This window comes from Paenarthrobacter sp. NPDC092416 (assembly GCF_044755025.1).
Lineage (GTDB): Bacteria > Actinomycetota > Actinomycetes > Actinomycetales > Micrococcaceae > Arthrobacter.
Window position 1 is genome coordinate 112,138 of sequence record NZ_JBIVQG010000010.1, and the last position, 57,442, is coordinate 169,579.

47 protein-coding genes and 1 riboswitch (2 of these 48 running past the window's edge) are annotated in these 57,442 nt (G+C 63.7%); of the genes, 27 read left to right on the forward strand and 20 right to left on the reverse strand.

Annotated features, from left to right (window positions below; translation table 11 throughout):
• Window positions 1-289: the beginning of a hypothetical protein gene (locus ACIQC5_RS17760; RefSeq protein WP_400285265.1), read on the reverse strand. Its footprint begins 1,049 nt before the window's first position; the window shows 289 of its 1,338 coding nt (coding positions 1-289); the start codon lies at window positions 287-289; its stop codon lies beyond the left edge, outside the window.
• A gap of 5 nt (window positions 290-294) precedes the next feature.
• Window positions 295-443: riboswitch (cyclic di-AMP (ydaO/yuaA leader) on the reverse strand.
• A 231-nt stretch (window positions 444-674) separates the two neighbouring features.
• Here ACIQC5_RS17760 and ACIQC5_RS17765 point away from each other — a divergent pair.
• Entirely contained in the window at window positions 675-1,742 is a 1,068-nt protein-coding gene (locus ACIQC5_RS17765; protein ID WP_400285268.1) for an ATP-dependent DNA ligase, read from the forward strand.
• A gap of 98 nt (window positions 1,743-1,840) precedes the next feature.
• Here the strand turns inward: ACIQC5_RS17765 and ACIQC5_RS17770 are convergent, their stop codons facing one another.
• The 3 genes from ACIQC5_RS17770 to ACIQC5_RS17780 form a co-directional block, all read right to left on the reverse strand.
• Window positions 1,841-2,008 (reverse strand): hypothetical protein, encoded by a 168-nt coding sequence (locus ACIQC5_RS17770; RefSeq protein ID WP_400285271.1) that lies wholly within the window; start codon window positions 2,006-2,008, stop codon window positions 1,841-1,843.
• 71 nt (window positions 2,009-2,079) lie between these two features.
• Window positions 2,080-2,331: a hypothetical protein gene (locus ACIQC5_RS17775; RefSeq protein ID WP_400285274.1), complete on the reverse strand. Its 252-nt coding sequence runs from the start codon at window positions 2,329-2,331 to the stop codon at window positions 2,080-2,082.
• Between the two features lie 80 nt (window positions 2,332-2,411).
• Window positions 2,412-2,831, reverse strand: a complete 420-nt coding sequence (locus ACIQC5_RS17780; RefSeq protein ID WP_400285277.1) for a helix-turn-helix domain-containing protein — start codon at window positions 2,829-2,831, stop codon at window positions 2,412-2,414.
• A 268-nt stretch (window positions 2,832-3,099) separates the two neighbouring features.
• On the opposite strand from ACIQC5_RS17780, the gene ACIQC5_RS17785 reads away from it, so the two are divergent.
• The 8 genes from ACIQC5_RS17785 (at window position 3,100) to ACIQC5_RS17820 (ending at window position 15,570) form a co-directional block, all read left to right on the forward strand.
• Window positions 3,100-4,170: a LacI family DNA-binding transcriptional regulator gene (locus tag ACIQC5_RS17785; protein WP_400285280.1), complete on the forward strand. Its 1,071-nt coding sequence runs from the start codon at window positions 3,100-3,102 to the stop codon at window positions 4,168-4,170.
• 80 nt (window positions 4,171-4,250) lie between these two features.
• Window positions 4,251-5,927 (forward strand): ABC transporter substrate-binding protein, encoded by a 1,677-nt coding sequence (locus ACIQC5_RS17790; RefSeq protein WP_400285283.1) that lies wholly within the window; start codon window positions 4,251-4,253, stop codon window positions 5,925-5,927.
• A gap of 161 nt (window positions 5,928-6,088) precedes the next feature.
• Window positions 6,089-7,066, forward strand: a complete 978-nt coding sequence (locus ACIQC5_RS17795; RefSeq protein WP_400285286.1) for an ABC transporter permease — start codon at window positions 6,089-6,091, stop codon at window positions 7,064-7,066.
• Window positions 7,067-7,077: 11 nt separating this feature from the next.
• Window positions 7,078-8,061 (forward strand): ABC transporter permease, encoded by a 984-nt coding sequence (locus ACIQC5_RS17800; RefSeq protein WP_400285289.1) that lies wholly within the window; start codon window positions 7,078-7,080, stop codon window positions 8,059-8,061.
• Window positions 8,058-9,050, forward strand: a complete 993-nt coding sequence (locus ACIQC5_RS17805; RefSeq protein WP_400285292.1) for an ABC transporter ATP-binding protein — start codon at window positions 8,058-8,060, stop codon at window positions 9,048-9,050. The genes ACIQC5_RS17800 and ACIQC5_RS17805 overlap by 4 nt, the downstream gene beginning before the upstream one ends.
• A complete protein-coding gene (locus ACIQC5_RS17810; protein WP_400285294.1) occupies window positions 9,047-10,174 on the forward strand; it encodes an ATP-binding cassette domain-containing protein in 1,128 nt (375 codons plus the stop codon). The genes ACIQC5_RS17805 and ACIQC5_RS17810 overlap by 4 nt, the downstream gene beginning before the upstream one ends.
• Entirely contained in the window at window positions 10,171-11,778 is a 1,608-nt protein-coding gene (locus tag ACIQC5_RS17815; RefSeq protein ID WP_400285297.1) for a glycoside hydrolase family 32 protein, read from the forward strand. The genes ACIQC5_RS17810 and ACIQC5_RS17815 overlap by 4 nt, the downstream gene beginning before the upstream one ends.
• A 129-nt stretch (window positions 11,779-11,907) precedes the next feature.
• A complete protein-coding gene (locus tag ACIQC5_RS17820; RefSeq protein WP_400285300.1) occupies window positions 11,908-15,570 on the forward strand; it encodes a GH32 C-terminal domain-containing protein in 3,663 nt (1,220 codons plus the stop codon).
• A gap of 86 nt (window positions 15,571-15,656) precedes the next feature.
• Here the strand turns inward: ACIQC5_RS17820 and ACIQC5_RS17825 are convergent, their stop codons facing one another.
• Together ACIQC5_RS17825 and ptsP are read right to left on the reverse strand one after the other, a co-directional pair.
• Entirely contained in the window at window positions 15,657-15,935 is a 279-nt protein-coding gene (locus tag ACIQC5_RS17825) for an HPr family phosphocarrier protein (RefSeq protein ID WP_400285302.1), read from the reverse strand.
• Between the two features lie 32 nt (window positions 15,936-15,967).
• Window positions 15,968-17,668, reverse strand: a complete 1,701-nt coding sequence (gene ptsP, locus ACIQC5_RS17830; RefSeq protein WP_400285305.1) for a phosphoenolpyruvate--protein phosphotransferase — start codon at window positions 17,666-17,668, stop codon at window positions 15,968-15,970.
• Window positions 17,669-17,785: 117 nt separating this feature from the next.
• Here ptsP and ACIQC5_RS17835 point away from each other — a divergent pair, with 117 nt between their 5' ends.
• The 3 genes from ACIQC5_RS17835 to ACIQC5_RS17845 all read left to right on the forward strand — a co-directional run bounded on the left by ACIQC5_RS17835 (window position 17,786) and on the right by ACIQC5_RS17845 (window position 21,744).
• Entirely contained in the window at window positions 17,786-18,508 is a 723-nt protein-coding gene (locus ACIQC5_RS17835; protein WP_400285308.1) for a TetR/AcrR family transcriptional regulator, read from the forward strand.
• Between the two features lie 66 nt (window positions 18,509-18,574).
• Window positions 18,575-20,596 carry a PTS mannitol transporter subunit IICBA gene (locus ACIQC5_RS17840; protein ID WP_400285311.1) on the forward strand — a complete coding sequence of 674 codons (2,022 nt, stop codon included), beginning with the start codon at window positions 18,575-18,577 and terminating at the stop codon, window positions 20,594-20,596.
• Window positions 20,596-21,744, forward strand: a complete 1,149-nt coding sequence (locus tag ACIQC5_RS17845; RefSeq protein ID WP_400285313.1) for a mannitol-1-phosphate 5-dehydrogenase — start codon at window positions 20,596-20,598, stop codon at window positions 21,742-21,744. Before ACIQC5_RS17840 ends, ACIQC5_RS17845 begins: the two co-directional genes overlap by 1 nt.
• A gap of 133 nt (window positions 21,745-21,877) precedes the next feature.
• Here ACIQC5_RS17845 and cycA read toward each other — a convergent pair whose 3' ends face one another.
• The gene (cycA, locus tag ACIQC5_RS17850) at window positions 21,878-23,341 is read right to left on the reverse strand and encodes a D-serine/D-alanine/glycine transporter (RefSeq protein ID WP_400285316.1); all 1,464 of its coding nucleotides are present in this window, start codon (window positions 23,339-23,341) and stop codon (window positions 21,878-21,880) included.
• Between the two features lie 192 nt (window positions 23,342-23,533).
• Between cycA and ACIQC5_RS17855 the strand changes: the two genes are divergently transcribed.
• The 4 genes from ACIQC5_RS17855 (at window position 23,534) to ACIQC5_RS17870 (ending at window position 27,220) form a co-directional block, all read left to right on the forward strand.
• Entirely contained in the window at window positions 23,534-24,862 is a 1,329-nt protein-coding gene (locus ACIQC5_RS17855; RefSeq protein WP_400285319.1) for an FAD-binding oxidoreductase, read from the forward strand.
• Between the two features lie 63 nt (window positions 24,863-24,925).
• Entirely contained in the window at window positions 24,926-25,408 is a 483-nt protein-coding gene (locus ACIQC5_RS17860; protein WP_400285428.1) for a GNAT family N-acetyltransferase, read from the forward strand.
• Between the two features lie 75 nt (window positions 25,409-25,483).
• The gene (locus tag ACIQC5_RS17865) at window positions 25,484-25,927 is read left to right on the forward strand and encodes a MarR family winged helix-turn-helix transcriptional regulator (protein ID WP_400285322.1); all 444 of its coding nucleotides are present in this window, start codon (window positions 25,484-25,486) and stop codon (window positions 25,925-25,927) included.
• Window positions 25,928-25,969: 42 nt separating this feature from the next.
• On the forward strand, window positions 25,970-27,220 hold the full coding sequence (locus ACIQC5_RS17870) for an MFS transporter (RefSeq protein ID WP_400285325.1): 1,251 nt from the start codon (window positions 25,970-25,972) through the stop codon (window positions 27,218-27,220).
• A gap of 62 nt (window positions 27,221-27,282) precedes the next feature.
• Here the strand turns inward: ACIQC5_RS17870 and ACIQC5_RS17875 are convergent, their stop codons facing one another.
• The 3 genes from ACIQC5_RS17875 to ACIQC5_RS17885 form a co-directional block, all read right to left on the reverse strand.
• Window positions 27,283-28,752, reverse strand: coding sequence for a sugar porter family MFS transporter (locus ACIQC5_RS17875; RefSeq protein WP_400285328.1), 1,470 nt, complete (start codon window positions 28,750-28,752; stop codon window positions 27,283-27,285).
• Window positions 28,753-29,085: 333 nt separating this feature from the next.
• Window positions 29,086-30,495 (reverse strand): formimidoylglutamate deiminase, encoded by a 1,410-nt coding sequence (locus tag ACIQC5_RS17880; protein WP_400285330.1) that lies wholly within the window; start codon window positions 30,493-30,495, stop codon window positions 29,086-29,088.
• Window positions 30,492-31,691, reverse strand: a complete 1,200-nt coding sequence (locus ACIQC5_RS17885; protein WP_400285332.1) for an allantoate amidohydrolase — start codon at window positions 31,689-31,691, stop codon at window positions 30,492-30,494. Before ACIQC5_RS17885 ends, ACIQC5_RS17880 begins: the two co-directional genes overlap by 4 nt.
• A 188-nt stretch (window positions 31,692-31,879) precedes the next feature.
• Between ACIQC5_RS17885 and ACIQC5_RS17890 the strand changes: the two genes are divergently transcribed.
• The 7 genes from ACIQC5_RS17890 to ACIQC5_RS17920 all read left to right on the forward strand — a co-directional run bounded on the left by ACIQC5_RS17890 (window position 31,880) and on the right by ACIQC5_RS17920 (window position 39,420).
• The gene (locus ACIQC5_RS17890) at window positions 31,880-32,611 is read left to right on the forward strand and encodes an IclR family transcriptional regulator (protein ID WP_400285335.1); all 732 of its coding nucleotides are present in this window, start codon (window positions 31,880-31,882) and stop codon (window positions 32,609-32,611) included.
• Complete coding sequence (locus ACIQC5_RS17895; protein ID WP_400285338.1) at window positions 32,608-33,714, forward strand: ATP-binding cassette domain-containing protein; 1,107 nt, start codon at window positions 32,608-32,610, stop codon at window positions 33,712-33,714. Before ACIQC5_RS17890 ends, ACIQC5_RS17895 begins: the two co-directional genes overlap by 4 nt.
• Entirely contained in the window at window positions 33,711-34,361 is a 651-nt protein-coding gene (locus ACIQC5_RS17900; RefSeq protein ID WP_400285341.1) for an ABC transporter permease, read from the forward strand. Before ACIQC5_RS17895 ends, ACIQC5_RS17900 begins: the two co-directional genes overlap by 4 nt.
• On the forward strand, window positions 34,322-35,074 hold the full coding sequence (locus tag ACIQC5_RS17905; RefSeq protein WP_400285343.1) for an ABC transporter permease: 753 nt from the start codon (window positions 34,322-34,324) through the stop codon (window positions 35,072-35,074). The genes ACIQC5_RS17900 and ACIQC5_RS17905 overlap by 40 nt, the downstream gene beginning before the upstream one ends.
• 99 nt (window positions 35,075-35,173) lie before the next feature.
• Window positions 35,174-36,085, forward strand: coding sequence for an ABC transporter substrate-binding protein (locus tag ACIQC5_RS17910; RefSeq protein WP_400285346.1), 912 nt, complete (start codon window positions 35,174-35,176; stop codon window positions 36,083-36,085).
• A gap of 49 nt (window positions 36,086-36,134) precedes the next feature.
• Window positions 36,135-37,862: a urocanate hydratase gene (locus tag ACIQC5_RS17915; protein ID WP_400285349.1), complete on the forward strand. Its 1,728-nt coding sequence runs from the start codon at window positions 36,135-36,137 to the stop codon at window positions 37,860-37,862.
• 103 nt (window positions 37,863-37,965) lie between these two features.
• Window positions 37,966-39,420, forward strand: a complete 1,455-nt coding sequence (locus ACIQC5_RS17920) for an aromatic amino acid ammonia-lyase (protein ID WP_400285352.1) — start codon at window positions 37,966-37,968, stop codon at window positions 39,418-39,420.
• Window positions 39,421-39,599: 179 nt separating this feature from the next.
• Here the strand turns inward: ACIQC5_RS17920 and ACIQC5_RS17925 are convergent, their stop codons facing one another.
• Entirely contained in the window at window positions 39,600-41,252 is a 1,653-nt protein-coding gene (locus tag ACIQC5_RS17925) for an MDR family MFS transporter (RefSeq protein ID WP_400285355.1), read from the reverse strand.
• A 131-nt stretch (window positions 41,253-41,383) separates the two neighbouring features.
• Window positions 41,384-41,857 (reverse strand): ribonuclease E activity regulator RraA, encoded by a 474-nt coding sequence (rraA, locus tag ACIQC5_RS17930; RefSeq protein ID WP_400285357.1) that lies wholly within the window; start codon window positions 41,855-41,857, stop codon window positions 41,384-41,386.
• Window positions 41,858-42,014: 157 nt separating this feature from the next.
• On the opposite strand from rraA, the gene ACIQC5_RS17935 reads away from it, so the two are divergent.
• A complete protein-coding gene (locus tag ACIQC5_RS17935; protein ID WP_400285360.1) occupies window positions 42,015-43,319 on the forward strand; it encodes an MFS transporter in 1,305 nt (434 codons plus the stop codon).
• A 6-nt stretch (window positions 43,320-43,325) separates the two neighbouring features.
• On the opposite strand, the gene ACIQC5_RS17940 is transcribed toward ACIQC5_RS17935, so the two are convergent.
• From ACIQC5_RS17940 to ACIQC5_RS17960, 5 genes are all read right to left on the reverse strand, one after another.
• A complete protein-coding gene (locus ACIQC5_RS17940) occupies window positions 43,326-44,516 on the reverse strand; it encodes an FG-GAP-like repeat-containing protein (protein ID WP_400285362.1) in 1,191 nt (396 codons plus the stop codon).
• Between the two features lie 174 nt (window positions 44,517-44,690).
• Window positions 44,691-45,974, reverse strand: coding sequence for an FG-GAP repeat domain-containing protein (locus ACIQC5_RS17945; protein ID WP_400285364.1), 1,284 nt, complete (start codon window positions 45,972-45,974; stop codon window positions 44,691-44,693).
• Window positions 45,975-46,116: 142 nt separating this feature from the next.
• Window positions 46,117-47,964 (reverse strand): FG-GAP-like repeat-containing protein, encoded by a 1,848-nt coding sequence (locus tag ACIQC5_RS17950; RefSeq protein WP_400285367.1) that lies wholly within the window; start codon window positions 47,962-47,964, stop codon window positions 46,117-46,119.
• Between the two features lie 15 nt (window positions 47,965-47,979).
• Window positions 47,980-49,125, reverse strand: a complete 1,146-nt coding sequence (locus ACIQC5_RS17955) for an FG-GAP repeat domain-containing protein (protein ID WP_400285370.1) — start codon at window positions 49,123-49,125, stop codon at window positions 47,980-47,982.
• Between the two features lie 50 nt (window positions 49,126-49,175).
• A complete protein-coding gene (locus ACIQC5_RS17960) occupies window positions 49,176-50,303 on the reverse strand; it encodes an FG-GAP repeat domain-containing protein (RefSeq protein ID WP_400285373.1) in 1,128 nt (375 codons plus the stop codon).
• A 196-nt stretch (window positions 50,304-50,499) separates the two neighbouring features.
• Here ACIQC5_RS17960 and ACIQC5_RS17965 point away from each other — a divergent pair, with 196 nt between their 5' ends.
• A complete protein-coding gene (locus tag ACIQC5_RS17965; protein WP_400285376.1) occupies window positions 50,500-51,096 on the forward strand; it encodes a TetR/AcrR family transcriptional regulator in 597 nt (198 codons plus the stop codon).
• Between the two features lie 281 nt (window positions 51,097-51,377).
• Window positions 51,378-52,568 (forward strand): NADP-dependent malic enzyme, encoded by a 1,191-nt coding sequence (locus ACIQC5_RS17970; protein ID WP_400285379.1) that lies wholly within the window; start codon window positions 51,378-51,380, stop codon window positions 52,566-52,568.
• Between the two features lie 101 nt (window positions 52,569-52,669).
• Here ACIQC5_RS17970 and ACIQC5_RS17975 read toward each other — a convergent pair whose 3' ends face one another.
• Entirely contained in the window at window positions 52,670-54,259 is a 1,590-nt protein-coding gene (locus ACIQC5_RS17975) for an alkaline phosphatase family protein (RefSeq protein WP_400285381.1), read from the reverse strand.
• A 277-nt stretch (window positions 54,260-54,536) separates the two neighbouring features.
• On the opposite strand from ACIQC5_RS17975, the gene ACIQC5_RS17980 reads away from it, so the two are divergent.
• A complete protein-coding gene (locus tag ACIQC5_RS17980) occupies window positions 54,537-55,040 on the forward strand; it encodes a DUF456 domain-containing protein (RefSeq protein ID WP_400285384.1) in 504 nt (167 codons plus the stop codon).
• A gap of 97 nt (window positions 55,041-55,137) precedes the next feature.
• Here the strand turns inward: ACIQC5_RS17980 and ACIQC5_RS17985 are convergent, their stop codons facing one another.
• Together ACIQC5_RS17985 and ACIQC5_RS17990 are read right to left on the reverse strand one after the other, a co-directional pair.
• Window positions 55,138-56,085 carry a polysaccharide deacetylase gene (locus ACIQC5_RS17985; protein ID WP_400285387.1) on the reverse strand — a complete coding sequence of 316 codons (948 nt, stop codon included), beginning with the start codon at window positions 56,083-56,085 and terminating at the stop codon, window positions 55,138-55,140.
• Window positions 56,082-57,442 carry the 3' portion of a purine-cytosine permease family protein gene (locus tag ACIQC5_RS17990; protein WP_400285389.1) on the reverse strand. 175 nt of this gene lie beyond the right edge of the window, so 1,361 of the gene's 1,536 nt are visible here — the last part of the coding sequence; the start codon falls outside the window, past its right edge — the gene reads right to left on this strand; it ends in the stop codon at window positions 56,082-56,084. Before ACIQC5_RS17990 ends, ACIQC5_RS17985 begins: the two co-directional genes overlap by 4 nt.

Sequence of the window (57,442 nt, forward strand, 5' to 3'; positions counted from 1 at the left end):
TGGCCGCCGTCGCGGGTTCGGCTGGTGCGCTGGGCTCGGGGTCAATCACCGCCCGTGCGATGCGCTCACGTTCGGCGGCGCGTGCGGCCGCGCGCGTGGTGGGGGCCGCGATGGTGGGCGTGGCCTCAGTGGCGGGTTCCGGCGTCGTACTTGTCTGTTCCGGAGCAGGTGTGTCCGGAGTAGATGTGGAGGTGACGGCTGCGCTGAATTCGGCGCGGCGGCGTCCGGTTGGCTTGGTGCGCTCGCTGGCCACTTGGGCGCGGCGCGGCTGATCCATGGATGCGGACATGGTGGTTTGCCTCTCAACGCCTTCGAGGTTAGCTGTCGGGTTCGGACGAGGCCGTCCGGCCGCACATGGCGGCTTCACCCCGAGGGCCTGTGGAGATGCAGGCCCGGGAACTCTGGGTCCCCCGTCTCTGCCGCGGGTCTGGCGGAACTCCGGGATGCGGCAGAGCTCGGCGTCATCCCGGAAACGGCCCAGTTGGGGTTGGGTCGCTCTTCGACGTTACAGGAGGCCGCCGTCAAAGTCACGTTTACGTAACGGGCGGGAGGCCTGTCGGAGCGTGTGGCGCTGAGGACCTAGGCTACGGGGTTCGTGCGGGATCTGGGACTCTGGCCAAGATATCCAACGCCAAGACTAGCTTCGGCGTGCACCGGCAGGTAGACATTGTCGTATGGACCTGCCAGTGATGCCGCCGATCTCGCCCATGCTCGCCAAGTCTGTTCCCTCAATCCCTGATGTTGGTCACCATGAGCCCAAGTGGGACGGCTTCAGGACCATCGTCTTCAAGGACGGTGACGAGATCATCCTGGGTAGCCGCAACGAGAAGCCGATGACCCGTTACTTCCCTGAACTCGTGGAGGCGCTCCGGAGGAACCTGCCGGACAAATGCGTGATCGACGGCGAAATTGTCCTGATCGCGGACAACAGGCTGGACTTCGAAGGGCTTCAGCAGCGCATTCATCCCGCCGACAGCCGTGTCCGAATGCTTGCGGAGAAAACGCCGTCCTCCATGATCGCCTTCGACCTCCTTGCCTTGGGAGATCAGAACCTCATGGACAGGCCGTTTTCGGAGCGCCGTGCCACCTTGGAGCGTGCCCTCGCCAAGGCGGAGCCGCCCGTATATGTGACGCCCGCAGTAGCGGATCTTGATAAGGCGCAGGAGTGGTTCGTGCAACTGGAGGGCGCCGGGCTGGATGGCGTGCTGTCCAAACCCTTGGACGGGACGTATCAGCCCAATAAGCGCGTGATGTTCAAGACCAAGCACGAGCGCACGGCGGATTGCGTGGTGTCGGGATTCCGGTGGCACAAGACTGCCCAGGTTGTGGGCTCGATGCTGCTCGGTCTTTATGACGATGGCGGTCGACTGCAGCATGTGGGGGTGGTGGCGTCTTTCCCAATGGCCCGCAGGGAGAGTCTCGTGGCCGAACTGGAGCCGTACCACATCGAGCTCAGCGAACATCCCTGGGGTCAGTGGGCCAACCAGTCAGAAGCGACAACTGCCGGGTCCCGAATGCCGGGGGCGCAGAGCAGGTGGAGCGGCGGCAAAGATTTCTCCTTTGTACCGCTGCGTCCAGAGCTCGTCATCGAGGTCGCCTACGACTATATGGAAGGCGACAGGTTCAGGCACACCACGCAATTCCGTCGGTGGCGGCCGGACCGTACCCCGGAAAGCTGCACCTACTCCCAGCTTGAGGAACCTGTGGACTACGACCTTGGTGAGATCCTGCGGTTGCCATAGTCCCTGGCATGCTTCGTTGCTGCTCCGCTTTTCAGTTGCTTCCCCGCTCTTCAGTTGTTGGCCAGCGGCGTCGTAGCGGGTGAGCAACTGCCTACCGGTCAGCCGTCTTCGAGCTCCGGCTCTTCATCACTCCAGTCGTCGGCCGGGGGTGCTGGTTCAAGGAGTTCGACGTCGGGCTCAACCTCCATATCGGCCTCATCGAGGCTCGAATCAGGGATTTTGTCGGGTTCCCCGGGGTCCCCGGGTTCAACTGGTGGCTCAGTCATGTGCCCAAGGTAGTCCGGAGGGCCGGCAGGGAACAGTGGCTACGGGTGCGCTCTGGATAACGAAGGAGAGGCTAATCCCGCTTTGCGTCGTCCGACTCGGCAGGGTCGGACGTGGTTCCTGAGGCGTCGGGTGCGCCAGCGGCGTCGGCTGCGCTCCGGCGTCGTGCGATTTTCGATTCCGTCCACATGGCTACGGCGACGAACACGACGCACGCGAACATAAAGGTGGCTACGAAGTTCAATCCCATGGCATTACCCAAGGGTGCGGCAAGGGCCATTGCGGCCAGCCCGGCCACGATATGCCACCCTTTGAAATTGCCCACCAAACAAGCGTAACCCCGGCGTTTAGAGGCACTGGCCTGTTGACCGGGATCGTTGCTTGATCCTTATCACTCCGACGCTTTTAGCCGGTTGTGACGTCATCTCCGGCATTGCCTTCGTCCCCGGCTTCGGCCTGCTTCGGCTTCTGCGTTTCAAGCCACGCCATGATCGCAGCCTGGCGGATTCTCCGATGCGTTCCGCGGTATTCCACTGGGATTTCGCCGCGGTCTGTCATGTTGCGCAGGTAAGTGTGCGAGATCCCCGCGAGTTCCGCGGCCTGCGACGTCGTGAGCATTTCCTCGACGCTGCTGACCGTCACCGTTTCGCCCCGGCTCAGCCTTGCCAGAAGATCGACGACGGCGTCCCTCGCCTGATCGGGCAGGCGGTGGACCGTGCCGTCAACAAAGACCGTGATGTCGTTGCTGTCCTGGAGGGAACGCGAGAGATTCCGGGCGTCGTCGGCGGGGAGGCCGGCCGTGACGCGGGGAGCTATCAATGCCATGGCAGAAGCCTAGCGTGCCCCCTCTCGCCGGCCAGCGTGGTTCGCCCGTTTCGGGGGCTTGCTGCGCAGAGTGCCGTGCGCACGGCCTGGTCTGCAGCCAGTCGTCGAAACGGGCGGGAGTGGCGGAAAAGAAACCCGTTGACAGGAAGCAGGTAACGCGCGTAACCTGAGTCACACGTTCCAAGTAACGCGCGTTACCGACTCAGTGTTACCAACTTCCGCATTACCAACTCCCGCATTACCAACACCGACCCACCCGGAGCATTCAATGGCGAAAAGCACCCCACCCAACCAAGCCGCGGCTGTGCGGCAGCGGGGTGTCACCATGAATGACGTCGCCAAGCACGCCGGCGTCTCCCGGACCGCAGTCTCGTTTGTGCTGAGCAACCGCGAAAACGCCAGCATCTCCGAGGAAACCCGCAACCGCATCAATGACGCTGTCCAGGTGTTGGGCTACCGCCCGAACGCCGGAGCACGTGCGCTGGCAGCCCAGCGCAGTGATTGGTACGGGATTGTCACCGAGATCGTCACGGCACCGTTCGCCGTCGACATCATCAAAGGTGCCCAGGACCAGGCCTGGCTTGACCGCCGGTTCCTGCTCATCGCGCCCTCCGACCAGGCCGATGCCGTAGGACCCAACCAGGGCTTGGAAGATGCCGCCATTGAAAAGCTGCTGGAACAACGGGTGGAAGGCCTTCTCTACGCAGCCACGTACCACCGCGGTGTGCACGTGCCGGAAAGCGCCAACGAGGTGCCAACGGTGCTGATCAACTGCTTCGACGCGGACGGGAAGCTGCCCTCGATCGTCCCCGACGAGCGTGCGGGTGGCCGGGTGGCCGTCGAGCGCTTGCTTGAAGCCGGCCATACGCGAATAGGAATCATCAACCTGGATCCGGACATTCCCGCAGCAGTTGGACGTTTGGAGGGTGCCCGCGAAGCACTCGCCGGCGCCGGACTGGAACTGGACCCGGAGCTTGTGGTGTCCGGGTACGCGACGGCGGACGGCGGCTACGAAGCAGCGTGCGAAATCCTGGACCGCTATCCGGAAAAGGACAGGCCAACCGCGCTGTTCTGCCTCAACGACCGCATGGCGATGGGCGCGTATGACGCCATCAAAGAACGGGGACTGACCATCCCCGGAGACGTCGCTGTGATCGGCTTCGACAACCAGGAGCTGATTGCGGCGTACCTCAGGCCAAAGCTGACCACCGTTGCCTTGCCGTTCCAAAAAATGGGAGCCCTGGGAGTCCAGACGCTCGCCGCTCTTACAGCAGGACAGCCGATCCTTGCCGACCAGCAATTGGTCGACTGTCCGCTGCTAGAACGCTCTTCGGTCTGACCGCGAAATCAACCTCGAAGAGCAAACCCCTTACCCACCCCTTCACCTTGGACGATGAAGATAGGAAAGAGATAACCATCATGACACAACCCCGATTCCTGAGGTCTGCCCGCATCACGGCGGCCGGACTGGCGGTGGGCGCGATGCTGCTGACCGGCTGTGCCGCCACCGTCAACAAGCCCGCCGGCACAGACGCCGCAGCAAACGCGAGCGCGTTCCTCACCATCCCGCGTGAGGACATGGGCACGTTCGTGCAGAACTTCAACCCGTTCGCGCCCACCGTCAACCCGATGGTCCAGCAGTCCATCTACGAGTCGTTGCTGATCTTCAACCCGGCCAAGGGAGACACGGTGCCGTGGCTCGCCACGGAGTGGAAGGCCGCCGAAGATGGCAAGTCCATCACCTTCACCCTGCGCGACGGCGTGAAGTGGTCCGACGGCCAGCCTTTCGTGGCTGACGACGTCGCCTATACCTTCGAACTGCAGAAGAAGATCAAGGGTGGCTACGACTACCTGGACACGGTGACCGCCGAAGGAACCAACAAGGTCACGTTCAACTTCAACAAGCCGTGGTCCCCGGCCCTTTACGACGTCGGACAGCTCACCATCCTGCCCAAGCACGTTTGGTCCGCGCTTGCCGACCCGGAAAAGGACGCCAACGCCAAGCCCGTGGGCACGGGACCGTACACCGAGGTGGACAGCTTCCAGGCCCAGTCCTTCGTGCTGAAGAAGAACCCGAACTACTGGCAGCCGGAAAAGCAGAAGATCGCCGGCATCAAGATGCTCGCTTTTGCAGGGAACGACGGCGCCAACCTCGCCGCCGCTAACGGCGACGTGGACTGGGCTCCGCAGTACATCCCCAACATCGAAAAGACGTTCGTTTCCAAGGACAAGGAACACCGCCAGTACTGGTTCCCGGCGACGGGCGCCATGATCAACTGGCAGCTCAACACCACCAAGGCTCCGTTCAACGATGTTGACGTCCGCAAGGCCCTGAGCATGGCCGTTGACCGCGATCAGGTCACCAAGATCGGCATGAGCGGCTACGCCAAGCCCGCCGATTGCACCGGCCTCTCGGGCAACTACGAAACCTGGAAGAACTCCAGCGTCAAGGACAACTGCACGTGGACCAAGCTGGACGTCCAGAAAGCCAACGAGCTCCTGGACAAGGCCGGGTACGCCAAGGGCGCGGACGGCAAGCGCACGCTCAAGGACGGGTCCCCGTTCGAGTTCAAGATCTCTGTTGGCGCTTCGTCCTCCGACTGGCTGTCCGTGGCCAACGTGATCTCCCAGAACCTGGCCGAGGTTGGCGTCACGGCCAAGGTGGACTCCCCGGACTGGGCTGCCGTTGTAGCCGGCTACGAGACCGGTGACTTCGACTCCGGCATCGTCTGGAGCGCCAACGACCCCAGCCCGTACAAGTACTTCAACACCTCCATGGGCACCGCAACCGTGAAGCCGGTGGGCACCAAGACGTTCGACAACTACCACCGCTTCGGAGACGCCAAGGCTGACGCCCTGCTGGCCGACTTCGCCGCGGAGGCCGATGAGTCCAAGCAGAAGGACATTGCCAACAAGCTCCAGGAAGAGTACAACGACGTCGCACCACTGGTGCCGCTGTTCTCCGGCCCGGAATGGGGCGCCTTCAATGACACCCGCTTCACCGGCTGGCCCACCGAGGGCAACCCGTACGCAACCCTGTCGGTCCGCGCACCCACTACGGTGTTGGTGCTGACCACGCTGGAACCGCGCAAGTAATCCCCACCGCCGCCCTACCCTGGCTGCGCTTCGGCCAGGGAACCCGGGCGGCGTGGGCCCAGCGCCTGACACTGCACACCCGGCGGCGCCTCGCGTCGTTGAAGGATAAGTCCGCCGGGCGTGCCCCCAAACTTTCCGCAATTCCCGAATGGAGGGAAACCGTGCGCTTCATCCTGCGCCGCCTGGGTTTCTACCTGATCGCCTTCTGGGCGTCCATCACCCTGAATTTCCTGCTCCCGCGCTTCATGCCCGGCGACCCCGTCTCCCGCATGTTCGCCCGCTCCCAGGACAGAATGCAGCCCGAACAGATCGAAGCCCTGCGCAAGCTGCTCGGCGTGGACGATCGGCCCATTTGGGAGCAATACATCGACTACCTGCACAATATGCTCACCGGTCAGATGGGCGTCTCCATCTCCCGCTTCCCCACGCCGGTCACCGAGGTCATCTCGTCCCAGATCGGCTGGACGCTCCTGCTGGGCGGGACCGCGCTGGTGATTGCCGCCGTCGTGGGTAACCTGCTGGGCATCCTGGCCGCTTGGCGGCGCGGCGGCGCGATCGACTCCGCGCTGCCGCCGCTGCTGGTGTTCATTGGTTCGTTCCCGTACTTCTGGCTCGCGATGGGCGCGCTGTACCTGTTTGGCGTGGTGCTGGGGTGGTTCCCCATCCGGCACGCGTTCACGGACGGTTTGGAGCCCGGGTTCACGTGGGAGTTCATCGGCGACGTCGGTGCGCACCTGGTGCTGCCGGCGCTGACCATCGTGCTGGTCTCGATCGGCGGCTGGATGCTCGGCATGCGCAACACCATGATCGCCACGAACTCCGAGGACTACATCACCATGGCCGAGGCCAAGGGTCTCCGGCCAGGCCGCATCATGCTCCGCTACGCAGCCCGGAACGCCATGCTCCCGTCCGTGACGAGTTTCGGCATGGGACTGGGATTCGTGGTGGGTGGTGCTCTGCTCACCGAAGTGGTGTTCGCGTATCCCGGCGTTGGCTACCAGCTCCTCAACGCCGTCCAAGGCCTTGATTACCCGCTGATGCAGGGCCTGTTCCTGACCATCACCGCCGCCGTGCTGCTGGCGAACTTCCTGGTGGACATCCTGTACGTCCGCCTCGACCCGCGCGTGCGCAGCAACTAGAGGGACTGATCATGACGACTTTCATCGAACAAGCGACGACGGCGGCAACCGCACCCGAGCCGGGTGGTGGCGTCGAGCGTTCGCGCAAACCGCGACGCAAGCCCAACCGCAGTTTCGTCCACGGACTTATTACCAACAAGAAGGCCTTGGTGGGCATGGCCGTGATGCTGGTGTTCATCGCACTGGCCCTGCTGGCACCCGTGCTGTTTCCCGGAGACCCGTCGCGCATCACCGGGATGGCATCGCTGGAACCCTCCCCGGAGCATTGGCTGGGCACCACGGCTAAAGGTCAGGACGTGCTGGCCCTGACGGTCCACGGTTCCCGGAGTTCCTTGTTCGTTGGGCTAACGGTCGGCTTCGCGTCCACGTTCATCGGCATCCTGGTGGGTCTGGCCTCAGCGTACTTCGGCAAGTTCATTGACGAAGCCCTGTCCCTGGTCACCAACGTGTTCCTGCTCCTGCCCGGCCTGCCGCTCCTGGTCATCCTGGCCGCATTCCTGCCACCGGGCCTTGGCACCGTCATCCTGGTCCTCGTGGTCACGGGATGGGCCGGTTCGGCACGTGTGCTGCGCTCGCAGGCACTGTCCATCCGTTCCAAGGACTTCGTGGCCGCGGCCGTGGTGTCCGGTGAACGCGCGGGCCGGATTATGTTCCGCGAGATCCTGCCGAACATGGCCTCAATTGTCATGGGGACTTTGCTGGCCTGCGTGATCTACGGAATCGGCGCGCAGGCCGGCCTGGAGTTCCTAGGCCTCGGTGACGTCAGCACGGTCTCGTGGGGCAACAACCTTTTCTGGGCCGGCAATGAGGGCGCCCTGCTGACCGGGAGTTGGTGGGTGTTCGTGCCCTCCGGTGTCTGCATTGCGCTGGTCGCTTTCGCCTTGGCACTCATCAACTACGCAGTGGACGAGGTCACGAATCCGCGGTTGCGGAAGATCAAGACACCCAAGACCCCTGCAACTTCCAAGAACCCTGAAAGGAGCGCAGCGAAATGACCGTTTCCCAAGTCTCGTTTGGCTCCCACGAGCCCGTCCTGGAGGTCAAGAACCTCACCGTAAAGTACGTGGGGGACACCCGCTCCACCACCGCCGTCGACCGTGTTTCGTTCAGTATCGGCACCGGTGAGGTGTTCGGGCTGGCGGGTGAATCGGGCTGCGGCAAGTCCACAATCGCCAACTCGATCATGCGCCTTCTGAAGGATCCCGCGAAGATCGCCGGCGGCAGCATTTCCTTTGGCGGCCGGGATGTCCTGGCCATGAGCCCAGAGGAACTACGGCGTTTCCGGTGGCAGGACGTGGCCATGGTGTTCCAGTCGGCCATGAATTCGCTGAATCCGGTGCTGACCATCGGCGAGCAGATCGTGGACATCTTCACCACCCATGCCGGCTACTCGCGCAAGGAATCCCTGCGTCGAGCGGGCGAGTTGCTGGAGCTCGTGAGGATCGACCCCGCGCGGCTCAAGTCCTATCCGCACCAGCTCTCCGGTGGCATGCGGCAGCGGGCCGTGATTGCCATGGCCGTGGCGCTCAAGCCGTCGCTGCTGATCCTGGACGAACCCACCACCGCGCTGGATGTGGTGGTGCAGCAGGAAATCATGGCGCAGATCAAGGAACTCCAGCGCGAGCTCGGCTTCTCCGTCCTCTTCATTACGCACGACATGTCCCTCATGGTGGAACTCTCGCACCGCATGGCTGTCATGTATGGCGGCCGGATCGTCGAAACCGCCAAGGCACAGGACGTCTACGCCAACCCGCGCCACCCGTACACCCAGGCACTCATGGGCGCGTTCCCGCCACTTACCGGGCCTCGGGTTCCGCTCACAGGACTGCCCGACGGCGTGAAGTTCCGGAACATCCCGGACCTCACCGAAGTGGCGCCCGGGCACCTCGTGGCACCGTTTGATGCTTCGGCTGACTCCCTTGCCTCGCCCGATCCCTCCGCTGTTGCCGGCGGTCCCGCGCTTCTGGAAGGAGCGGCACGATGAGCCACTCTGTACTGTCCGCCCCGTTCGAAGGTTCAGCGCGCCGAGCCGCTGATTCCCCGACGCCCGCCCTTGAGATCCGTGGGCTGGGTAAGTCCTTTCCCATCGGCGGGCTGTTCTCCCGACAATCGGTCCGGGCGCTCCATGGCGTGGACCTGACCATTGGCCGTGGTGAAATCGTCGCCCTCGTGGGGGAGTCCGGTTCCGGCAAGAGCACCTTGGCCCGCTGCGTTGCCCGGCTGGAAAAGCCGAGTTCCGGGGAGATCCTGATTGACGGCGTGGACGTCCTCAAACGCGACCGCTTCCAAGCCTCACGTGCCTTCCGGTCACAGCTGCAGATGGTCTTCCAGGATCCGTTCGGGTCCCTGAATCCGGCCCACAGGATCGAGCATTTCCTGCGGCGCTCGTTGGCGATCCATGGCAAGGGTGGTTCTTCCGAGGACGAGACCCAGCGGCGCCTTGAGGAACTGATGACCACCGTGGGCCTGCAGGCCGACATGCTCAACTCCTACCCGCACGAGCTCTCGGGTGGGCAGCGTCAGCGCGTCGCGATCGCCCGTGCGCTCGCCGTGGAGCCACAGGTCATCCTCGCCGACGAGCCGACGTCCATGCTGGATGTCTCGGTGCGGATCGGCGTGCTGAACCTAATGCGCAAGCTCCGCGATGAGCAAGGCATCTCCATGCTCTACATCACGCACGACCTCGCCTCTGCACGCTACTTGGCGGACCGGACAGCGGTGATGTTTGCCGGCGAACTTGTGGAGGAAGGGGAGTCGCTTGACCTGCTGGCCAACCCGGCCCACCCCTACACGCAGCTGCTGGTGTCAGCCGTTCCGGACCCCGCCCGCGCGGGCTCGTACGATCCCGTTCGCCGCGCTGGACTGCGGCAGGCCGTCATGGCTTCCACTGGCTGCGCTTTCGACGGCGATCCCCACCAGGCCTGCTCCGCTTCCGAACCTGTGCGCCATCAGGTGGGCGATCCCGCGAACCGCCACTGGGTGCGCTGCCACCTTTACCGGCCGCGGGCTGGAGCGGGCGGACATGCGCTGGCGACTGAACCCACTCAACCCGGCCGTCCGGCGTCGAACGCCACGGAGCCGAGCACACACAAGAAGGCTTCCGCATGACTGAACTGACCCACCCGCTCGCCACCGTTCCGCGTGACGAGCTGGTTGCCCGCGCCGAGGCCGACCCCCTCCGGCCGCGCTTTCACTTCGTTTCCCCGGCCGGTTGGCTCAACGATCCCAACGGCGTGAGCCAGTGGAACGGCACCTACCACCTCTTCTACCAGTACAACCCGGAGGGAGCCTTCCACCACCGCATCCAATGGGGCCACGCCACCAGCACAGACCTGGTCTCCTGGACGGACCAGCCGGTGGCCTTGGAACCGTCCGCGGGTCCGGACGCCGACGGCTGCTGGTCAGGCGTATTGGTGAACGACGGCGGTACGCCCACCCTGGTCTATTCGGGGCGGCTCGATGAGCGCGAGTTGCCGTGCGTGGCCGTGGGATCTTCCGATCTCCTGAGCTGGACCAAGCTGCCTGAAAACCCGGTCATCGCAGCCCCTCCGGCGGGGGTGGACATCACCGCGTACCGGGACCACTGCGTGTGGCGCGAGGGTTCAAAGTGGCGGCAACTGGTGGGCTCCGGCATTCGTGGGCGCGGCGGGACAGCGTTCCTCTACGAATCCGAGGACCTGCGCTCGTGGGACTACATCGGGCCTTTGTTCATTGGCGATGCCTCCCAAGGCGATCCCGCAGATACCGACTGGACCGGAACCATGTGGGAATGCGTGGACATGTTCAGGGCGGGCGGAGGTTCGTTGGGCTCGACCACCGGGCTTTCTGCGGACGCCGATCCTGACGTACTGGTCTTCTCAGCGTGGAACGACGGCGACACCCGCCACCCGCTGTACTGGACCGGACGCTACTCCGGAGACTCCTTTGCGCCCAAGGCTTTGCACCGGCTCGACTATGGCGGGCGGTTCTTCTACGCCCCTCAATCGTTCGAGGACGAATCGGGCCGGCGCATCATGTTCGGCTGGATGCAGGAAGGCCGCAGTGACGCCGCCATGGTGGAGGCCGGATGGTCGGGTGTGATGAGCCTGCCGCGCGTCTCGACCTTGGCCGACGACGGAACGCTCGTGTTCGCCCCTGTCCCCGAGGTAGCGAAGCTTCGGCGGGATCACGTCAGTGTGCCGGGCCGTGTGCTGGTGGGGGCCGGGGTTCCTGTGGAAACGGGAGTGCGCGGCAAACAGCTGGACCTTGAACTGGACGTTCAGCTGGCGCCGGGTGCCGTGCTGCGGTTGGGTGTGCTCGGTTCGTCGGACGGGGCTGGGGCGGATGCCGGCGCTGGGGCGGATGCCGGCGTTGAGCCGGGCCGTCCAAGCGCCGAGGAAACAGTCATCGAGCTGAGCTGTGATGCGGAAATCCACCATGCAGGCAGCCTCCGGTTGGACCGAACCCGTAGCAGCCTGGACCCGGACGTGGATGTGGAGGACAAGTCCGGCCCCCTCCCGATGCCCGACGGACGCGTGCGCCTGCGCGTCCTGGTGGACCGGTCCGCCGTCGAGATTTTCGCCAATGGCAAGCCCCTCACGGCTCGCGTGTACCCAACGCTGGGCGGGGAGCGCGTGACACTCTCGGCAGCTGAGGGAACCGTCCGCCTGCTGACCTTCGATGCCTGGACCATGGCCGACATCCAAGGAGGTGCCCGCACCCTCTTCCCCTGACCCTTTCTCACATCCTCACGCTTTTTTCCCGTCCCTCTCTCACATCCCGGGCGTTTTCCACGGACCCTCTTTCACATCCCGGGTCCTTTCGGCGAACGCTCTCTCATCCCGAGATCAAAGGCGATCTGAATGCACAAGAGAATAGTTGCCGGCCTTACGGCCGCAGTCCTTGGTGTTGGTTTCGCGGGAACGGGGGTCACTGCTCCGGCGGTGGCCCTCGACCCCGCGCCCATCACCCTCAACAGCACCACCAGCCCCATCCCGGACGCCGTTGGCGTCAGCGGCGCCTGGACCCGGACAGCACAAGGCGGGTACACCGGCGTCGCGCCTTCCGGTCAAAATGCGGCGGCTGTCAGCGAGCAGGTCGTGGCGGGAACCGCCCGCTACACGGCCTCCGTGAAGGTCGACGCCGGGAGTCCCTACGGTGTGGGGGCGCTCGTCTTTCGTGCGACTCCCGACGCCGGTGCGGGGTACGCGGCCACGATCGACCCGAACCTGGACAGGGTGCGCCTGTTCGATCTGGCGACGGGCGAGGACATCGTGACCCCGGCGCCACTGGCCCTCAACACTGGCCAGTCTTACAGCGTGGACGTCCACGTGGACGGGCCGCGGATCTACATTGCAGTGGACGGCGTCTCCAGGATTGACGCTACGGATCACCGCTACGAGTCGGGGCGCGTGGGCTTGCACGCATTCAACGGAACGGTGGTGTTCGGTACGCCCGGCGTTCGGACCGTTGATGCGAACATCAACGGTTGGACCGTCACCGCGAATGGCTGGCAAGCGACAGCCACCGGATTCCGCGGTGTTGCCCCTGCGAACACCAATATCCGAGCCGTGGCCACAGGTCAGTTGCCCACAGACGTCGACCTTTCCACAGATGTTCAGGTCACGTCACAATACGGCGTGGGCACAGTGTTGTTCAGGACCGATGTACCCGGCACCTCCGGTTACGCCGCAGAAGTGGATCCCAACGCGGGACGGTTGCGGCTGTTCCGGGTCTCGGATAACGCCACCCTTGGCACGTTCGCCACGGCCATTACGCTCAGCAAGGTCTACCGCCTTCGCGTCACAGCGCTCGGAAGCCAATTGGCGGTGTACTGGCAGACCGACTTCCTGGACCCCAACGGCGCCACACCTGCCATCACAGCTACCGATTCCACCTACCCGTCAGGGCACGTGGGCGTTGGCTCGTACAACGGCACTGCCGTGTTCCAGAGCCTGACCCTGCGCGGTCTGGAAACGTCGCTTCAGGGTTGGCGCTCTCCTGCAGGCTCCTGGGAGCCCGATGCCAAGGGACTCCGCGGTTTCGGGGCGAGTGGCACTGCGCTGAGGTACGTTCCGGCGGTGGCGTCCGACGTCGTTGCCTCCTTGGACCTGACCGTCACCTCACCCGCCACGGCCTCAGTGGTTGCCCGCAGCGGTGCCGACGGCAGCGGCGGCGTGGAACTGAGGATCGACCCCGGGGCGGGAACTGCGAAGCTCTACAATCGTGCAAGCTCGGCGCTGCTGCACTCCGGAAACCTTCCCTCCACAAGTTTCCAAGCCGGCCAGCTCAACCGTGTCCAGCTCACCGTAAAGGGAACCGAGGCCTCCGTCCTGATTAATGGCACGCCTGTGCTAAATGGTTCGATTCCGGCAGCTTCAGGCACTGGATTCGCCTTGCTGGCAACCGGAACAGCCTGGTTCCAGAGTGTCCGCGCGGACAGTGTGGACCAGTACATGAATGGCCTCCATCAGCCGGGCTACCACTACAGCCAGAACTCCGGGAACAGCTCCGACCCCAATGGCCTGGTCTATTTCGCCGGCGAGTACCACCTGTTCCACCAGGACCGCGGGCGCTGGGCACACGCGGTCAGCTCGGATCTGCTCCACTGGAAGCAGCTGCCCATCGCCTTGCCGCACATGGCAGCGGGAGAGTCGTGGTCCGGTTCGGCCGTGGTGGATGCCTCCGACTCGAGTGGTCTTTTCGACGGCGGCTCCGGCCTCATTGCCTACTACACGAGCTTCAATCACGACGCCTGGAACGGAAACCAGTCAGTCCGTGCGGCCTACAGCAAGGACCAAGGCCGCACGTGGCAGACGGTACAGGCCGCTCCCGTGGTGGAGAACCCGGGCGGTCCCGACGGCGGCTGGGACTTCCGCGACCCCAAGGTCACCTGGGATGCGGGGTCCAGCAAGTGGGTCATGGTGGTGGCCGCCGGAGACCACATCCGCTTCTACTCGTCCACAGACCTCCTCCATTGGACGTTCGCGAGCACGTTCGGTTACGGCGACTGGATTCGTGGAGGTGTCTGGGAATGCCCGGACTTCTTCGAGATGCCTGTGGAGGGACAGTCCGGTGTGAAGCGCTGGGTGCTGTGGTGGAGTACTGGCGCCGTCCGGTCCACCAACGGTTCGGCCGCGCAATACGTGACAGGTACGTGGAATGGCACCACGTTCACGCCGGACACTGCTGCGTCCGAGGTGCTCCAGGCCGATCATGGCAGGGACTACTACGCGGCCATGAGCTTCTTCGGCGCGCCCGATGGAAGGCGCATCATGATCGGCTGGATGAGCAACTGGGACTACGCGTTCAGTCCGCCCACGGGCCGATGGAACGGCCAGCTGTCCATTCCGCGCGAGCTCAAGCTCGTTGATGTTGCCGGCGCGGGACTCCGCCTGACACAGGCTCCCGTTGTGGAGGAAGAGTCACTGCGGACCTCAACCTGGCAGGCGTCGGACGTGACCGTCGCGCCGACCTCCGCCAATGCGCTCGCCGGCGCTTCCGGGCGCTCGTTCGAGCTTGAGGCCGAGGTAGGGATTCCTTCGTCCGGAGGGGCATCGTCGTTCGCCTTCGGCTTACGGAAGGGGACTGGCTCTACCGGCGCCCAGGAGACGCGGGTGTTGTACGACGCCGGAGCTGCCGCCGTCACGGTGGACCGCGGCAGCTCGGGTCGGGAGGACTTCACCCGGTACTTCGCGGGCACTGGCGCGGACAATTCCTCGGCGCCATGGAGCTCCACCGTGGTGGGTTCCGAGCGCCGCGTGAGGCTCCGGATACTGGTAGACGCGTCCTCTGTTGAAGTGTTTGGTGGCGATGGCACGGCCGCCGTCACCTCACTGATCTTCCCGGACCCGTCCTCCACAGGGTTGTCCTTCACAACAACCGGCGGGAATGCCCGGCTGGTGTCCGTCAAAGTACACCAGCTCGGCGACACTGTCCGCCTGACTACTGCGCCGCCGTCGAACGTTCTGCCTCCGGCAAGCGGCACGGCGCGCCATAACCTGGGCAGCTACTCCGTGGTCCCGGGCGGTCAGTGGGAGAGCACGGGTGCAGGCCTGGCCGGCACGTTCGACAAGGATTCGACGGCCATGAGCGCGGCCGCGTTCACCAACGTGAGGGTGCAGGCAACAGTGCGGTTCGGCGGCGAACCGTTCAACGGCGAACTCCTCAACCGGGACCTTGCCCCTGAAAAGGGCTACGGCGGTGCCGGCTCGGTATTGCTCAGATCCTCGGCTGATGGCTCCACCGCGTACTACGTGAACCTGGACCCTAACTTGAGGGTGGTACGGGTGTTCTCGCTGATCAACGGCGTGTTTACCGTGATGGCGAGCGTGCCGGCGGCCCTGAGCCATGGAGTGGGCTACGCCGTGGATGCCGCAGTGGACGGAGACAGGATCACGGTGTCCGTGGATGGGACCCAGCTGATTGACGTCACTGACTCGGCACTGGCCTCCGGCAAAGTGGGCGTCAACGTGTTTGACGGCCGCGCCGCGTACCAGGACGTGGTGGTGACAGCCCTGCCGTAGCTAGTCGAGTCCGTTTCGATGGCTTGCTGCGAACTGTGCCGTGCGCTCGGCCTGATCCGCAGCGAGCCATCGAAACGGAGACGGGGCTACACCGCGTCCAGATCCGTCTCCAGCAACGCCACGAGTGCGTCCAGCGCAGCATCGGCTCCTTCGCCCTCGGCCCGCAGCACAACGACGTCCCCCTTCGCGGCGCCGAGCGTCATAAGCGAAAGGATGCTGGCGGCGTCGAGCGCGTCATCGGCCGGGTCCCCCTGCATGGCGATGGTGACCTCAACGGGTTGCTCGGAAGCTGCCTCGGCAAACAACGCGGCGGGCCGGGCGTGCAGGCCGGAGCGGCTGGCGATGGTGGCTGTGCGTTCGGGCATGGGTTTCTCCTGACGGTAGAACGAAAACGGAACTAGAGGCCGAGCTCTTCGAGCACGGGGAGCTTGGCACGGACCCAGTCGCGGGCCTCGGTAGCACTGGGAGCAGACAGGGCGAGCCGGGCGAGCTCTTGCGCCTGCTCCAGGGTGACGGTTTTCAGGACGGTCCCGACGGCGGCCAACGAGCGCGCGGTCATGGACAGCGTGGTCACGCCGAGCCCGGTCAGTACGACGGCGAGGGCCGGGTCCGCGGCCGCCTCACCACAGACTCCCACGGGTTTGTTGGTGCCGTCCCGGCCCGATCCTTCCAGCACGGAGCCCTCCACGGTGAGCTGAACGAGCCGAAGGACCGCGGGCTGCCAAGGCGTGTTGAGTTCCGCGAGGGGCCCGAGTTGGCGGTCGGCGGCCATGGCGTACTGGGTGAGGTCATTGGTTCCAAGGGATGCAAACCCTACTTCCCCCAGTACGGAGGCTGCGGTCAAAGCTGCAGAAGGAACCTCAACCATCACGCCAGAGGTCTTAATTCCGGCGGCCGCACAGAGCGAGGCAAAGCGGGCAGCTTCGGCGGCGGTGGAGATCATAGGGGCCATGACCCAGACGTCTGCTTCTGATTCCGAGGCCGCGCGGGCGATCGCTTCGAGCTGCCGCTCCAAAACGCCCGGAGTGGTGAAGTCGGTGCGGTAGCCGCGAACGCCCAGCGCCGGGTTGGGTTCGGTGGCGTCCGTGAGGAAAGGGAGGGGCTTGTCCGCACCGGCATCGAGGGTGCGCAGGACCACTTTTTTGCCGGGGAACGCGTCGAACACGGCCTTGTACGCGGCGGCTTGCTCGTCCACCGAGGGCTCCGTGTCGCGCTCCAGGAAGCAGAACTCAGTGCGGAACAGGCCAACGCCTTGCGCCCCGAGGCCGGCAGCCGTTACGGCATCCTTGGCTCCACCCACGTTGGCGAGGAGCGGCACCAAGTGGCCATCCGCCGTCGTGCCGTTGCCGTCGAAAACGGCGAGTGTTGCGGACGTTTCGGCCCATGCGGTCGCGGCAGCGCGCTGCTCTTCGGAGGGGTCGACGGCGACGAAACCAGCTGCACCGTCCACGAAAATCTCAGTGCCGTCCAGAATCGAATCAACACCGTGGGCGGCAACGACGGCGGGCAGGCCGAGCGAGCGGGCTATGATCGCCGTGTGCGACTGCGGTCCGCCGCCAGAGGTCACCAACGCCAGCACCGAAGCGGGATCCAGCGTGGCGGTATCGGCGGGGGCGAGGTCCTCGGCGACCAGGATGAAGGGCGTGTCCGAGGCAGGGATGCCCGGTGCGGGGACGCCGCGCAGTTCGGCCACGATGCGGGCGCGGACATCCAGGACGTCGGTGGCGCGCTCAGCCATATACCCGCCAAGATTGTGCAGCATTTCCGAAACGGAGGCGCCGGCTTCCCAGATGGCCCGTTCCGCGGAAGACCCATTGTTGATGAGCTTGGCCGCCGATTTGATCAGCATGGTGTCCTTGGCCATGAGTGCCGTGGCCTCCAGGACAGCCTTGCCGTCGCCGGATGCACTGTCCGCACGCCCCTTGAGTTCGTCGTGGACGGCCTGGGCCGCGGTTTTCAAACCTGCGACGGCGTCTTCCGGGGTGGTGTCCGCGGCGAGGCGCTCTCCCGACGGCGGTTCACTCACCGGCTTGGGCATCTGACGGACGGAACCAATGATGCGCCCAGGGCTTACCCCTACTCCTTGGAAATTCTGCACTGAATCCTCTGTTCCTGCTGGTTGGTTCAGATCCTCCGGCGACGGCACCGCGGGGTCTGGAAAATTCTGTTGTGATCCACTTCATATAGCAACGCTATAGGTGCTAGGGTAGCGGTTATGAGTTTCGATGACCAGCTTCCGCCCAAAATTCGGTTGCTCCGTGCAGCTGCTGAATTGTTGGCGAATTCGGAGGGGTCAGCGGTCTCTACGCGCCAGATCACCAAGCTTGCCGGGGTCACGGCGCCCACGCTCTACCACCACTTTGGCGACAAAGAAGGACTGTTCGACGCCGTTGTATCAGCCGGCTTTGAAGAGTACGTGGCGGGTGAGCGGGATTTTGCACCGTCCGGGGAGCCTCTGGAAGACGTCCGGCGGATGTGGGACAACCACGTCCAGTTCGGGCTGAGCCAACCCCATCTGTACTTGGTGATGTTCGGAAACATCCGGCCGGAAAGCCGCCCAGCAATCGTGGCCGATGCTGAAGCACTTCTGGAGGAAATGCTGAACAAGGCCGCCATCGCCGGTCAGATCAACGTGCCGCCCCGCGAAGCGGCACGCAGCATCCTCGCGGCCAACGTGGGTGTCACACTCATGCTCATCGCTGACCCGGTGGAAGATCGGAACCTCGAGCTCTCAACGATGACCCGGGATTCCATGATTTTCGCCGTCTCCACGGAAACCGCCCGTGGCGCCGCAGCGGAGGACTCCGGTAAGTCCTCGGTTGTTGTTGCGGCAATCGCCCTGAATGCGGCACTGCAGGCCTCGCATTCGGACCAACTTTCCAGCTCTGAATTGAAGCTCTTCCTTGAGTGGCTTCACCGTATTTCCAGCAGCTCCTAAGGCTGTTCTCTCTCGATCTATATCGACTGACCCCGCGCCGCCGCGGGACACACGTTAGGAATTCACATGGCAACAGAGACCGTTGCGAAGCCCCGCACCAGCCTGCGCGTTGGCGTCCAAAAGTTCGGAACATTCCTGTCCGGCATGATCATGCCCAACATCGGCGCCTTTATCGCCTGGGGCCTCATCACAGCCCTGTTCATCAAAGTAGGCTGGATTCCGGTCGCGGAACTGGGCGGTTTCGGCACCAATGCCGAGGGAGTTCCCAACGTGGGCATCGTTGGCCCCATGGTGAAATACCTCCTTCCGATCCTGATTGCCTATACCGGTGGCCGGATGGTGTATGACGTCCGCGGAGGCGTGGTGGGCGCCATCGCCACCATGGGTGTCATTGCCGGTACCGATTCGCCAATGTTTATCGGCGCCATGATTATGGGTCCGCTCGGCGCCTGGACCATGAAGCAGCTTGATCGTCTTTGGGACGGCAAGATCCGCCCCGGCTTCGAGATGCTGGTGAACAACTTCTCCGCCGGCATCTGGGGCGCAGCGTTGGCATTGGGTGGCTTCTACGGACTTTCCTGGGTTGTCCAGCGCTTCACCGAAGGCGCGGGGGCCGTTGTCGGGTTCCTGGTCAACAACGGACTGCTGCCGCTGACGAGCATCTTCATCGAGCCTGCCAAGGTCCTCTTCCTCAACAACGCCATCAACCACGGCGTGCTGACTCCTCTGGGCATCCAGCAATCGCTGGAGCAAGGCAAGTCCATCCTGTTCCTGCTCGAAGCCAACCCTGGCCCGGGTATGGGTATCTTGCTCGCTTACATGTTCTTCGGCCGTGGAGCAGCAAAGGCTTCCGCGCCGGGCGCAGCGATCATCCACTTCTTCGGTGGCATCCACGAGATCTACTTCCCGTACGTCCTGATGAAGCCCATCCTGATCATCGCTGCCATCGGTGGCGGCATGACGGGCATCGCAACCCTGGCCATCACCAACTCCGGCCTCGTGGCTCCGGCCGCGCCTGGATCCATCATTGCCGTGATCGCCCAGACCTCCCGTGACAGCTACATCGGCGTGATCCTGGCCGTAGTCCTGGCAACCACTGTTTCCTTCCTGATCGCCTCGCTGATCCTGCGCACCTCCAAGAACAAGGGCGAGGACGATCTCAGCGCCGCCACGTCCAGGATGGAAGCAATGAAGGGCAAGAAGAGCTCGGTCTCCTCGGCCCTGGTTGGCGATCGTGGAGGCCGCAGCGACGTTGCCGTGCTGACCCGGCCGGTCCAGAACATCGTGTTCGCATGCGACGCCGGCATGGGCTCCAGCGCCATGGGCGCCTCGGTGCTGCGCAACAAGATCAAGGCAGCCGGCTTCCCGGACGTCAAGGTGACCAACTCTGCAATCGCCAACCTGAGCGATACTTACGATGTTGTGATCACGCATCAGGACCTCACGGAACGCGCCCAGCCGAAGACATCCAGCGCGGTGCACTATTCCGTGGATAACTTCATGAACAGCCCCAAGTACGACGAGATCGTGGAGCTGGTCAAAACGAGCAACACCGAAGGTCCGGCAGCTGCCCATCCAACCGGCGCAGCAGAAGCAGCAGCAGCCGCCACTCACGGTGCGCATGCCGCTGAGCCGGCGGCCGCCGTCGTCGAAGGTAAAGGTGTCCTGCTCGCTGAAAGCGTGGTCCTCAACGGAACTGCGCGTGACCGCGATTCCGCGATCGACGAGGCAGGAAAGCTCCTGTTGGACCGCGGCGCCGTGGATGTCAGCTATGTCCACGCCATGCACGAACGCGAGGAATCCGTGTCCACCTACATGGGCAGCTTCCTGGCGATCCCGCACGGCACCAACGCCGCCAAGGACCACATCATGCACTCGGCTGTGTCAATCGTCCGTTACCCGGAAGGCATCGACTGGGGCGGCAAGCAAGTGAAGTTCGTGGTCGGCGTGGCCGGCATCAACAACGAACACCTCCACATCCTCTCCTCCATCGCCAAGATCTTCACCAACAAGGCCCAGGTGGCCGAGTTGGAGCAGGCAACCACGGTTGAGGAAGTCCTGGAGCTGTTCGGAAAGGTCAATGCATAGTGAAGGCAGTCCATTTTGGGGCAGGCAACATCGGACGCGGATTTGTGGGGCTGCTGCTTCACGAGGCCGGCTATGACGTGGTGTTCGCGGATGTTGCGGACGCCCTGATCAGCCAGCTTGCCGGCGCTTCTTCTTACGAGGTCCATGAGGTGGGCGAGAACCCCGCAGTGAAGACCGTCACCGGTTTCCGCGCGCTGAACTCCGGGACCCAGGAAGCCGCCGTTGTGGAGGAGATCTCGACGGCGGACGTGGTCACCACCGCTGTGGGGCCGCACATCCTGAAGTTCGTGGCGCCGGTGATCGCACGCGGTCTGGCCGCGCGGCCCGTGGACTTGCCGCCCCTGCAGGTGATGGCGTGCGAGAACGCCATCAACGCCACGGACCTCCTGCACGTGGAGGTCCGGGCGGCCTGGGACGATTCCGCGGGCGACCTCGACGCCGTCGCTGTCTTCGCCAACACTGCCGTGGACCGCATCGTTCCCAACCAGGCGCCGGGCCAAGGCCTGGACGTCACGGTGGAGACGTTCTATGAGTGGGTCATCGACCGCACTCCGTTTGGCGAGCGTGTGCCGAACATCCCGGGTGCGACGTTCGTGGACGAGCTGGGCCCCTACATCGAGCGCAAGCTGTTCACCGTGAATACCGGTCACGCTTCGGCAGCGTACTTCGGTTACGCGGCAGGGCTCGAAAAGATCTCCGACTCCATGGCCGATCCTGCTGTGGCCGCGAAGGTCCGGGCCGTGTTGGAGGAGACCAAGGAACTGCTCGTGGCCAAGCACGGCTTCGTGGAGGCCGAACAGGAAGCCTACGTGCAGAAGATCCTGTCCCGCTTCACCAACCCGCACCTTCCCGATACCGTGAACCGAGTGGGTCGTGCGCCCTTGCGGAAGCTCGGCCGGCACGAACGGTTCGTTGGTCCCGCGGCTGAGCTCGCCGAGCGTGGCGTGACCCCTGTTGCACTGCTCGAAGCCATGTCTGCGGCCCTTCGTTTCGACGACGGTGCCGACGACGAAGCCGTGGAACTCGCAAACATGCTGTCCGAGATGGACGCAGCCGCCGCCGTCGAACGCATCACCGACCTGCCGCCGACGCACCCGCTCTTCCCGGCGCTGCAGAAGCTCGTGGAGGACCGCAAGGCCGAGGTCTAGGCCCTCTCTCACAAATGGCTGACGGCGAAGGCGGGTGAGACTGATCGCCAAGCGAGAGAGCGTCTATGGGGCTGCGGCGTGGTGGGCATCGCGAAGCGGGCACAGCCCCATAGACGCTCTCAGAGCGCCGCGGCTACTTTGTCGCTGCCTCGGTTTCCGCCTCGGCCATTGCCTTCCACTCGGCCACGCGGGCCTGGTGGAGGGGCGACCTGCGGACGACTGCGTAGGCCACGCCCAGGATCGCGAACCAGATGGGCGTCACTAGAAGGGCGGTGAGCGTATCCGGTTGAGTGGTCAGCGCCCAGACGAGGAATGCGAAGAACGCGAACACCACCCACACCATGGGGATGCCGCCAGGCATTTTGAACGATGACGCCGCGTGCAGCTCGGGTCGGCGCTTGCGGTACACAAGGTAGCTGGCCAGGATGATGGACCAGACGAACATGAAGCAGACGGCGGACACAGTGGTGACCATGTCGAAAGCCACGCCAACGTCCTTGCCTGCATACAAGAGCGCGACGCCGGCCAGCAGCAGAACGCACGAAAGGAACAGTGCATTCTGGGGCACTTTGCGGCTGGAGAGCCGTCCGAAGACTTTGGGCGCGTCGCCGTCGTTGGCCAGGCCGAACACCATGCGCGACGTCGAGTAGATGCCCGAGTTGGCTGACGACATGGCCGATGTCAGCACCACGAGGTTCACCACGGTGGCCGCCATGCCAAGCCCGGCCAGCGAGAACATGGCGATGAACGGGCTGTGGCCCGCCTTGAACTCGGTCCACGGGGTGACGGACATGAGAATGATGAGGGCGCCTACGTAGAAGAGCATGACGCGCAGCGGGATCGCGTTGATGGCGCGGGGCAGGTTGTGCTCCGGGTTCTTGGTTTCGGCCGCGGCAGTGCCCACGAGTTCGATGCCAACGAAGGCGAAGACGGCAATCTGGAAGCCGGCCACGAAGCCCATGAATTCCTGGGGGAAGAATCCGCCGTGGCTCCAGAGATTGGTGAAACTTGCTGTGCCTGCGGAGGACTGGAAGCCGGTGAAGATCATGACCAGGCCAACCACGATCAGTGCCACGATGGCCACGATCTTGATGAGCGCGAACCAGAACTCAGTCTCGCCGAACGCCTTGACGGTGGGCAGGTTGAGGAGCAGCAGGATGATGATCGTTGCCAGTCCCGGGATCCACAGCTGGATGCCCGGCCACAGTTCATTGGCGTAACCGGCGATCGCGATGACGTCGGCAACACCGGTGACCACCCAGCAGAACCAGTAGGTCCAGCCGGTGAAGAAACCTGCCCACGGGCCCAGGAGGTCGCCCGCGAAGTCGCTGAAGGACTTGTAGTCCAGGTTGGACAACAGGAGTTGGCCCATGGCGCGCATGACGAAGAACAGCATGAAGCCGATGATCATGTACACGAAGATCACGGACGGGCCGGCCACGGAGATGGTCTTGCCGGAGCCCATGAAGAGGCCCGTTCCAATCGCGCCGCCGATTGCCAGGAGCTGGATGTGGCGGTTGCTGAGCGAGCGTGCCAGGTGGGGCTCGCTGTCTCTGCTTGAGGCGTGGAGCTGCCCCGTTGTTGTCTGGTCGGACATGGTTGAAGAACCCTTCGGAAGACCCGCCACAATGGTGACGGCCGTTACAAATCTGTTCGATAAAGCTATAGGTAATGTCTGACAAATGACCAATCGGTGGAGCTGCGCGGGCTGACGTGGCATGCTCGGATCCTTGGTGGGACTATCAGCTGACTGCGGCCGGGCTCGTGGGATTAAGGGAGATCAAGGGTCATGACGGAAGAAATGGTGAACCAGACGAACGTCTTCAGCGAGTTGCAACAACGTGTTCGAGGACGCGTCTTCGACCAAAGCGACGCCGATTTTCGCGCGCTCACGCAACCGTGGAACCTGGCGGTGGACCAGGTGCCTGCCGTGGTTGTGGAGGCTGCCGACACCGCGGACGTCGCCGCGGTGGTGAACTATGCGGCCCAGTCCGGGTACGGGGTCTCAGCGCAGCCCACCGGCCATGGCGCCACTGGCACCGCGACCGGCACCATCCTGCTGCGAACCGGCAAACTCGACGGGATCTCGATCGATGCGCCGAACCGACGGGCCCGGATTGGGGCAGGTGTTCGGTCCGGGGATCTTCAAGCTGCCGCCGCCGCCCACGGATTGACGGGCCTGCCGGGCAGCTCGCCGGTGGTGACGGTGACAGGTGTTGCCCTGGGCGGCGGCCTGAGCTGGTTCGGCCGAGCTCACGGGTGGGTGGCTGACAGTGTGGTCGCCCTGGAGATTGTTGATGCGCAAGGACAGCTGCAAAGCGTGACCGCGGACTCGGACCCGGAGCTGTTCTGGGCGTTGAGGGGTGGAGGCGGGGATTTCGGGGTAGTCACCAGTCTCGAACTGCAGTTGCACGACGCCGGGGCGCTGTATGGCGGCCGCATTCTGTGGGCATACGAGCACGCACACGCAGTTTTGGAGGTCTTCCGCGCTCTCACGAGGCAGGCCCCCAACGAGCTGACTTTGTGGTTGGACTTGTTGCGGTTCCCTGGCGGCGAACCCATGGTTGCCATCGATCTCGCCTACCTCGGTTCTGAGGACGAAGCCCGCGCCGGCCTGGAAGAGCTCAGCAAGCTCCCGCAGCCCATCTCCAACAGCTGCCGCACCATGACGGTTGCAGAGCTCGGCAGCATCACAGCCGAGCCCACTGCTCCGTCGGCAGGGCTTTCGCGTGGCGAGTTGCTGACCAGGCTCGACGACGCCGCTGCCGCCGCTCTGCTGGCGGACCCCATTTCCCCTCTGCTGGGTGTCCAGATCCGGCACCTCGGCGGCTCTTTCGCTGCTCCCACTGACAACCCTCATGGTTCGCTGGAGGAGCCATATGCGTTGTACATGCTGGGGCTCCCCATCACGCCGGAGATCGCGAGGTCCGTCAAAGCCAAGCAGCAGGAGTTGGTGGATGCTTTGCCGGTCAGTGGGCGTAAACCGTTCACCTACCTGAATCCGTCCGAGAGCGTAGCCTCTGCTGTCACCCCGGAGTCGCTGGATCGACTCCGTAGGATCAAGGCAGAACGCGATCCCCGGAACGTCATCCGCAGCAACTTCCCCGTTGGCCCGTAGGAGTGTCCCGCCCGGCCGAAGCTCACGTGGCATGCTGGGACGGTGACTTCCGACTCCGCCGCCATGCCCGCTTTGATGACTGCCGCCGTCGACTCCGGGGCCTTCACCCTGAGGCGGGCCCGCAAAGGTGACCTGCCGCGGATCCTGCAGTTGCTTGCCGACGACCAACTGGGTGCCACTCGCGAAAACACGGACGATTTGACGCCGTACGAGAAGGCTTTTGACGCGATCGACGGCGACCCGGCCCACCTGTTGGTGGTGGGCGAGCTCGACGGCGACGTGGTGGCCACGTTCCAACTGAGCTTCCTGCCGGGCCTGTCCCGCAAGGGATCCTGGCGTGCCCAGATCGAAGCCGTGCGGGTATCGGAAGTGCTGCGCGGCCAGGGTGTCGGGGCGCTCATGATTCAGTGGGCGGTTGACCAGGCCCGTGCCAGGGGTTGCTCGTTGGTGCAACTGACCACGGATAAGTCACGGGTTGCGGCGCATCGTTTCTATGCGCGGCTTGGCTTTGTTGCGAGCCATGAGGGCATGAAGCTCACCCTCTGATTCGCTGTCCCCCGGGAGGGCGATGCGCGGGTGCGACTTGACTGTTAGGTACCCTAACTATTAGGGTACCTAAGTATGAACGGTACTTTTGATCCAAGGCTCCTGGACCTCGCGCAGGATTTCCGTGAAGCGCTGCGCCTGGGTGTTTACATGTTCCGCCGACTGGATCCGGACGGCGACCTTACCGCCGCGCAGCTAAGCCTGCTGTCCATGATTTCCGACGGCGGCCTCCGCGTCGGTGATATCGCCAAGAACCTCGGAATCAAAGTTCCCAGTGCAACCGAACAGATCATCAAGCTCGAACGCGCCGGCCTCGTCAGCCGCCAGCCGGATCCCGACGATTCCCGCGCCGTCCAGGTGGTTATCACCGACGCCGGGAACTCCGCCGTCGAGTCTGCCAACCACCGGCGCAACGCCATGGTCGCCGAGCTGCTGCAGGAGCTCAGCGGAGATGACATCGAACACTTGGCAGCGGCACTGCCCGTGATCGCAAAACTCAACGCCTCGTTCCAGAACTAACCATCTTCAACCAGAACCAAGACACCAACAAGGAGCAAGTGAATGTCACGCCAGCTGGCTGACGCTTCAGCAAGCGCCGAAACACGCAGCGAAACAACCATCGAAACCACTCTCGAAGCTGAGAAGGCCTCCCTCCTCAAGCAGCCGAAAGCCGTGTGGGCCACAGCCCTCGCCGCCGTGTTCGCGTTCATGGGGATCGGGCTGGTGGACCCGATTCTGCCAGCGATCGCCAAGAACCTTGAGGCGTCCACCAGTGAAGTCTCGTTGCTCTTCACAAGCTATTTCCTGGTGACCGCGATCGCGATGTTGATCAGCGGATTTGTGTCCTCGCGCATTGGTGGGAAGAAGACGCTGCTGATCGGCTTGGCGGTCATCGTGGTGTTCGCGTCCTTGTCCGGTCTCTCCGGCAGTGTGGAACAGTTGGTCGGCTTCCGGGCTGGCTGGGGTCTCGGCAATGCGCTGTTCGTCGCAACGGCCCTCGCCGTGATCGTGGGTGTGGCCAGCGGCGGAACCGGCACGGCGATCATTCTTTATGAAGCCGCGCTGGGCTTGGGCATATCGTTGGGCCCGTTGCTCGGCGCACTCCTTGGTGGCTGGCAGTGGCGCGCACCGTTCTTCGGAACCGCAGTCCTCATGGCCGCGGCGTTCATTGCCCTGCTGGCCCTGCTGCCCAAGACGCCGGCTCCGGCGAACAAGGCGCGTCTGAGGGATCCGCTCCTGGCTCTGGGCCACAAAGGCCTGAGCACCACGGCCGCGAGTGCCCTCTTCTACAACTACGGTTTCTTCACCATCCTGGCCTTCACACCGTTCATCCTGGGCATGGACGCGTACGGTATCGGGGGAGTGTTCTTCGGCTGGGGTGTCTCCGTGGCGGTGTTCTCCGTTTTCGTGGCTCCGGTGCTGCAGAAGCGCTTCGGCGCGGTCAAGGTCCTCACGGGCACCCTTGTCGCGTTGATGCTCGACCTCAATGGGCTGGGACTTGCCGCGGGGCATTCGGTGACTGCCGTCGTCGTGCTGGTGATCGTGGCGGGCGCCCTGCTTGGCGTCAACAACACGATTTACACCGAACTCGCCATGGGCGTTTCAGACTCGCCGCGTCCCATCGCGTCGGCCGGCTACAACTTTGTGCGCTGGATGGGCGGTGCGCTTGCGCCGTTCGCCGCTGCCCAGCTGGGCGAACACTTCGGCCCGCAGGTCCCGTTTTTCGCCGGCGCGGTAGCCATGGTCATCGCGATTCTCGTTGCCTTTGGTGGCCGCGGGTACCTGACGTCGCACGAGCCGCACCTGGTGTAAGTGTTCCCAACTGAGTAGCAGTTAATGCCGTTTTGAGCGTTCAAAACGGCCTTAACTGCTACCTACTTGGGTTCGTTTGAGCCGACAGGCAGCGGCGCCACCGGTGCGCCCTTGGGGACGAAGAGCGTCTCAGCCTGCTCGAGCGACATGCCGTTCGTCTCGGGAACCTTGAACATCACAAAGAAGAACGACGCCGCAGCGAACGCCGCGTACATGGCGTACGTCAGCGGCAGCGAACCAGCCGCCATAACGGGGAAACTGAGCGTGATGGCAAAGTTCGCCACCCACTGCGCGGCAGCGGCCAGGCCGAGAGCGCGGGCACGGATGCGGGACGGGAAGATCTCGCCCAGCAATACCCAGACCAGCGGGCCCCAGGACGCGCCGAAGCTGATCACAAAGACGTTGGCGGCGACGAGTGCCACGGGACCCCAAGCGCCCGGCAACGAAATTTCCGACCCCGTTCCGGTAGCCGAGGAAAACGCCAGCGCCATCAAACCGAGCGAGACCGCCATGCCGATGGAGCCCGTCAGCAGGATGGGGCGGCGGCCGATGCGGTCCACCAAGGCGATGGCCACAAGTGTCACCAGGATGTTGGTGACGGAGGTGGCCACGGAGATCGTCAGGGAGTCCTTTTCCTGGAAACCGACCGCCTTCCACAGTGTGGTGGAGTAGTAGAAGATCACGTTGATTCCGACGAACTGCTGCAGCACCGAGAGGATGATGCCGATCCACACCACGGGCAGCAGGCCCATCCTGTTGCCGCGCAACGAGCCCTTCTTGGTGGAGAGCTGGTCTTGTTGGATGGACTCGCGGATTTCGCGGATGTGCCGTTCGATGTCGTCGCCGGGGATCAGCTGGTGGAAGATCTTGCGCGCATCGTCTTCCTTGCCGTTGAGAACCAGGAAATGCGGGGACTCGGGCAAGCGGAAGGCGATCCAGCCATAGACGGCAGCGGGTACGGCGCAGGCGATGAACATCCAACGCCAGGCCTCAATGCCCAGCCAGAAGGTGCTTCCTGCGCTGCCGGCCGAGTTGGCCAGGACTGCGTCGGAGAGCAGCGCCGCGAAAATACCCGTGGTGATGGCGAGCTGCTGGAGTGATGCCAAACGGCCACGCACATGCCGGGGTGAAATCTCGGAGATGTAGGCCGGCGCGATGACCGACGCCAAGCCGATGCCCAGGCCGCCCACCAGGCGCCAGAAAATCAGGTCCCACACGCCAAACGCCAGGCCGGTTCCCACTGCGCTCACCAGGAACAGCAGGGCGCCGAGCTTCATGGCGGGGATTCGTCCGTAGCGGTCGGCCACCTTGCCGGCCATGTAGGCGCCCACGGCGCAACCAAGCAGGGCGATTGCGACTGCGAATCCGGTGACGGCCTCGCTCATGAGGAACTCGTCCTTCATGGCATCCACGGCGCCGTTGACCACGGATGAATCGAAGCCAAACAGGAAGCCGCCCACCGCTCCGGCGACGGCCAGGCCGATCACTTTTCGGGACACTGGGGGCACGCCTTCGGTGCTGGGATTGGACATGGGGCTCCCTTGGGGATGGTGGTGTGGGATGCGCGGTGCGGGACGTCGTCGGCAGTTCCGACGGGGACGCCGGTGCACTCGCGCTACACAGTGTGGCACGCCATATCCGGCAAGTTCCAGTCAAGGTGATCCAGATGACGTGCATTCACTTTGTTAACTCAATCCATCGATTCCCAGCTGTACGAAGGCTGGGAGCTTCCACGACACTGCCTTGTTGGTCGCCGAATGTCAGTTTTGAGTCCACTAATTGAACGCAAAGCACGACGACGGCAGGCGCCTTGAGCGCCACACCCAAGCACCGCCGTCGTCGGCTTCCAGGATCCAAACCCGGCGTTAGGAGAGCTCCTTCAGCGCTTCAGTCAGGAGGTTTCCTGGTGCGCCAAGGCGTGTGTGCACACCGTGCGATGCGACCAGTTCTCCGGCGATCACCACCTGCGTGACATCGCTGGCTGTCGCGCTGAAGGCCAGCTGCAGAGGCCGGGATCCCGCAGTCCGGGTAGAAGCGGGATCGATGACCATGAGGTCGCAGACGGCGCCGACCCGAAGCGCGGCCGGGGCGATGGGGGTGGCCATGGATCGGGCTGCTCCTTCCGTAGCAGCACGCAGGAGTTCCGCCGGCGAGAACCTTCCGCGCTGGCCGGTGCCCAACCGTTCCCCGTGCTCCAGGGTCCGCATTTCAATCCAAGGATCGATCACCGCGTGCTGGTCGGTTCCCAAGGCAATGGCCGCGCCGGCGTCGGAAAGTTCCCGCGCGGGACCGATCCCGTCCGCGAGGTCCGCTTCCGTGCTGGGGCACATGACCACGGTGGTGCCGGTTCCTCCAAGCAGGGCGATGTCTTCCTGGGTCAGGTGCGTTGAATGGACCGCCGATAGCCTGTTGGAAAGTAGCCCGTGGCGCTCCAAAAGGCCCGCGGGAGTTGTACCGTAAGCCTCCAGGCAGGCCTGGTTCTCTGCAGGTTGTTCGCTCAGGTGGATGTGAAGCGGAATGTCTGCAGGTAACTGCTGGGCAACAACCTTCAGGGCCTCTTCCGGCACCGCCCGGACCGAATGCAGGGCAGCTCCGACGCTTACCAGCTCGGGTGGGAAGTCCCGTGCTATGGCTATCCGCAGGGATGCCAGCCGGTCCAGCCAGGCCTGCACGTCTGCGTCCCCGAACCTTGCCTGTTCAGGACTGAGCGGCGTCCCAATTCCGCCAGCCAGATACAGGGTGTCCAGAAGGGTGAGCCTGATTCCCGCGGACATTGCCGCCCGGGCAAGGGCCAACTCCATGGCGTGCGGTTCTGCATAGGGTGCGCCGCCGGGTTGGTGGTGGACATAGTGGAATTCGGCCACGCTGCTGAAGCCGGTCACCACCATTTCAGCGAAGACGGCAGTGGCGAGCTTCTCGTACTTCGCGGGAGTCAGCTCGGACGCGCTCCGGTACATCTGCTCGCGCCACACCCAGAAATCTCCGCGTCCCTCATGCGTTCGTCCGCGAAGGACCCTGTGGAATGCGTGCGAGTGCGCGTTGGCAGCCGCGGGGAAGACGACGCCGGCCAGCGTCGTGTCGCCGGGGTGCGGGTGGACTCCGGTGGTGATGCTGGAGATGCGGCCGTCGTGGGTCTCCACGCGGACCCCGGTGGCCACTTCCGAGGTGCCGGGCAGGTCGCCGTCCGGGCCGTCGGCCAAGGCTGCCGGGCCGCCCGCCGAGGCTGCCTCGCCGTCGGCCGTGATGATGGCAGTCTCGCACCAGTACGCGCTCACAGGAGTCCCTCCAAAACATCGGCCAGTGCAACGGCGCCTGCGGAAGCGTCCTCGTCAGCCACGTATTCTTCCGGTGAATGCGAGATTCCGCTGGGATTGCGGACAAACACCATTGCTGAGGGGACGTAGCCGGCCAGCACGCCGGCGTCGTGCCCCGCGCCGGTTGCCAGCACGGGAGCGCCGGGCAGGAGTTCGCTGATGCGACGGCTCAGGCCGGGATCAAAGTGCACGGTGTCGCTGTACGACTCTTCCGTGAGTGTCACTGTGCACCCTTCGGCTGCAGCAACTTCCTGGGCCGCCCGGTAGATCGCTTCGATGAGTCCGGCGGTCACGGCGTCGTCGGGATGGCGGGCATCCAGCCACAGATCCACGCGTGAGGCGATGACGTTGGTTCCCCCAGGGACTGGCGTCAAGCGGCCCACGGTGGCGCGGGCATCCGGCTGCCTGGCGGCCGTGTCGCGAACGGCCACGATGATCTGCGCGGCCGCGACCATCGGGTCGGCGCGGTCTGCCATGAGGGTGGTGCCGGCGTGGTTGCCTTGGCCGCTGACGCTGATCTTCCAGCGGCCGTGACCCAGGATGGAACTCCCCACCGCGATTGCGGGACCGTCCTGTCCCAGTCCCTTGCCTTGTTCCACGTGCAATTCGACGAAGTCCCCGATTCGGGCCATCGCTTCGGAGTCGGGCCCCACATGCCGGGGATCCAGTCCATTCGCCCGGGCCACATCGGCGAAAGTGTCGCCGTTGACGTCGCGCAGGTTCAGGGCCTTGTCGACGTCGATCGCACCAGTGAGGAGTCGCGAACCCAGGCAGGCCACGCCAAAGCGGGACCCTTCTTCTTCCGGGAAGACCGTGACGGCCAGCGAACGCGGCGGTTGAACTCCGCGGGCCTTGAGAATATCGACGGCGGCCAGCGCTGACGCTACGCCGAGTGGTCCGTCGAACGCGCCTCCACCCGGGACTGAGTCGAGGTGACTGCCAGTGACCAGTGCGCCGTCGTGGGGTTTGCCCCACCAAGCCCAGATGATCCCGTTGCGGTCCGTCTCGACGTCGAGGCCACGTTGTTGGGCTTGCTCGATGAACCATTGCCTGAGATCGAGTTCGGGCGTTGTGTGGACGGCTCTTGAGTAGCCCCCGCGCACCGCGTCGCGGCCCACATCCTGGATCGAGGCAAGGAGCTGATTGACGGTTTCCACGTTTTCCTCCGATTGAAAGACTGCCACCAAGTAAAAACCAGATGCCACCACATGACAAGGGTTCGCCGGACTATTAACAGGCTGGAAACATGCGCGCAGCACGAATGGACCTGCCGCGTCTCATATCCCGGAATCTCGAGTAAAACCGAAAAATCTCTTGCCATTCGATGAAAATTGGTTTTTACTGAATGGCAAGACATGGTGATTTAGACCACTTGAAAGCAGGTCAGGCAGTGGCAGCAGATTCCTCCACCCGGACAGTCGAGAGGGCGTTGGCCCTCCTGAGCGCAGTCTGCACTGACGGCTCCATTAGCCTCAGCGACGCCGCACGGGTGGTTGACTTGTCCGCCAGCACCGCGCTCCGCCTCCTCCGCACTCTGGAAGGCAGCGGCTTTGTGACGCGGGACCCGGGCGGCAACTTCCGTCCGGGAGCCAGCGTCATTCAGCTGGGAGCACTGGCACTGGGCCAGGAATCCCTGGTGTCGCTCTGCACGCCGCACATGAAGCGGCTTGTGGCCGGGACCGGCGAGTCCTGCTATTTGAGTATTCCCGGTCCTGGGGAAACCGGAATCTACATCGCCATCGTTGAAGGTACGCGCTCCGTCCGGCACACCAGCTGGGTCGGCAGGAGCATCCCGCTGGAAGGGTCCGCCGCTGGCAAGGTCCTGACCGGCGGGCAGAACGGCCGCGGTTACGCCATTGTGCGCAGCGGCGTTGAAGACGACATCACGGCCGTCGCCGCACCCATTGTGATCGGCGGCCGCACTGTGGCTGCCCTCAGCATCGTGGTGCCCAGCTACCGCTTGGACGAGGCGAAGGCCCAGACATTTGGCGAGGAACTGGTGAAGGTAGCGGACAACATCCTCGTGGAACCCGACGGAAACCATGAAGTGCCCCAGGAAAGCATGGAAAAGAAATGATCAAATTTGAAAATGTCACGAAGGCATACCCCGACGGTACTGTCGCCGTCGATGGCCTCAATCTGGAGGCCCCTACCGGGAAGCTGACCATCCTTGTGGGCCCGTCCGGCTGCGGCAAGACCACCTCGCTGAGGATGATCAACCGCCTCATCGAACCCACCAGTGGCACCATCTACCTGGATGACCAGCCCACGTCCGGCATGGATGCAGCGTTGCTCCGCCGCCGGATTGGATACGTCATCCAGCACGCAGGGCTCTTCCCGCACAAGACCATTGTGGACAACGTATCCACCATGCCGGTCCTTCTGGGCGAGAGCCGCCAGAAGGCGCGCACCAAGGCCCTGGAACTCATGGAGCGAGTGGGTTTGCCCGCGAGCTTCGCCAAGCGTTACCCGTGGCAGCTCTCCGGCGGCCAGCAGCAGCGCGTGGGCGTGGCCCGGGCGCTGGCATCTGACCCGGCATTCATGCTCATGGATGAACCCTTCAGCGCTGTGGACCCTGTTGTCCGTGCCCAGCTGCAGGAAGAGTTCCTGCGCCTGCAGCGCGAAATCGGCAAGACCATCATCATGGTCACGCACGACATCGATGAAGCACTCAAGCTCGGCGACCAGGTCGCCGTGATGCGCGTTGGCGGCAAGCTCGCCCAGATGGCTTCCCCGTCGGAGCTGCTGACCTCGCCCGCGGATGAGTTCGTGGCCGACTTTGTGGGCCGTGACCGTGGCTACCGCTCGCTCGGCTTCACCAAGACTGCCGGTGCCGTTGCAATCGGCGAGGAAGCGGTGGTCCAGCTCGGTGCTTCCGCGGATGAGGCGCGCGCCAAGGCGTCGGGTGCTTGGGTGTTGGTAGTCGACGGCGGCCGGAAGCCACTCGGTTGGGCGCAGCCTGAACTCTTCACTGGAGAGCTCAAGCGCGAGCACCTGAACCTCAGCGGCATCTCTGCTGCTGCGTCGGGAACCATGCGCCAACTGCTCGATGCCGCGCTGTCCTCGCCCAGCCGCCGCGGCGTAGTGGTCAATGAGCATGGTGAGCTGATCGGCACTGTGACGGCCACCGACGTCGTCAAGGCCATCGAAGCCGAACCACACTTGGAGACGGCACGATGAACTTCGAATGGCTGGGCCGCCAGTTCGACAACATTGTCTTCCTGCTCGGCTGGCACGTCCTGTTGGCCGTTATCCCCCTGATCCTGGGGCTGCTCATCGCTCTTCCCCTGGGCTGGTGGGCTCACCGGAGCCGTCGTATCTACCCGTTGCTGGTTGGCGTTGCCGGCCTCCTGTACACCGTTCCGTCCCTTGCGCTGTTCGTGTTGCTGCCACTGGTCCTTGGCACCAAGATCCTGGATCCGTTGAACATCGTGGCCGCGCTGACCATCTACACCGTTGCACTGCTGGTGCGCGTGGTTGCAGATGCACTGGATTCCGTCCCTGAAGACACCGTTCAGGCGGCCAAGGCCATGGGCTACCGCGGTTACCAGAGCCTCATCAAAGTGGAGTTGCCTGTGGGCGTGCCGGTCATCAGCGCCGGCCTGCGCGTGGCCGCAGTCTCCAACGTCAGCCTTGTTTCCGTAGCTGCCCTGCTGGGTATCCCGCAGCTTGGTTCGCTCTTCACCCAGGGCTTCCAGCTCCGATTCTTCACGCCGATCATCGCGGGCATCGTGCTCTGCGTGGTCCTGGCCATGATCCTGGACGGGCTGATCATCCTTCTCAACCGGTGGCTGACACCGTGGACCCCCAAGGTGGTGGCATCGTGAACTACTTGTTCGACCCCGCGCACTGGAGCGGCGCCGACGGCATCCCAACGTTGATCGGCGAACACCTCCTCTACTCTCTGATCGCCCTGGCTATCGCCGCAGTGATCGCCGTGCCGTTGGGCATTTACATCGGCGTGACCGGCAAGGGCGTCTTCATGATCGCCGGCCTGGCAAACGCGCTCCGGGCCCTGCCCAGCGTCGGCCTGCTGATCCTCCTGGTGCTGCTGATCTCGCCCGCATTCCCTTCGCGGATGGGCTACATCGTTCCGAGCCTCATCGTCCTGGTGCTGCTTGCAGTGCCGCCCATCCTGACCAACACCTATGCCGGCGTTCGCGCCGTGGATGCTGCCGCCGTCGACGCCGCCAAAGGCATGGGTTTCCGCACCATGAAGATCCTCACGGACGTCCAGCTGCCGTGCTCGCTTCCGCTGGTTTTGTCCGGTGTCCGCAGCGCTTTGCTGCAGATCATCTCGACTGCGACCATCGCTGCATACATTTCGCTTGGCGGGCTTGGTCGCCTGCTGATCGACGGCAAGGCCCAGAACGACTACGGCCAGATGGTGGCTGGCGCCGTCCTGGTCGCACTGCTGGCCCTGTTCTTTGACCAACTGCTCGCATTCATCACCCGCCGGGTTGTCTCACCAGGACTGACACGGCGCACCGTCAAGTCGGCTGCCGTAGCCGAACCCGTGAAGACCCCCGTCACGGTCTAGACACCACCCACATGCCGGTCTTCCGGCGCAGTTTTCACCTCCACACCACCCCCACCTGGCCACTGCATGCCCTGCAAGAGCCATTCCAGGAGAGTTGACATGAAAAAGTACCTGACCGGATTCACCCTCGCGGCTGTCGCCGCCATCACCCTGAGCGCCTGCGGCGGCGGGGATCCCATGAGCTCGTCAAACACCCCCGCAGGAGGTTCCGGCGACAGCATCATTGTGGGCTCCGCCGACTTCCCGGAGAGCCAACTGATCGCCAAGATCTATGCCGAAGCGCTGAAGGCCAAAGGCGTTGAGGTTACGGAGAAGCCGAGCATCGGCAGCCGTGAGGTCACCATCCCCGCACTCAAGGACGGCTCCATCGACCTCATGCCCGAGTACGGCGGAGCGCTCCTGCAGTACCTCGATTCCGCCACCAAGGCAGTCTCCTCTGAGGATGTAGCCAAGGAGCTTGCCACCAAGATTCCTTCCGGGCTGACCGTTCTGACAGCATCTGAAGCGGAGGACAAGGACGTTCTGACCGTCAAGAAGGAAATCGCCGATCAGTACAAGCTGAAGACCATCGAGGACCTCCAGCCCGTTGCCAAGGAGCTCGTCCTGGGCGGCCCGCCGGAGTGGAAAACCCGCCTCAACGGCGTGGCCGGCCTGAAGTCCGTCTACAACCTTGAGTTCAAGGAATTCTCAGCGCTCGACGCCGGTGGACCGCTGACGCTGAACGCACTGCTTTCCGGCCAGGTACAGGTAGCCGACCTCTTCAGCACGGATCCCGCGTTGGCAGAGAACAACCTGGTAGCGCTTGAGGACAACAAGAACCTGTTCCTGTCCGAGAACATCGTGCCCGTGATCAACCAGAAGAAGTCCACGGACACCGTTAAGGAAACCCTGGACAAGGTCTCTGCTGCGCTCACCACTGAGGACCTCATCAAGATGAACGGCCGCGTGGCCAAGTTCGAGGACATCGGCGAGATCGCCAAGGAATGGCTCAAGAGCAAGAACCTGGGCTAACCCCGGCCCTCGTGCTTCCGCTGGTTTGCAGGATTTATAGGAGTAAAGAATGACTGCCGATTTCACTACTGGTGCCCGTCCGGTTAAGGCCGCTCGGGGTACTTTGCTTACTGCCAAGTCGTGGCAGACTGAGGCGCCGTTGCGCATGTTGATGAATAACCTTGATCCTGAGGTTGCTGAGCGTCCTGATGATTTGGTGGTGTATGGGGGGACGGGTCGTGCTGCGCGGTCGTGGGCTGCGTTTGATGCGATTACCCGGACCCTGGAGACCATGGAGAAGGACGAGACGTTGTTGGTGCAGTCGGGCAAGCCGGTGGGTGTGTTCCGTACCAATGAGTGGGCTCCGCGGGTGTTGTTGGCGAACTCGAACCTGGTGGGGGATTGGGCGACGTGGCCTGAGTTCCGTCGCCTCGAGGCTGAGGGTTTGATGATGTATGGGCAGATGACGGCCGGGTCCTGGATTTACATCGGTACGCAGGGCATTTTGCAGGGCACGTATGAGACGTTCGCGGCGGTGGGTAACAAGCTCGCTGCGGAGGGCCGGCACCCGGCCCCGGCTGCCGGGGGTTTCACCGAGGGCCCGCTGGCCGGGACGCTGACCTTGACCGGTGGTTGTGGTGGGATGGGTGGTGCGCAGCCGCTGGCGGTGACCCTGAACGACGGTGCGTGCTTGATTGTGGACGTCGATGAGTCCCGTTTGCGCCGCCGGGTGGGCAAGCGGTACCTGGATGAGGTTGAGACGGATCTGGACACCGCGATCGCGAAGGTCCAGGCGGCGAAGGCCGAGCGTCGTGGTTGGTCTGTGGGTTATGTTGGCAACGCTGCGGAGGTCTTCCCGGAATTGCTGCGCCGGCACAAGGCCGGGGACGTGAGCTTTGATGTGGTCACCGACCAGACCAGTGCCCATGACCCGTTGTCTTACCTGCCCGAGGGCATCACGGTGGCGGAGTGGCACGCCGAGGCCGAGGCTGACCCGGAGGGGTTCACGAAGAAGGCCCAGGCTTCGATGGCCAAGCATGTCCAGGCGATGGTGGAGTTCCAGGATGCCGGGGCTGAGGTGTTTGATTACGGTAACTCGATCCGTGATGAGGCACGCAAGGGCGGTTATGACCGGGCGTTCGAGTTCCCCGGGTTCGTTCCGGCGTATATCCGGCCGCTCTTCTGCGAGGGCCTGGGCCCGTTCCGCTGGGTGGCATTGTCTGGGGATCCGGAGGATATCCGGGTCACGGATGAGGCGATCAAGGAGTTGTTCCCGGAGAACACGCACTTGCATAAGTGGATTGATGCGGCGCAGGAGCGGGTGGAGTTCGAGGGTTTGCCGGCGCGTATTTGCTGGCTTGGGTATGGCGAACGGCACAAGGCCGGGCTGCTGTTCAACCAGTTGGTCGCCGAGGGCAAGGTCAAGGCCCCGATCGTGATCGGCCGTGACCACCTGGACTCAGGCTCGGTGGCGTCCCCGTACCGGGAGACCGAGGCCATGAAGGATGGTTCGGACGCGATTGCTGACTGGCCGTTGCTGAACGCGTTGACTGCGGCGTCTTCGGGGGCGACGTGGGTGTCGATCCATCATGGTGGGGGTGTGGGCATTGGTCGGTCCATCCACACCGGGCAGGTCTCGGTTGCTGATGGCACCGAGCTCGCAGCCCAGAAGCTCGAACGGCTCCTGACCAACGATCCCGGCATGGGCGTGATCCGCCACGCCGACGCGGGCTATGACCGCGCTATCGAGGTCGCCAACGAACGCGGCGTCCGCATCCCCATGAACGAAGGCAAGTAAACCCACCCTCCCCAACTGGGTAGCAGCAGATGCCGTTTTGAGGGCCCAAAACGACATCAACTGCTACCTGGTTGGGGGACCGGATTCACGAAGGGATCATCCCATGGTCGAGATCGACGGACGCCGGCTTGAGCTGGCCGGAATCGTGGCGGTAGCAGTTGGCGGCGAGAAAGTGACGCTGTCGCCGTCGGCCATCGAACGCATGGCTGCCTCACAGCGCTCAGCCCGCGCCACCGCGCAGGTGAGGCCCGTCTATGGGCGGTCAACAGGGGTGGGCGCTAACCGCTCCGTCACCCTGGATACATCGGATGCGTCTGCCGACCAGCACGGACTTAACCTGTTGCGGAGCCATGCCGTGGATGCCGGACGTGCCCTTGACCGCGAAACGGTGCGGGCCATGCTGGTGGTCAGGGTTTCCCAATTGGCGGCAGGCGCATCAGGGATCAACCCCCACCTGGTCGAGGCCGTCGTGGAAATGCTGAACGCGGACGCCCTGCCGGAGGTGCGGGAATTTGGCGGCATCGGCACAGCGGACCTACCGGCGCTGGCGGGAACGGCGCTGACCCTCCTCGGTGAGCGCCCCACCATGGACGGGACGCCCGTGCCTGTGGCCTTGGCGTCCTGGCCCACGGAAGATGCGCTGCCGTTCATTAGTTCCAGTGCCCTCACCATCGCCCAGACCATCCTGGCGCACCAGAAACTCGTGACCATGATGGACAATCTGACCACCATCAGTGCTCTCTCCTTCACCGCAATGTCTGGAAATCCCGAAGCGTTCGGCCCCGAAGTTGCAAAGGCCAGTGAATCGGATGCCATGGCCGAGGTTGCTGGGATCCTACGGGAATTGGTGGCTGGCCACGGCAAGCCGGCACGGATTCAGGATCCCTATTGCCTGCGCATGTTGCCGCACTCCCTGGGTGCTGTGATGGAGGATCTCCAGTCGCTGAGGATCACTCTGGAGCGCTTGGCCATAGCAGGCCATGAGAACCCCATGGTCTTTGGTTCCGTGGAAGACGGCAGCAATGGAGTGGCACACCACGGGCTGTTCCATATGTCCACGTTGGCCCGGCGCATCGACTCCCTGCAGGTGTCACTTGGCGCGGCATGCACCAACACCTTGGGCAGGATCAGCCGGCTCTGCGACCCCACGTTCACGGGTCTCCCCCGATTCCTTGCGGGCAACGACGCAGGCCAGTCCGGTGTCATGATGCTGGAGTACGTCGCCGCTGCGGCAGTCGGACGTATTCGCGCCAACGCCCAGCCGGTGAGTCTCCAAACCGTCAACCTCTCCTTGGGTGCCGAGGAAGACGCAAGCTTTGCAACCCTGGGCTCTGCACAGTTGGAGTCCACTGCTCATGCGTTGGCAACCGTTGCAGGTGTTGAACTTGTCTGCGCTTCCAGGGCAATCCGGATGCAGGGACGGCAGCCCGGGGAATTCAGCAGCGCCCGGCTCCAGGCGCTCATGAGGGCTGGATTGGCCCTTCCCGCCGACGTTCAAGACCGCGATCTTCGGGGCGACCTGGAGCAAGCCGAACAACTCGTGCAGGCCTCGTACTAACCAGCCGCGCGCTCACGGCGAACGCCGAACGGCAGGCAGTCCGGAGCGCAAGACGGGCAGGAACGAAAGAACGGCAGGCAGTCCGAAGACTGCCTGCCGTTCTCGCGTCCACTAAGGAAAAGCGTGCGCCTGGGCCCTTACTGTCAGGCCCAGTGTGTCGATGGTTGGTGTGCCGATGCTTAGTGGGCCGGTACGGATTCCTTGGCTGCGGCCGCGGGATCCGTGAGCTTCTTCTTGGGCAGCGCGAAGCTGATCAGGAAAGCAACGAGCATCAGTCCAGCGGCTGTCAGCATGACGGCGTCGATCGCCTGCGCGAAGCCCTCGGTGATGGGCCGGGTGAGCGTGCTGTTGGCGGAGTGCAGCCAACTGGTGTCGTTCAGGGAATCGTTGTTGGCGCCGTTCTTGAAGAAATCGAAGAGCTTGGCGTTGGCGGGATCTGCCGCAACTGCCGGGTCCTTCATCACGGCCTGGTAATCGGGGCTGGAAGCTGCTGTTTTCATGCCGTCGGCGATTTTGTCGGCAGCCATGCTGAACAGCATCGAGATGAACACGGCAGTACCCACCGCTCCGCCCATGGACCGGAAGAACGCGGCCGTCGACGTGCCCACGCCCATGTCCTTCTGTGGGACCGAGACCTGCATGGCCAGCGTGAGCGGTTGCATGCAGAAGCCCAGGCCTACGCCGAAGAAGACCGCGATCAGGCCCGGAACCCAGAGGCCCGTGTCCACGCCCAGGGAAAGACCCATGACGACGGCGGCACCGGCCAATACTGCAGTGCCAACGATGGGGAAAACCCGATATACGCCTGAGTTGGAGATGGTGCGCCCTGCCGTGATGGAGCCGAACAGGATGCCCACGGTGAACGTGATCATCATGAGGCCGGCCTCGGTGGGCGTGAGACCCTTCACCAGCTGGAGGTACATCGGCAGCATTGCAATGGCGCCAAACATGCCGATACCGATGATGAAGTTCAGCAAAGAAGACAGTCCGAACGTGGTGTTCTTGAAGAGCCGCAAGGGGATCAGCGCGTAGTCGCCCGCCCGCTTTTCGGCGATCAGGAAAGCTACAATGCCGATCACGCCGAGCCCGTAACAGAGCCAAGCGCCGCCCGAGGCCCAACCCCAGCTGCGTCCCTGTTCGGCCACCAGGAGCAACGGAACAATGGCCAAGGTAATGGCTGCAGCACCCCAGTAGTCGATTTTCTGTTTCACGTGCCGTGCGGGCAGGTGAAGGTAAAGGAAGACCACTACCAAGGCCGCGAGGCCGATGGGCAGGTTGATGAAGAATACCCAGCGCCAGCCGTCAAAGCCCAGGATGTTGGAGGCTCCTGCGAAAGCGCCGCCGATCACCGGGCCCAGGACGGATGAGATGCCGAAGACCGACATGAAGTAGCCCTGGTATTTGGCCCGGTCCTTCAGGGCAACGATGTCGCCGATGATGGTCAAAGCCAGTGCCAGCAGACCACCGGCACCAAGGCCCTGGACACCACGGGCGATGGCAAGTTCGGTCATTGAGTGAACCGAGCCGGCGTAGAGCGAGCCGGCCAGGAAGATGACGATCGCCGCCAGGTAAAGCGGGCGTCGGCCAAAGATGTCACTCAGCTTCCCGTAGAGCGGGGTGCTCACGGTGGACGTGATGAGGTACGCCGTGGTGGCCCATGCTTGCAGGGACAGGCCGTCGAGGTCGTTGGCGATGGTGTAGATGGACGTGGACACGATGGTCTGGTCCAGGGACGACAGGAACATGCCGAGCATGAGTCCCACCATGACGGTGAGTGTCTGACGGTGCGTCAGGACCTCGCCGGCGGCCCTCACGGGCGCGGATTTGGACATATCTTCTCCAGAGGTGGCAGACAAGGGATCTTAAGCAGGATAGTTGCTTTCAGTAACTATCCTAATGCCTGATTCATTCCCGGCGAAGGAATCTTCCTGCGATGGAACCTCCGCGTCGCTCAACAGCGCTGTCAGCGCTCGACCAAGATGCCGTCCGGATCGCAGTAAATCATGACGCCAGGCTGGATCCTCACACGGTCAATCACGATCTGGACGTCCACTTCCCCGACACCTGTCTTGGCGCTTTTCTTGGGGTTGCTGCCGAGCGCCTTGACGCCCAGAGGCAGTCGGGCGATTGCCTCTCGGTCGCGAATGGCACCGTTGATGATCACTCCTGCCCAACCGTTCGCCACGGCGCTTTCCGCGATCATGTCTCCCATGAGGGCCGTGCGAAGCGACCCTTGGCCATCGACCACCAGCACGGCGCCTTCGCCGGGAGTTCCGAGGACGGTCTTCACCAAGGCGTTGTCCTCGAAGCATCTGATGGTGCGGACCGGGCCGCAGAAATGTGTGTGACCGCCGAGATTCTGGAACTGGACAGCAACTGACTCAAGTTCGTCCCCGCGCTCGTCATAGAGATCGGCGGTATTGATGGGCTTGCTCATTGAACTTCTCCTCCATGCGTTTGAGTCCACACTAGGCCGTGTCCGGCGCCACCGTCTCGGCACATTTCGTCTATGTGGATAAACCCCGCGGAAGAGAGTCGCGGCGCCGCTGCCGCGCTAGGCTGAAACCAAACATTGACCCAAGGGGGAACCTGCCATGAGCCTGTCCGACCTGCCCGGTCCGGTACCGGATCCTGCCGTCGTGCGCGGCGGTAGCACCACGGCGCTCGCTGAACCGGTGGATCGTGTACGGGCGCTCTGGATCACGGGCGTGGTGCTCATCAACGTGGGGATCAATGCAGCGTTCTTCGGTCCCATCCAGGTTCTCCTCGGGCAGCAGGCGGCCCACTTCGACGAGGGGCAGAAGGAAGCCATCCTTGCCCTCGTCACAGGATGCGGGGCCGCCGTCTCGCTGGTGGCGAATCCTTTGTTCGGCGCTTTCAGTGACAGGACGACGTCCCGCTTCGGGCGTCGCGTGCCGTGGGTGATGGTCGGGGCCATCCTTGGCGCCGTAGCGCTGGTGGGCCTGGCCGGCGCCCCGAATGTGGCCGTCATGACGATTCTGTGGTGCCTCGTGCAGGCTGGCTGCAATGGCGCTTACGCTGCGATCACGGCTGCCATCCCGGACCGCGTTCCAGTACCCCAGCGCGGCACAGTGGGCGGCTTGGCCGCCATGGGCCAGACCGTTGGAATCCTGATCGGCGCAGTGATTGCCGCCGCCGTGGCTGGAAACTTTTCCGCTGGCTACCTGGTGTGCGCAGCGGCACTTGTTGCCGGCGTCGTGCTGTACCTCTTCAAGAGCGACGACCAGCCGCTTCCGGCGCGGGATCGTCCGCCTTTTTCTCTGGCGGCGTTCTTCAGGGGCTTCTGGGTTTCCCCGAAACGCTACCCGGATTTCGCGTGGGCATGGCTCACTCGGTTGCTCGTTAATATCGGCAACCACATGGTCACGCTCTATCTGCTGTTCTTCCTCAGCGATGCCGTGCATGTGAAGGAAACCGAGGGCATCGAGCCTGCGGTCGGTGTGCTCATCCTGACCGGCCTGTATGCGGTCATGGTGATTGTCACCAGTGTGATTGGCGGAACTTTGAGCGACCGGATGGGCAAGCGGAAGCCTTTGGTGATCGCGTCGTCCGTGATCATCGCCATAGCGTCATTGATCCTCGGGTTTGCGCCGACGTGGGCCGGTGCCATTACCGGCGCGCTCGTCCTGGGTATCGGCTTCGGCGCTTACCTGGCAGTGGATTTCGCCCTGATTACCCAGGTCTTGCCCACTGCGATGGACCGCGGCCGGGACCTCGGCGTCATCAACGTCGCCAATTCGCTGCCGCAGGTGGTTGCTCCGCTGATAGCTTTCCCGTTTGTCACGTACTGGGGCGGCTACGTCTCGCTGTACGTAGCCGCCGCAGTTATCGGGCTCCTGGGAGCCGTGTTCGTGGTGAAGATCAAGAGCGTTGTCTAGACCGGCCTAGAAGACGGCAGTGAAGCCGCCCCAGCCCCAACCGACCGCTGATTGGCCTAGCCAGTAGCTACCAGGCAGTCCCTCGGCCAGGTAATCTGCGCCATTGCCGTAGTACATGGTGAGCTGGCCACTGCGGTCGATGCCAAACACGTCGATCTTGTCGTCGCCGTTGAAGTCGCCTGCGGAGCCGATGGTGTTGAGGGCCTCCCAACCGTAACCGACCGTCCCTCCCGTGTAGCGCTCGAACGACCCATTGCGGCTGCTCGAAAAGACCATCAGGTTGCCGTAAGGGCCTCTCGCGGCAACCTGCAAGTCACTTCTGCCTTCGAAGTGGCCAACGCTCATCAGGGAGTCATACCGGCCCCACCCCCAACCGATGGTGTGCGAAGGCAGCCAACCGCCGCGCCCGTTGCCTGGGTAGAGGACGAGGTTGGTGGATGCGTCCCTTGCAATGAGATCGTTCGTACCGTCACCGTTGAAGTCGCCGGCACCAAAAATGGCGGTGAATCCGTTCCAGCCATGGCCGACCTGGATCGCCTTCTTCCAACCGCCGGACCCGTTTCCTTGGTACAGGTACAGTCGACCCTGCGCGTCGCGTCCCATAACGTCAACTGTGCCGTCGCCGTCGAAGTCACCCGGTGAGAACAAAAGGTTGAAAGCGTTCCAGCCCGTTCCGATGACCTGGGTGGGTTGCCAATGTCCCCGGCCGTCTGTCGGGTACAGGAGGAGGCGGCCTGCCGTGTCGCGGGCGAAGATATCCATGGTGTTGTCCCCATTAAACCCACGAGCACGGGGCTTGGCGGCGATCCGCAGCGATTCCCGGGCCTGCAGGGTCAAGGTTGACTCGGCATCGTAGGTGACCGTTACGAATGCGGTCACAACACGACCGTAGTCAGCGGCTGTAGCCCTGTAGGTCTGCCCTGTGGCGCCGGGAATGACTTGGCCGTCCCGCGTCCAGTAGAACGAAAGCGAAGGGCTTCCGCCCTCTGGTACCACCATCGGCGTGGACCAGTTAAGGTCGGCCTTGAGGAGTCCGCCGACGGCAGGTTCCCCGGTGAGTTCAGGTGGTGCCATGTAGATCTGCCGCATCGGCACCGCAGTCCCAGGCACCGCAATCCCAGGCACTGCTGCATGGGCAGGCAGCGCCGGAGCCACCAGAAGACCGGCCAGCATGGAAGCGGTCAGGACTGAAAGCAAACGCCGTTGCTTGTGGGCGATCGCGCGCAAAGGAGAGCCAGGCTCCAAGGGATTCCTCCAAAAAGAAGGTCGGCCGACCCGGCCAACCGTGAACAACAAAGTAATGAATCCAGCAGGGACCCCGCCGGATTCATCCGGATGGGGTCCCTGCTGTGGACGTTCTAAATCGGGGCTTTAGTAGACAGCGTTGAAGCTGCCCCAGCCCCAGCCAACCACGCCGAAGCTCTTCCAACCGCCGGAGCCGTTGCCGTAGTACATGCGCATCTGGCCTGAGGTGTCGATGCCCCAGACGTCGTTGGCGCCGTCGCCGTCGAAGTCCCCGGCGCCGCCGAGCTTGGTGATGGCGTTCCAGCCTTGGCCGACGACGCGGCTCGTGGTCCAGCCGCCGTGGCCATTGCCACCGTAGAAGACGAGGTTTCCGGCGCTGTCGCGTGCCAGAACGTCGGGCTTGTGGTCGCCGTCGAAGTCGCCGGGGGAGAAGACCGATGTCATGCCACCCCAACCCCAGCCAACGGTGGATGCTGCCTGGAAGCCGCCCTGACCGTTTCCGGGGTAGAGAACCAGTTCACCGGAAGGTTTGCGTGCCAGGAGGTCGTTGTTGCCGTCACCGCTGAAGTCGCCGGCGGCGAAGATTGCGCTGAAGATGCCCCAGCCCCAACCGATTTGCTGCCGCGGGTACCAGCCGCCCTGGCCGTCCGTCGGGTAGAGGAAGAGAGAGCCCGAAGCGTCGCGGGTGATGACGTCGTTCTCGCCGTCGCCGCTGAAGTCGCCGGCAGCAAACATGGTGTTGAAAATGCCCCAGCCGGAGCCGACACCGTAGGCCTGCTTCCACGTGGAGTTGCCGCCCGTGGGGTACAGCCCAAGCCGGCCGTCCGAGAGGCGGACGAACAGGCTCATGGTGTACGGGTCCCAGTACTCGGTACGGAAAAAGCCGCTGGTGTGCGGTCGGTCAATGTCCACGGGCGTCACGTAGTTGAAGTCCAGGGCGTCAAGAGCCACCGCTGCCGTCCCGGAGGCCGGAAGATTGCCCGGGTTGTGGATCAGCGAACCGTCGCGCCAGTAGCCGAACTCCTGGCCGGCTGCCGAATGGATCTGCATGTACTGGGCCAAATAGGTGCCGGGTGGTGTCCCCTGCGCGAAGTGCACGTCAAACGAATATGTGGAATCTGCGGCGTTGTAGGAACCCACCGTCATCTGCGTGTGGAGCTTGCCGGTAGCGGTGTTCCGGAACAGCACGTAGACCTGGTTGATCGGGCCGGACGCCTGGAAGGTAATCCGCGACGTCGCCTGGCCTCCGGCGCCGATCGAGTCCGGGGTCGTCGAGACCGCAACCGGAACAGGTGCAAAGGCGTCATCGGCGTTGGCTGCGGGCGCGAAACCCAGCCCGCCGATCAGAATGATGCTGCCCACAAATGCGGCCAGCCAGCTGCGCACACGGCGCAGGGAAGTGCTCCCCATGGTTCCCCCAAATCAGGCCGGTCCCAGATGGCCGGCAGGTGTAAGTGACTTGAGAGTACAACGAGGGCACGACAGTCTGGGAATCTGCTGGCAAAAACTCACGCGAAAGACAAGTCAAACCCAAAAATCAACCAAAATCGGCTTAGAACACCGCCGTGAACCCGCCCCAGCCCCAACCCACAACACCGGCACCCTTCCAGCCGCCGCTGCCGTTGCCGTAGTACATGTTCAGTTGCCCGACGGCGTCGATCGCCCAAACATCGTTCAAGCCGTCGCCATTGAAATCTCCGGCGCCGCCGATGCTGGTCATCACGTTCCAACCCGTGCCGATGGTGCGCGCGGTGGTCCAGCCGCCGTTGCCGTTACCGCCGTAAAGCCTGAGGTTGCCTGCGCTGTCCCGGCCGAGAATGTCCGGGTTGCCGTCGCCGTCGAAGTCGCCGGGGGAGAAGATAGGATCCAACGCGTCCCAGCCTTGGCCGACTGCTCCGGGCGAGCGGAAGCCACCCGATCCGTTGCCCGGGTAGAGCAGGAGGGCGCCGTTGGGTGCGCGGCCCAGGAGGTCGTTGATGCCGTCGCCGGAGAAATCTCCCGCGGCGATCACCGAATCGAAGACGCCCCATCCCCAGCCGATTTCCTTGCGGGGCAGCCAGCCGCCGTTGCCGTTGCCTGGATAGAGGAACAGCGTCCCAGCGGCATCACGACCCACAACATCGTTGAAGCCGTCAGCGTTGAAATCTCCAGCTGCGAAAAGGACGTCGAAACCGTCCCAGCCGTACCCGATCGTGCGCGGTGTCTGCCAGCGGCCGGCGCCGTCAGTGGGGTACAGGAGGAGGTTCGCCGCAGCATTCCGGGCGAACATGTCCAAGGAGGTGCCGGCGTCGAACCCTGCTGTGTGGGCCTTGTTCCGCACCACGGTGCGGCCATAGGCCGTGAACGGACGAACGGCGGCGGGAGGGTTGCCAGCCTGCACTATCGCGCGGAAACCGACGACGGCGCCACGGTCCGCCGCGGTCAGCGTGTAGGTCTTGCTGACGGCTCCGTTGATCGGGGTGCCGTTACGGACCCATTCGTACTTGACGGTGACGGGCCCGGGGGCGCTCCCGGTGGAGACGCTGGCTTCCGTGAACGTGCCGGTGAGCTTCTCGCCCACGGTCATTTTGCCTTGGATGGTCGGCGCGGTGGCAGTAATGGGCGACGTCGGTGTGACAGGAAGCGACGACGCAGACACAGCCCGGTACCCGGCCAGCGTCGCGGTGACGCGGACGGACAGGTTCTGGTCCAAGTCCGGTTCACCGACGCGGTAGTTGTTCAGCGTGGCGCCCGGGATGGGTGTGCCGTTGCGCAGCCATTGGTATGTGAAGCCGGTAGGCGGATGGGTCCACTGGCCGTTGTCCGTGGAAAGCGATTCGTTGTATTTCGGCACCCCGCTCAGTACCGGCGGCTCGGTATTCGGGTTGTCCACCAGCGGAAACCCCGGGTTGTTCACGGCAAAATCGACACCGTCAAGGGCGCCCGGGCGCTGGGTGGGCGCCTCCAGCCCTTGGGAGAGGAAGAGGATGTTGCCGTCCCGACCATAGCGGACAACCCCCTGCCCCAAGGGCATCATCACGTGGACGCTGAGGAGTTTGTAGCGGCCGGTCCGTTGGAAGGCACTCCCGTTCACGGGTACTTTCGCTTGGGCGCTATAGGCCCCGGGGGCCTGGCTGGTGGGCCCGTACACGGTTGCCTGCTCGAGCGTGTCCTCGTTGACGTAGGTGAACCCCACTTCCTTGGCCGGGCCGCTGAGGGTGAAAGACAAGGAGATGGTGGCACCGGGGCCAACGGTGGCTGGCGATGTCCGGGTCACAACGGTGGGTAGGGGGACGCTGGGCCCGGCCGCTGACGCCCGTGGCGTAGGCACAACAATGGCGAGGGCAACACACAACAGTGCTGCCACGAGAAAGCGGAAACCGGTCAGCCCCAGCGGGCGCAGTGCAGAAAAGGCTGCCATTCTTCCCCCAAAACCCTAGAACACTGCGTTAAAGCCGCCCCAGCCCCAACCGATGGTTTGCGCGCCGTTCCAGCCGCCGTCGCCATCGCCGTAGTAGGCCAGCAGTTGGCCGGAGCCGTCAATTGCGTAGACGTCCACGTTTCCGTTGGCATCGATGTCGCCGGCAGCGCCGATGGTAGCCATGCCGTTCCAGCCCTGTCCCACCACTGTCATACCGGCCCAACCACCAGCTCCGTTGCCCTTGTACATGCGCAAGGCGCCGGCCGAGTCACGGGCCAGGATGTCGACGTTGTGGTCGCCGTTGAAATCGCCTGGCGTGATGATCTTGTTGACCACGTTCCAGCCGCTGCCCACCACGGACCGGGTGAGCCAGCCGCCGTCGCCATTACCGGGGTAGAGGTACAGAAGTCCGCCGGCATCGCGGGCCAGGAGGTCGTTGTTGCCGTCCCCGTTGAAGTCGCCAGGGGAAACGATCGAGGTGAAGGCGTTCCAGCCGCTGCCTACTTGGCGGCCGGCGAAGAACCCGCCGTCGCCTGTTCCGGCGTACAGGAAGAGATTGCCGGCTGAGTCCTTGGCCAGGATGTCGTTGATGCCGTCAGCGTCAAAGTCACCCGGTGAGACCACGGTGCCGAAGCCGTTCCAGCCGGGACCGATGGTCCTGGCGGATTCCCACGTGTTGTTGACGCGCGGATAAAGCATGAGGGTGCCGTCAGAACGCCGGGCGAGCATCTCGAAAGCGCCGCGGCCAGTGAAGCCGTTGGCACGGTTGGAGGCAGAAATCGTGACTGTTTCCGCGCTGCCAACTTCCATGGGTTCACAAGGATAGTTCGAGGCTACGTAGGCAGCGATGGTCTTGCCGCGGTCCTCTTCGCCAAGCCTGTAGTTCCACCATTCCCAGTGGTCCTCGGCATGGACGCCGTCACGCGTCCAGTAGATGTGATAGTCCGGGCCGGCAGCGGCGCCGCAGCCCCGGTATGAATCAGGATCGATCTCCACAGAGAGTGTGGAACCAACAAACGGCGCTCCGTGAACTACCGGATTTTCCGGGTCCATGGTTGCCATGGCAGGTGCCGGCGCAAAAGTGACGGCCGCAATGAGTGCGGCCGCGATCCCGGCTACCGCTCGGCGCACGCCTGACGTAGGGCATGATAGAGCGTTCATTTTGTCCTCCCCAGACTTATGCGGTTAATGGTACCGCGGCTGGGTTTTCTCTAGAAGATTGCTGTGAAGACGCCCCAGCCGGAACCAACGACGTCGGACCCTCGCCAGCCGGTGCGGCCGTTGCCGTAGTAGATCACCAGGCGGCCCTGCTGGTCGACGCCGTAGACGTCATTGAAGCCGTCATTGTCGAAGTCACCCGCCGCGCCTGCCATCTTCAGGGCGTTCCAGCCGACCCCGATCAGCCACGACCGGGTCCAGCCGCCGGAACCGTTGCCGCCGTAGAAATACAGATACCCGGAGCGGTCCCGCGCCAGCACGTCCACGTTGCCGTCACCGTTGAAGTCGCCCGGTGTCAGCAGCGCGTCCATCACTTGCCAACCCTGCCCGACTGCGGTGCGCGCCAACCAGCCGCCGGAACCGTTGCCCGGATACAGATAGAGGGCGCCGCCGGGTTCCCTGGCCAGGATGTCGTTGGCGCCGTCCCCATTGAAGTCTCCGGGGCTGACGATCGAGTCGAAAACGTTCCAGCCCTTGCCGATCGTTTGGGCCGGCTTCCAACCTCCGGTGCCATCGCCTGCGTACAGATAGAGCGTGCCGGCGGCATCGCGGGCGATCACATCGCTCTTGCCGTCGCCGTTGAAGTCTCCGGGGGAGAGGACCAGGTTGAAGACGTTCCAACCCCAACCGACCGTCCGGGCCGGGTCCCAGGCGTTGCCTTTGCGGCCGTACAGCTGGAGCGACCCGTCATTGGCGCGGGCCAGGAGTTCGAAGGAACGGCCGGTAAAGCCGCTGGCCCGGTTGGCTGCGCCCACGGGGTCGGTCTCGGCGCTGTGCAGCGACTCCCCTCCGCAGGCAGTCTTGCTCGCGGTGACGTGCGCGGCCATGCGGGCGCCGGTGTCCGCCGGCTCAAGGATGTACGTCCGTCCGGTTTCGCCGGCCACCAGGAACCCGTCCCGGGTCCAGTAGATGGTGAAGTCCGGGCCTTTGCCGCCGCCGCAGCCGTAGTAGGTGTAGGGGCCGATTTCGGTGGTCAGCGTTTTGCCGACGAAGGCTTCGCCGTTGACGATCGGGTCCGGGCCGTCGCTGACAGCGGCCGACGCCGGAAGGGGACTCAGTGCCATGGCCGCCACTGTGGCGGTCAGCAGCGCCGCTGCCATCCGGCGTCGAAAATTCCCCATGCTTGTGTTCCTCCCGTGTGGTGCTGTGGCTTCCCTGCAGTGTATGTGCGGCATTCACTGATTTCCGGGACCGGCATGAGACCCCTCTCAGCCAACGGTCATTTTGCTCCCGTATCATTGATGCGATCGGCCAGCCTCGGGGTCCTTTGACTTTGGCAGGCCGTTTCCTTGCCAGCCTCCCAAGAGATCGCCGGAAATGTCCGAACCAAACTCACTGGAACCGTACTCCCTTGATCTGACCACGGGCTTGCCCCGCATGGTTGCCGCGCCGACTACGCCGCGTCAGCTGTTGCGCTATGCCCGAATCCTGAAGACCGCCGCCGGTTTTGCCCAGCGCCAGTTCGACACGCTGAGCCTCTCCGACGTCGCCGCCAGGGCCGATGTCCCGCTTGGCACGCTGTACCGCTACTTTCCCTCCACAGCCCACCTCATGTTGGCCGTGTACAGGCAGCAGTTGCGCGAGTTGAAGGATGGCATCAAACAACGCCAGGAACGCGGCCACGCCTTGTCCGGCCTGGTGATGGAGATCTTCCATCTGCGCGTCATGCAGCCCGGTGTTGAGCACTGCCTGATCCGGCCTGCCGGCAAGGACAGCGACACCGCCCAACTGCTGCGTGAGATCGACGCTTTGTCCGGGGAAGTAGTCGGCGCCCTCAGTGGCGATGCCGCGAAGGCGCGGATTCTGCTGCACTTGGTGAGTGGTCTGGTCCAGGCGGTCCGGTGTCGTCGCCTGTCCTTGTTCGAAGCAGAGAAGGACCTCAAGAAAGCGTGCAGCCTCCTCGGCGGAGAGTGACTATTTGTGCCGAGCGGTCTAGACCACTGGGCCTCAAGAATGCGATTTTTTGCGTGACGTAGCGCACATCTATGGCAGGATAAACGTTTTACTCTCGAATCGTCTCTCTTGGTATTGAATCTTGTACCCTCCATCGTTCCTTAGGCTGGAAATACCGAAGCGGCTAGCAGCCCCCTATCTGCAGAAGCAACGCCGGACCAGCCACCCTTGGTCCGCAACAGCAGTTCTGTTCCTGCCCGAATCATGCCGTGGGTCCACGGCTAGCCTGAGGAGACAAAGACGTGTCCATTGAGACAATCGCTACTGACAACGACGCCCTGGTTCTGACCGAAGAAGAGATCTTCGCAGCCCACGAGGGCGGCAAGCTGACCATTTCCAGCACCGTTCCGCTGAACAATAAGCGTGACCTTTCCATCGCGTACACCCCCGGCGTTGCGCAGGTCAGCCGCGCAATCCACGCAAACCCCGAGCTCGCCCGCACCCACACCTGGGCCGAGCGCCTGGTTGTTGTGGTCAGCGATGGCACCGCCGTTCTGGGCCTCGGCAACATCGGCCCCAGCGCCTCGCTGCCGGTCATGGAGGGCAAGTCTGCCCTGTTCAAGTCCTTCGGCGACCTCGACTCCATCCCGTTGGTGCTCAACACCACCAATGTGGACGAAATCATCGAGACCCTGGTCCGCCTCCGCCCGAGCTTCGGCGCCGTGAACCTCGAGGACATTTCTGCTCCGCGTTGCTTCGAACTCGAAGAGCGCCTGATCGAAGCCCTCGACTGCCCGGTCATGCACGACGACCAGCACGGCACCGCCGTCGTGGTTCTTGCAGCCCTGACCAATGCTGCCAAGGTGACCCAGCGCGACCTCGAAGGCCTCAAGGTGGTCGTGTCCGGCGCCGGTGCCGCAGGCATTGCCATTGCCGAGATTCTTCTTGCTGTTGGCATCAAGGACGTCATCCTGCTCGACTCCAAGGGCGTGGTCAACGCTGACCGTGCCGATCTTGCGGCCGATCCCGGCAGCGTCAAGGCCCGCATGGCCCAGCGCACCAACCCGCGCGGCATCAGCGGCGGTCCGGGCGAGGGACTGACCGGAGCCGACGTCTTTGTGGGTGTGTCCTCCTCCAAGCTGGATGAAGAGCACCTGAAGCTCATGAATGACCAGTCGATCGTGTTCGCGCTGTCCAACCCGGACCCGGAAGTACTCCCCGAGGTTGCCCAGAAGTACGCGGCCGTTGTTGCCACCGGCCGCAGCGACTTCCCGAACCAGATCAACAACGTTCTCGCCTTCCCGGGCATCTTCCGCGGCGCACTGGATGCCGGTGCCCGCCGCATCACGCCCGCCATGAAGATCGCCGCAGCGAACGCCATCGCTGAGCTGGCCGCAGAGGACCTCTCCGCCGACTACATCGTGCCGAGCCCGCTGGATGCCCGCGTGGCACCGGCAGTCACCGCTGCAGTTGCCGCAGCCGTTACTGAATAGGGTTGGCTGAATAGCGTTACCATCGCACGACACACGACGGCGACGCTCCCGTGCCGGGGAGCGTCGCCGTCGTTCTTCGTTTTAAGTCAGCCGCGGCCGGGTCAGCGGGCCAGCGTCACCTGGTCAACAGTCCAGAAGGCAGAGTTGGTGCCGGTGTAGCGGAAGCTGATCTTGGCTTTCTTGGTGCCCATAGGGACGTCGATGGTGAGTTTTTCGAAGCCGTTGAAATTGGCGGTGTATGCCTTCACGAGCTGCGGTGCGCCGCCGTCGAAGCTGACGAAGACCTCGCCGCTTTGCGGTCCGTCGATCCTGTAGTTCGACGCGAAGGATAACGTTGCGGCCTTGCCGCCCTTGACCTTGAAGTCGGGGCTGATGAGCGTGGAGTCAAACTGTCCGGCTGCGTGGGACTTGTCATCCCATTCGTCGGAGTCGGCCACGGCGAACACGTTCCGGTTGCGGACGGACGTTTCGCGGCCCTGGTTGCGGTCGGTGTTCGTCCAGAACTCGTCGGTGGCGAAAGACCAGCCACGCCATTCGGTCACGCCGCCGGCGGGCATGGCCGAGTTGTCGATGGTCCAGCCTTCAGGTGCAGTGGTGGTCCAGCCGTTAACGTCAGCGGCGGGCGCGGTTTCGTCCACCCGGGTCTGCAGGCTGTCCCGCAGCGAGTCGAAGGCGTCCGGCTCGATGGCAGCGAACGCCTGTCCATCCAGGTTCCAGGCGGCGTCGGGCTTGACGCCTTCGTGCTTCAGGACCGACGGTGCGATGTCCGTGATCTTGACGTCGTTGCGGACGGTGCCGGCTTCAATGCCCTTGCCCTGGGCGATGACAAACGTTTGGCGCTCAGCCGGGGTGTTGCCGCCGTGCCCGCCGCCGGGCGCATGGCCGTGATCGGCCACAATCACCGTCAGCCACTCCTCGGAGTTGTAGCCGGGGCGGCACTTGACGGCGTTGAGAATCTCGCCAACGTGGCCATCCGCTGTTCGGAGGGCGGCCAGATAGGCCTCGTGTTCGGTGCCGTAGTAGTGCCCCGCGCCGTCCACCTCGTCCAAATGAATGAAGGTGCTGTCAGGGTTGCCGTTGGCCAGGTAGTCCACGGCTTTGGCTGTGGTGCCGGCGTCGTCGCCTCCAGCGATCCTGAGGTCTACCTTCTCGCCGAATACCTTCTCCGGAATGGGCGACCATGTTCCCACTACCAGCGTCGAAGCATTGGGCTTGGCGTCCTCGAGCCGGCTCATGTAGTCCGGGTACTGGGTGTAGTTGGGGGCGGTGAAGTTGTTATCCACTACGTTGTGCTTGTCCGGCCACACGCCGGTGGCGATGCTGGTCCATCCCGGGCCGGAGCTGGTGGGCGCCATCGGGTTTGCGTAGAGGTTGCTGGTGGCGGTCATGCCGGAGTCCATGAGGCCTTGAATGGTGGGCAGGCCGGCTGCGCCGAACTTGGCAAAAGTGGCACCGTCGATGCCGATCACCAAAGTCTTCTTGCGCTTGGTGCCATCAGGGAGGCCGGCGTAGTCCGCGGTTGCGTGGCGGCCGGTGGCGTTCGACGTTTCAGGTCCGGCCGGAGATTCCGTTGCGGCCGGAGTTTCCGTTGCGGGCGGCGCGGCTACTGCCGCGGACGGTAGTACGACGGCGGCTGCGAGCGTGAGGGCGGCAGTTGCCAAGGCTGTGCGGAAAGGACGGGCGTTGTCCAAGAGTCTCTCCAAAGTAGGTCCGAGTGATGTCCCGGCAGTTGAATGCCGGGCGGGGTACGTCCTCAACCCTGCCCCAGCTCAAGGGGTCAAACAAGGAAAAAAGCCACCTGTATATACAAGTTATCGATGAGTTAATGTCCTGTTTCCCGGGGCATAACGAATGCTGCCGTCAGCCTCGATGGACTGCCGGGGAAAGTTGTTCATACAGCCTGCTGTGGTCCCGGGCCACCGGGAGGCGGGCGCGGATGCTCTTGGGGTTGCACCTAGACTTGGGGCCATGAACGCCGAAATCGTTGTGACCATCCTGTGCGGCCTTGCCATCGCAGTGGGTGTCGCGGGGACCATCATTCCCATCCTTCCGGGCAGCATCCTGATCGGCGTGAGCTTGCTGGCGTGGGCGATCTGGGGCGGAGCGGGCGCGCTCGGCTGGGTGGTCTTCGGCATCGGGTTGGTGTTCGTGGTGGCCGGAATGGCGGCAAGCGCGGTGCTTACCGGACGCAAGCTGAAAGAACATGGCATTCCCAACAGATCGGTCCTCGTCGGCCTGGTCCTGGGCGTGGTGGGGATGTTCGTCATCCCTGTGGTTGGGCTGCTGGTGGCGTTCGCCGTCGGGCTTCTCCTCAGCGAGGTCCAGCGGACACGCAACTTTCCTGCGGCCCTGAAGTCCAGCGGCGCCGCCCTCAAGGCAACCGGCATCGGCATCCTGGTGGAATTCGGACTCGCGTGCGCCGCGGCCAGCACGTGGATTATCGGGGTGTGGATCAACGCCGTGAGCGGTTAGGCAACTTCCCGCAAGGCATGCGCGGAGATGGCACTTCAAGCCCAAACATGGGGGTGAAGTGCCATCTCGGCGGAAGGGTTCGGAGGTCTTTGCCCGGTTAGTGGAGGAGTGGTACCTGGACCTGTGCGGGGCGGAACGTTGCACCGGCTCCAGGGAATTGTGGGACGTCGATCCTGGCGTGTGTGTGGACTTCCTGCACGGTGTCCTTGGTGTGCTGGGCGATCTCGGCAAGCGTGGTGACCCACATGCCGTCCAGCTCCTTGACCCGTTCAATCAGCTGCTCCAACGCCACCGCGCGGGAGGGCCGGCCCGAAAGGAACGGGTGGTTGGTCAGGACGAAGCAACTGCCCTGGGAATGGTGCGCCTGTGCTTCGAGGATCCACATTTCAAGGGCCTTGGCCGGACTCTCGATCACTCCGCTGCCGGTGACTCCCGGATAGAACCCGTACTGCTCCCAGTCGTCCAATGCCCAGTCGACCGGGATCTCCACAATGTCCCGCGAGTCGCCCTCGGCAACTGCCATGCGGTAGGGGGCATCGCCGTCGAGCAGGCTTGAATCGTAGAGGAACCCGCGGTCGGCGAGCAGCGCAGGTGACTGCCAGTTCAACTCCCACCATGGCGCCCGAAAGCCCACCGGGCGAACGCCGGCAACGTTGGCCAGGGCCTCCAGGCCGCGGTCGATGTAGCTGGCTTCCGTGGCGGCGTCGATGCCCTGCATTGGCTCGTGAAGGTAGCCGTGATGGGCGATCTCGTGTCCGCCATCCGCGATCCGCCGGACCACGTCGGGGTAGCTTTCCGCCGTGAAGCCGGGGATGAAAAACGTCCCCTTGATGTCTTGGCGGTCCAGGATCTGCAGCAAGCGCGGCACGGCGATCTTGGGGCCGTACGACTGGTGGCTCATGAGGGACATGCGCCGCGTGCTGGAAGGATCGTGGGCAATCATGCAGGACTCGGCGTCGACGTCGAAAGTGAAGGACGCTGCCGCATGGTAGCCCTCGGGCCACGTGATCGGATGGAGCGAATCAGCGAAGGCTTGCTGGTTCATGCTGTGGTCCTTTCGGGAACTGCCTGCTGCGTGGCTGGCACGTGGTTTGAATCGGCGAGCAAGAACTTTCGGTGGACCCTCGGGCCCATGATTGCGTAGGCGGCTGCGCTGGTGAGTCCGCCGGCCAGCCACGAGAGGTCCCAGCCGCCAAGGGCCACCGCAATGGGACCCTGCATGATGGGGATGAGGCCGTACATGAACAGCCAGGTAGCTACGATCCCGAGCAGCAGGGATGCGATTCCGGCCCAGTTGACCGCAGGAAGCCTGTGCGTTCCGACGCCGTCGAATAACCGTTCGACTTTGCCGGGCCAACGCTTCTCGAGCCAGAAGAAATGCACCAGCATGACGCCGGCCCAGGCAGCCACCCAGGCGACCAATCCGATCAGCCAAGCATCCAGGACCGAAGCGAAGTCCTCCTGGAAGATGAAGAAGACCACGGCGAGCAGGGAGAAGACGCCTACGAAAAGATTGAGTTTGCGGCGATTGATCTTGATGTCGAGGGCCTGCGTGGTGACGGAGAAGGTGTAGATATTCAGGATGTTCGTGGCGATGGGGCCGTGCAGCACCATGAGGAGAACGGGTAGTGCCAGGGTGCCGAAGTTTTGGACGATCAGTTTGCCGGGGTCGATCTCGCCGCTGTTGGTCGCGAGGCTCGCGCCGAGGACGCCGAGCCAGACGACCGGAATGAACTGGCCCAGAACGGACGCCAGGTAGACCTTGCGCTTGGGAACGGACGTGCTGACGAAGCGCGAGTAATCGGCAGCGTACGTGAACCAGGTGATGCCCCACCCGATGCCGATGGCGGTCATGACGGCTGTCATGGCTGCGATCCGCTCGGAACCTTCCAGGATGTTGCCGGCGGGACCTGCGTAGCCCCAATCGATCTTCATGCCGAACCACGCGACGGCGGACATGATAGCCAGGATGATGATGGTGGGCGGGACAGTCCACTTTTCAAAGGTGGCAATCGCTTTGTAGCCGAACCAGGCAATGGCGACCTGGGCGGCCATGATCGCGGTGGCCACACCAATCTTCCAACCGTAGTTTTGGGCGGTCGGATCAACCCAGCCCAATGTTCCAAAGAGGGCCATGACCAGGTCCAGGATGACCCACGTGTTGACCGCGCACCACCCGATCACCAAAAGGGATTGAATCGCTGCCGGAAGGTAGTTGCCGCGGCGGCCAAAGGCGGCACGGGCAAGGACCATGCCGGTGGCGCCGGTCTTCTGGCCCAGGAGGACGAAGCAGCCGAACAGCAGCATGCCGATCAGGTTTCCCAGGACCAGGACAATGACGGTGTCGGCGAATCCAAGGCCGAGGTGGATTCCGAGTGCCCCCAGCACCCAGTTGATGGGAG

What these genes read in the sequence shown, in the direction of transcription:
- ACIQC5_RS17980 (WP_400285384.1), top strand. Translation starts at nt 54,537, where the DNA reads ATGAACGCCGAAATCGTTGTGACCATCCTGTGCGGCCTTGCCATCGCA.
- ACIQC5_RS17920 (WP_400285352.1), top strand. Translation starts at nt 37,966, where the DNA reads ATGGTCGAGATCGACGGACGCCGGCTTGAGCTGGCCGGAATCGTGGCG.
- ACIQC5_RS17805 (WP_400285292.1), top strand. Translation starts at nt 8,058, where the DNA reads ATGACCGTTTCCCAAGTCTCGTTTGGCTCCCACGAGCCCGTCCTGGAG.
- ACIQC5_RS17965 (WP_400285376.1), top strand. Translation starts at nt 50,500, where the DNA reads ATGTCCGAACCAAACTCACTGGAACCGTACTCCCTTGATCTGACCACG.
- cycA (WP_400285316.1), bottom strand. Translation starts at nt 23,341, where the DNA reads ATGTCCGACCAGACAACAACGGGGCAGCTCCACGCCTCAAGCAGAGAC.
- ACIQC5_RS17840 (WP_400285311.1), top strand. Translation starts at nt 18,575, where the DNA reads ATGGCAACAGAGACCGTTGCGAAGCCCCGCACCAGCCTGCGCGTTGGC.
- ACIQC5_RS17865 (WP_400285322.1), top strand. Translation starts at nt 25,484, where the DNA reads ATGAACGGTACTTTTGATCCAAGGCTCCTGGACCTCGCGCAGGATTTC.
- ACIQC5_RS17765 (WP_400285268.1), top strand. Translation starts at nt 675, where the DNA reads ATGGACCTGCCAGTGATGCCGCCGATCTCGCCCATGCTCGCCAAGTCT.
- ACIQC5_RS17790 (WP_400285283.1), top strand. Translation starts at nt 4,251, where the DNA reads ATGACACAACCCCGATTCCTGAGGTCTGCCCGCATCACGGCGGCCGGA.
- ACIQC5_RS17810 (WP_400285294.1), top strand. Translation starts at nt 9,047, where the DNA reads ATGAGCCACTCTGTACTGTCCGCCCCGTTCGAAGGTTCAGCGCGCCGA.
- ACIQC5_RS17870 (WP_400285325.1), top strand. Translation starts at nt 25,970, where the DNA reads ATGTCACGCCAGCTGGCTGACGCTTCAGCAAGCGCCGAAACACGCAGC.
- ACIQC5_RS17785 (WP_400285280.1), top strand. Translation starts at nt 3,100, where the DNA reads ATGGCGAAAAGCACCCCACCCAACCAAGCCGCGGCTGTGCGGCAGCGG.
- ACIQC5_RS17915 (WP_400285349.1), top strand. Translation starts at nt 36,135, where the DNA reads ATGACTGCCGATTTCACTACTGGTGCCCGTCCGGTTAAGGCCGCTCGG.
- ACIQC5_RS17820 (WP_400285300.1), top strand. Translation starts at nt 11,908, where the DNA reads ATGCACAAGAGAATAGTTGCCGGCCTTACGGCCGCAGTCCTTGGTGTT.
- ACIQC5_RS17835 (WP_400285308.1), top strand. Translation starts at nt 17,786, where the DNA reads ATGAGTTTCGATGACCAGCTTCCGCCCAAAATTCGGTTGCTCCGTGCA.
- ACIQC5_RS17800 (WP_400285289.1), top strand. Translation starts at nt 7,078, where the DNA reads ATGACGACTTTCATCGAACAAGCGACGACGGCGGCAACCGCACCCGAG.
- ACIQC5_RS17985 (WP_400285387.1), bottom strand. Translation starts at nt 56,085, where the DNA reads ATGAACCAGCAAGCCTTCGCTGATTCGCTCCATCCGATCACGTGGCCC.
- ACIQC5_RS17860 (WP_400285428.1), top strand. Translation starts at nt 24,926, where the DNA reads ATGCCCGCTTTGATGACTGCCGCCGTCGACTCCGGGGCCTTCACCCTG.
- ACIQC5_RS17825 (WP_400285302.1), bottom strand. Translation starts at nt 15,935, where the DNA reads ATGCCCGAACGCACAGCCACCATCGCCAGCCGCTCCGGCCTGCACGCC.
- ACIQC5_RS17855 (WP_400285319.1), top strand. Translation starts at nt 23,534, where the DNA reads ATGACGGAAGAAATGGTGAACCAGACGAACGTCTTCAGCGAGTTGCAA.
- ACIQC5_RS17955 (WP_400285370.1), bottom strand. Translation starts at nt 49,125, where the DNA reads ATGAACGCTCTATCATGCCCTACGTCAGGCGTGCGCCGAGCGGTAGCC.
- ACIQC5_RS17925 (WP_400285355.1), bottom strand. Translation starts at nt 41,252, where the DNA reads ATGTCCAAATCCGCGCCCGTGAGGGCCGCCGGCGAGGTCCTGACGCAC.
- ACIQC5_RS17815 (WP_400285297.1), top strand. Translation starts at nt 10,171, where the DNA reads ATGACTGAACTGACCCACCCGCTCGCCACCGTTCCGCGTGACGAGCTG.
- ACIQC5_RS17875 (WP_400285328.1), bottom strand. Translation starts at nt 28,752, where the DNA reads ATGTCCAATCCCAGCACCGAAGGCGTGCCCCCAGTGTCCCGAAAAGTG.
- rraA (WP_400285357.1), bottom strand. Translation starts at nt 41,857, where the DNA reads ATGAGCAAGCCCATCAATACCGCCGATCTCTATGACGAGCGCGGGGAC.
- ACIQC5_RS17780 (WP_400285277.1), bottom strand. Translation starts at nt 2,831, where the DNA reads ATGGCATTGATAGCTCCCCGCGTCACGGCCGGCCTCCCCGCCGACGAC.
- ACIQC5_RS17900 (WP_400285341.1), top strand. Translation starts at nt 33,711, where the DNA reads ATGAACTTCGAATGGCTGGGCCGCCAGTTCGACAACATTGTCTTCCTG.
- ACIQC5_RS17935 (WP_400285360.1), top strand. Translation starts at nt 42,015, where the DNA reads ATGAGCCTGTCCGACCTGCCCGGTCCGGTACCGGATCCTGCCGTCGTG.
- ACIQC5_RS17945 (WP_400285364.1), bottom strand. Translation starts at nt 45,974, where the DNA reads ATGGGGAGCACTTCCCTGCGCCGTGTGCGCAGCTGGCTGGCCGCATTT.
- ACIQC5_RS17895 (WP_400285338.1), top strand. Translation starts at nt 32,608, where the DNA reads ATGATCAAATTTGAAAATGTCACGAAGGCATACCCCGACGGTACTGTC.
- ACIQC5_RS17770 (WP_400285271.1), bottom strand. Translation starts at nt 2,008, where the DNA reads ATGACTGAGCCACCAGTTGAACCCGGGGACCCCGGGGAACCCGACAAA.
- ACIQC5_RS17960 (WP_400285373.1), bottom strand. Translation starts at nt 50,303, where the DNA reads ATGGGGAATTTTCGACGCCGGATGGCAGCGGCGCTGCTGACCGCCACA.
- ACIQC5_RS17950 (WP_400285367.1), bottom strand. Translation starts at nt 47,964, where the DNA reads ATGGCAGCCTTTTCTGCACTGCGCCCGCTGGGGCTGACCGGTTTCCGC.
- ACIQC5_RS17910 (WP_400285346.1), top strand. Translation starts at nt 35,174, where the DNA reads ATGAAAAAGTACCTGACCGGATTCACCCTCGCGGCTGTCGCCGCCATC.
- ACIQC5_RS17890 (WP_400285335.1), top strand. Translation starts at nt 31,880, where the DNA reads ATGGCAAGACATGGTGATTTAGACCACTTGAAAGCAGGTCAGGCAGTG.